The 57671-nt window shown below is 53.4% G+C and carries 45 protein-coding genes, 1 tRNA gene and 1 pseudogene (2 of these 47 running past the window's edge); 23 read left to right on the top strand and 24 right to left on the bottom strand.

What is annotated here, in order from left to right:
• Together PKY88_01565 and PKY88_01570 are read left to right on the top strand one after the other, a co-directional pair.
• Window positions 1-549, top strand: partial view of an LptF/LptG family permease gene (locus PKY88_01565; GenBank protein ID HOQ03889.1) — the end only. It extends 573 nt beyond the left edge of the window; 549 of the gene's 1122 nt are visible here — the last part of the coding sequence; its start codon lies beyond the left edge, outside the window; its stop codon occupies window positions 547-549.
• A gap of 158 nt (window positions 550-707) precedes the next feature.
• Window positions 708-1031 (top strand): PilZ domain-containing protein, encoded by a 324-nt coding sequence (locus PKY88_01570; protein HOQ03890.1) that lies wholly within the window; start codon window positions 708-710, stop codon window positions 1029-1031.
• A 40-nt stretch (window positions 1032-1071) separates the two neighbouring features.
• Here the strand turns inward: PKY88_01570 and PKY88_01575 are convergent, their stop codons facing one another.
• The 3 genes and pseudogenes from PKY88_01575 to PKY88_01585 all read right to left on the bottom strand — a co-directional run bounded on the left by PKY88_01575 (window position 1072) and on the right by PKY88_01585 (window position 2156).
• Window positions 1072-1257 (bottom strand): hypothetical protein, encoded by a 186-nt coding sequence (locus tag PKY88_01575; protein ID HOQ03891.1) that lies wholly within the window; start codon window positions 1255-1257, stop codon window positions 1072-1074.
• A 19-nt stretch (window positions 1258-1276) separates the two neighbouring features.
• A complete protein-coding gene (locus PKY88_01580) occupies window positions 1277-1948 on the bottom strand; it encodes a DUF2959 domain-containing protein (GenBank protein HOQ03892.1) in 672 nt (223 codons plus the stop codon).
• 85 nt (window positions 1949-2033) lie between these two features.
• A pseudogene (locus PKY88_01585) lies at window positions 2034-2156 on the bottom strand (YqaE/Pmp3 family membrane protein).
• 136 nt (window positions 2157-2292) lie between these two features.
• Between PKY88_01585 and PKY88_01590 the strand changes: the two are divergent.
• Entirely contained in the window at window positions 2293-2991 is a 699-nt protein-coding gene (locus tag PKY88_01590) for a 2-oxo acid dehydrogenase subunit E2 (protein ID HOQ03893.1), read from the top strand.
• Between the two features lie 172 nt (window positions 2992-3163).
• Here the strand turns inward: PKY88_01590 and PKY88_01595 are convergent, their stop codons facing one another.
• Genes PKY88_01595 through ribH form a run of 3 tightly spaced genes read right to left on the bottom strand, consistent with a single transcriptional unit; the run spans window position 3164 to window position 5019 of the window.
• Window positions 3164-4075, bottom strand: a complete 912-nt coding sequence (locus PKY88_01595) for an AAA family ATPase (protein ID HOQ03894.1) — start codon at window positions 4073-4075, stop codon at window positions 3164-3166.
• Window positions 4062-4496 carry a transcription antitermination factor NusB gene (nusB, locus tag PKY88_01600; GenBank protein HOQ03895.1) on the bottom strand — a complete coding sequence of 145 codons (435 nt, stop codon included), beginning with the start codon at window positions 4494-4496 and terminating at the stop codon, window positions 4062-4064. Before nusB ends, PKY88_01595 begins: the two co-directional genes overlap by 14 nt.
• Window positions 4497-4554: 58 nt before the next feature.
• A complete protein-coding gene (gene ribH, locus PKY88_01605; GenBank protein HOQ03896.1) occupies window positions 4555-5019 on the bottom strand; it encodes a 6,7-dimethyl-8-ribityllumazine synthase in 465 nt (154 codons plus the stop codon).
• A gap of 313 nt (window positions 5020-5332) precedes the next feature.
• Here ribH and PKY88_01610 point away from each other — a divergent pair, with 313 nt between their 5' ends.
• The 8 genes from PKY88_01610 (at window position 5333) to PKY88_01645 (ending at window position 12548) form a co-directional block, all read left to right on the top strand.
• On the top strand, window positions 5333-6724 hold the full coding sequence (locus PKY88_01610) for a tetratricopeptide repeat protein (protein ID HOQ03897.1): 1392 nt from the start codon (window positions 5333-5335) through the stop codon (window positions 6722-6724).
• A 133-nt stretch (window positions 6725-6857) separates the two neighbouring features.
• Window positions 6858-6941, top strand: a tRNA-Leu gene (locus PKY88_01615).
• Window positions 6942-7010: 69 nt separating this feature from the next.
• The gene (locus tag PKY88_01620; GenBank protein HOQ03898.1) at window positions 7011-8342 is read left to right on the top strand and encodes a hypothetical protein; all 1332 of its coding nucleotides are present in this window, start codon (window positions 7011-7013) and stop codon (window positions 8340-8342) included.
• Between the two features lie 5 nt (window positions 8343-8347).
• The gene (locus PKY88_01625; GenBank protein HOQ03899.1) at window positions 8348-9100 is read left to right on the top strand and encodes an HAD family hydrolase; all 753 of its coding nucleotides are present in this window, start codon (window positions 8348-8350) and stop codon (window positions 9098-9100) included.
• Complete coding sequence (gene thrC, locus PKY88_01630) at window positions 9097-10443, top strand: threonine synthase (GenBank protein HOQ03900.1); 1347 nt, start codon at window positions 9097-9099, stop codon at window positions 10441-10443. Before PKY88_01625 ends, thrC begins: the two co-directional genes overlap by 4 nt.
• Before the next feature lie 303 nt (window positions 10444-10746).
• Window positions 10747-10950: a cold-shock protein gene (locus PKY88_01635; GenBank protein ID HOQ03901.1), complete on the top strand. Its 204-nt coding sequence runs from the start codon at window positions 10747-10749 to the stop codon at window positions 10948-10950.
• A 196-nt stretch (window positions 10951-11146) separates the two neighbouring features.
• Window positions 11147-11707: a sigma-70 family RNA polymerase sigma factor gene (locus PKY88_01640; protein HOQ03902.1), complete on the top strand. Its 561-nt coding sequence runs from the start codon at window positions 11147-11149 to the stop codon at window positions 11705-11707.
• Complete coding sequence (locus tag PKY88_01645) at window positions 11685-12548, top strand: hypothetical protein (protein ID HOQ03903.1); 864 nt, start codon at window positions 11685-11687, stop codon at window positions 12546-12548. Before PKY88_01640 ends, PKY88_01645 begins: the two co-directional genes overlap by 23 nt.
• 253 nt (window positions 12549-12801) lie before the next feature.
• Here PKY88_01645 and PKY88_01650 read toward each other — a convergent pair whose 3' ends face one another.
• The 10 genes from PKY88_01650 to PKY88_01695 form a co-directional block, all read right to left on the bottom strand.
• Window positions 12802-13422, bottom strand: a complete 621-nt coding sequence (locus PKY88_01650) for a Maf family protein (protein ID HOQ03904.1) — start codon at window positions 13420-13422, stop codon at window positions 12802-12804.
• Window positions 13419-14357, bottom strand: coding sequence for a hypothetical protein (locus tag PKY88_01655; protein HOQ03905.1), 939 nt, complete (start codon window positions 14355-14357; stop codon window positions 13419-13421). The genes PKY88_01650 and PKY88_01655 overlap by 4 nt, the downstream gene beginning before the upstream one ends.
• A gap of 134 nt (window positions 14358-14491) precedes the next feature.
• On the bottom strand, window positions 14492-15064 hold the full coding sequence (gene amrA / locus PKY88_01660) for an AmmeMemoRadiSam system protein A (GenBank protein HOQ03906.1): 573 nt from the start codon (window positions 15062-15064) through the stop codon (window positions 14492-14494).
• A 71-nt stretch (window positions 15065-15135) separates the two neighbouring features.
• Window positions 15136-15597 carry a YhcH/YjgK/YiaL family protein gene (locus PKY88_01665; GenBank protein HOQ03907.1) on the bottom strand — a complete coding sequence of 154 codons (462 nt, stop codon included), beginning with the start codon at window positions 15595-15597 and terminating at the stop codon, window positions 15136-15138.
• Between the two features lie 93 nt (window positions 15598-15690).
• Window positions 15691-16407 (bottom strand): PEP-CTERM sorting domain-containing protein, encoded by a 717-nt coding sequence (locus PKY88_01670; GenBank protein ID HOQ03908.1) that lies wholly within the window; start codon window positions 16405-16407, stop codon window positions 15691-15693.
• A gap of 273 nt (window positions 16408-16680) precedes the next feature.
• Window positions 16681-18915 carry an HDOD domain-containing protein gene (locus tag PKY88_01675; protein ID HOQ03909.1) on the bottom strand — a complete coding sequence of 745 codons (2235 nt, stop codon included), beginning with the start codon at window positions 18913-18915 and terminating at the stop codon, window positions 16681-16683.
• Window positions 18916-18939: 24 nt separating this feature from the next.
• Window positions 18940-19515, bottom strand: coding sequence for a response regulator (locus PKY88_01680; protein HOQ03910.1), 576 nt, complete (start codon window positions 19513-19515; stop codon window positions 18940-18942).
• Window positions 19516-19778: 263 nt separating this feature from the next.
• Window positions 19779-22523 (bottom strand): PAS domain S-box protein, encoded by a 2745-nt coding sequence (locus PKY88_01685; GenBank protein ID HOQ03911.1) that lies wholly within the window; start codon window positions 22521-22523, stop codon window positions 19779-19781.
• 183 nt (window positions 22524-22706) lie between these two features.
• The gene (locus PKY88_01690) at window positions 22707-23333 is read right to left on the bottom strand and encodes a corrinoid protein (protein ID HOQ03912.1); all 627 of its coding nucleotides are present in this window, start codon (window positions 23331-23333) and stop codon (window positions 22707-22709) included.
• Between the two features lie 67 nt (window positions 23334-23400).
• The gene (locus PKY88_01695; GenBank protein HOQ03913.1) at window positions 23401-24486 is read right to left on the bottom strand and encodes a uroporphyrinogen decarboxylase family protein; all 1086 of its coding nucleotides are present in this window, start codon (window positions 24484-24486) and stop codon (window positions 23401-23403) included.
• Window positions 24487-24665: 179 nt separating this feature from the next.
• Between PKY88_01695 and PKY88_01700 the strand changes: the two genes are divergently transcribed.
• Entirely contained in the window at window positions 24666-25976 is a 1311-nt protein-coding gene (locus PKY88_01700; protein ID HOQ03914.1) for a helix-turn-helix domain-containing protein, read from the top strand.
• A 9-nt stretch (window positions 25977-25985) separates the two neighbouring features.
• Here PKY88_01700 and PKY88_01705 read toward each other — a convergent pair whose 3' ends face one another.
• The 7 genes from PKY88_01705 to PKY88_01735 all read right to left on the bottom strand — a co-directional run bounded on the left by PKY88_01705 (window position 25986) and on the right by PKY88_01735 (window position 36151).
• Window positions 25986-27497 (bottom strand): hypothetical protein, encoded by a 1512-nt coding sequence (locus PKY88_01705; protein ID HOQ03915.1) that lies wholly within the window; start codon window positions 27495-27497, stop codon window positions 25986-25988.
• A gap of 36 nt (window positions 27498-27533) precedes the next feature.
• Window positions 27534-28496, bottom strand: coding sequence for a substrate-binding domain-containing protein (locus PKY88_01710; protein ID HOQ03916.1), 963 nt, complete (start codon window positions 28494-28496; stop codon window positions 27534-27536).
• 46 nt (window positions 28497-28542) lie between these two features.
• A complete protein-coding gene (locus tag PKY88_01715; protein HOQ03917.1) occupies window positions 28543-29547 on the bottom strand; it encodes an ABC transporter permease in 1005 nt (334 codons plus the stop codon).
• Window positions 29544-31073, bottom strand: coding sequence for a sugar ABC transporter ATP-binding protein (locus PKY88_01720; protein ID HOQ03918.1), 1530 nt, complete (start codon window positions 31071-31073; stop codon window positions 29544-29546). The genes PKY88_01715 and PKY88_01720 overlap by 4 nt, the downstream gene beginning before the upstream one ends.
• 93 nt (window positions 31074-31166) lie before the next feature.
• Window positions 31167-32138 carry a metallophosphoesterase gene (locus PKY88_01725; GenBank protein HOQ03919.1) on the bottom strand — a complete coding sequence of 324 codons (972 nt, stop codon included), beginning with the start codon at window positions 32136-32138 and terminating at the stop codon, window positions 31167-31169.
• Between the two features lie 12 nt (window positions 32139-32150).
• Window positions 32151-33533: a hypothetical protein gene (locus PKY88_01730; protein HOQ03920.1), complete on the bottom strand. Its 1383-nt coding sequence runs from the start codon at window positions 33531-33533 to the stop codon at window positions 32151-32153.
• Window positions 33534-33607: 74 nt separating this feature from the next.
• Entirely contained in the window at window positions 33608-36151 is a 2544-nt protein-coding gene (locus PKY88_01735; GenBank protein HOQ03921.1) for a malectin domain-containing carbohydrate-binding protein, read from the bottom strand.
• 508 nt (window positions 36152-36659) lie between these two features.
• Between PKY88_01735 and PKY88_01740 the strand changes: the two genes are divergently transcribed.
• The 9 genes from PKY88_01740 to PKY88_01780 all read left to right on the top strand — a co-directional run bounded on the left by PKY88_01740 (window position 36660) and on the right by PKY88_01780 (window position 53789).
• A complete protein-coding gene (locus tag PKY88_01740) occupies window positions 36660-38687 on the top strand; it encodes a DUF2961 domain-containing protein (GenBank protein ID HOQ03922.1) in 2028 nt (675 codons plus the stop codon).
• Window positions 38688-38701: 14 nt separating this feature from the next.
• Window positions 38702-41281 carry an ADP-ribosylglycohydrolase family protein gene (locus PKY88_01745; protein HOQ03923.1) on the top strand — a complete coding sequence of 860 codons (2580 nt, stop codon included), beginning with the start codon at window positions 38702-38704 and terminating at the stop codon, window positions 41279-41281.
• 66 nt (window positions 41282-41347) lie between these two features.
• Window positions 41348-43948, top strand: coding sequence for a glycoside hydrolase family 9 protein (locus PKY88_01750; GenBank protein ID HOQ03924.1), 2601 nt, complete (start codon window positions 41348-41350; stop codon window positions 43946-43948).
• A 120-nt stretch (window positions 43949-44068) separates the two neighbouring features.
• Window positions 44069-45073, top strand: a complete 1005-nt coding sequence (locus PKY88_01755) for a metallophosphoesterase (GenBank protein HOQ03925.1) — start codon at window positions 44069-44071, stop codon at window positions 45071-45073.
• Window positions 45074-45099: 26 nt separating this feature from the next.
• Complete coding sequence (locus tag PKY88_01760; GenBank protein ID HOQ03926.1) at window positions 45100-46161, top strand: LacI family DNA-binding transcriptional regulator; 1062 nt, start codon at window positions 45100-45102, stop codon at window positions 46159-46161.
• Window positions 46162-46459: 298 nt separating this feature from the next.
• Window positions 46460-47302: a type II secretion system protein gene (locus PKY88_01765; protein HOQ03927.1), complete on the top strand. Its 843-nt coding sequence runs from the start codon at window positions 46460-46462 to the stop codon at window positions 47300-47302.
• A gap of 61 nt (window positions 47303-47363) precedes the next feature.
• Window positions 47364-50516, top strand: a complete 3153-nt coding sequence (locus PKY88_01770; protein HOQ03928.1) for a LamG domain-containing protein — start codon at window positions 47364-47366, stop codon at window positions 50514-50516.
• Window positions 50517-50668: 152 nt separating this feature from the next.
• Complete coding sequence (locus PKY88_01775) at window positions 50669-51523, top strand: PEP-CTERM sorting domain-containing protein (protein HOQ03929.1); 855 nt, start codon at window positions 50669-50671, stop codon at window positions 51521-51523.
• A 118-nt stretch (window positions 51524-51641) separates the two neighbouring features.
• Window positions 51642-53789 (top strand): hypothetical protein, encoded by a 2148-nt coding sequence (locus PKY88_01780; GenBank protein HOQ03930.1) that lies wholly within the window; start codon window positions 51642-51644, stop codon window positions 53787-53789.
• Here the strand turns inward: PKY88_01780 and PKY88_01785 are convergent.
• Complete coding sequence (locus tag PKY88_01785; protein HOQ03931.1) at window positions 53731-54408, bottom strand: bifunctional 4-hydroxy-2-oxoglutarate aldolase/2-dehydro-3-deoxy-phosphogluconate aldolase; 678 nt, start codon at window positions 54406-54408, stop codon at window positions 53731-53733. The genes PKY88_01780 and PKY88_01785 overlap by 59 nt on opposite strands.
• A 160-nt stretch (window positions 54409-54568) precedes the next feature.
• Between PKY88_01785 and PKY88_01790 the strand changes: the two genes are divergently transcribed.
• Window positions 54569-57307, top strand: coding sequence for a glycoside hydrolase family 95 protein (locus PKY88_01790; GenBank protein ID HOQ03932.1), 2739 nt, complete (start codon window positions 54569-54571; stop codon window positions 57305-57307).
• 6 nt (window positions 57308-57313) lie between these two features.
• Window positions 57314-57671 carry the beginning of an NAD(P)/FAD-dependent oxidoreductase gene (locus PKY88_01795; protein ID HOQ03933.1) on the top strand. It continues 878 nt past the right edge of the window, so the window shows 358 of its 1236 coding nt (coding positions 1-358); the start codon lies at window positions 57314-57316; its stop codon lies beyond the right edge, outside the window.

A 57671-nucleotide genomic window follows, 5' to 3' on the forward strand; every position in this document is an offset into this window, starting at 1 on the left:
ATCGGACAGGTTGAAGCCGAGCGGGCAGTGTACGATGCGCATCGCAAAGGCTGGGTGCTCGAGAACGGACGGCGGATGAATGTTCTCCCGGAAGAAGGAGGGCAGACCTCACTGACCTCCGTAGAAAAGATTGATTTTCTGGCCAGCGGGTTGATGCCGGAGGACATCGGCCTCCGCCGCCAGGAAGGATACAAATCGCTCCTGAGCCTGGGGCAGATAGAAGAACTGCTGCACTATCCGGGCACACGAAAAACCGACCTGGCAGAGCTGATTCTGCAAAAGCATTCCCGCGTTGTCGACCCGATTATGAACCTGATTATGCTGATGACGGCCCTGCCGGTTCTGATTCGACGGGACCCCCGGGAGATTAAATCTGCCATTGTAATCAGTTTCACGACAACGCTGGGATGTTTTCTGACTGTCTTTCTCTGCAAGTTGTTCGCAACAGAAAGCTTTGGCGGACGGGTCTGGCCGGAAGTATGGGTTTGGGCACCGGTTTTTCTCTTTCTTCCAGTCGCCCTGCTGCAAATTGATTCAATGAAAAGCTAAAACACCCCTTTTACGTCCGATAAAATCTTTCGGATAATCAAACCAGCATGAGCTAATTTAAAAAAAACAGGATTTTCCTATTTTTTCTATATTCCCTATTTTAACTTTGACGATAATAGAGTGTGCAGTGATTTTATGACTTTTACGGAGAAAAGACTATGGACAGCACACTCGTCGAACAGCGTAAGGAAGTGCGTACGGAATTGAGTTGGCCTGTGAGCGTCTGGCTGCCGGGCGCCAATCGCTTTTTCAACGGCCGAAGTGTAAATGTGAGCAAGGGTGGAGCCTATTTGACAATCCCGCTGACCGCCCCTGTACGTCCCGGACAAGAAGTGGAACTTAATTTTCCGCGAACCTCGCAGCTGGCTCATCAAAAGGGGCAATACGCCCGGATTAAGGCCGGAAAGGTGGTTCGGGTGGACCGCTCCCGGATGATGAGCGAGGGCGTGCTGGGACTGGCGGTTCAATTTTTACAGGATTAAAGGGGGCTGCGGCGCCGCTGACAAACCTTTGCAGAACGGCTCAGAGTTTTACAGGGCGGCAAAGGTGATTTTTGTCAGCGGCCGTGCGTCCGCACAGTTTACAGACATACTGGGGATTTTCGACCAGTTTTTTGTACTGCTCCCAGTTGGTATGATGATAATGGAGGTTGATGAGATAACACAAATGCTTGTTATGACCCGGATGAGGCAGGGAGGGCTGATGCATCGGGACCCCTTTCCTTTTCTTACGGTTCTTCCTGCGTCAGTTGTTCAATAAAACGGTTTGCCTCGGAAATCGAGGCTTCCATTTCACGAATCAAGACGGCAACTTCTGATTCCATTATGTTTAATTCCTGCCGAAGAGAAGCCACGGCACGGGCATTTAAGTTGTGTTTGAGAAAAAGAACCTGATCCCGGAAGGCGGCCAGAACGGGGTCCATTTTGTCGCGTGCCCGCTCCATAGCAGCCATCATCGTTTCGTAATAGCGGCGGGTTTGGTCCAGTTTGCGGCGGCTGCTTTCGCGAAGACGGTCGCTGGAATACTGGGTCAACTCTTTTTCCCATTCCCGGAAAAGTGCTTCGGAAACCTCCTTCACCCGTTCAATCCGAGAAGAAACGGCGGAAGCCTTCGAGCGGCTCTTTTCGTATTCACTGGAGAGGGTTTTGTACTTTTTCTCCAAATCACCCCCTTCAAAACGGAGCTCGGTGCTGAACTGCTCGAGGGCGGAGGCCACCTGCTCTTTGGCCTCATTCTGAGCATCCCGGGCCTTGGCAACTTCCGTGACCATCTGGCTGCGTTTGGGAACACCGAATTTTTCCTTAAGACCGATTTCCATACTGCGGCAGCCGAAAAGAAAAAGCGACAAAGACAGAATCATCAGCCGTATTGTCCCGGCATCCTGTTTCCCGGTTTTCATAACAGGTCTCCTTTCCTCAGCCGCCTTTGGCCTTGATAATCCGCTGGGCTCGTTTATCCGCCAGGTGTTCATGGACAACCAGAATGGCATGAACCACACCGGGAATCCACCCGAGCAGAGTCAGCAGAATATTCAGCAGAAACTGAATGGGTTTGCCGCACAAAAGTACAGCCAGCGGCGGCAGAACAATCGCGAAAAAGTATCTCACGGTTTATCTCCTTTCACGGACCCTTTCAGTATAAAAGGTTTCTCCAAAAGAGCCAAGAAAAAACTGTTTGCGGACAAGACATCCGGGGCTACAATACATTCAGCATTTTTTATTTTTGGGAGAATTCATAGAACTGATGGAAAAGGAAGCCGGTCATTTGCCGCTGACGCGGATACAGAAGTTAATCGGACGAACCATGCTGGAGGCCAAACAGACAAAGGCCTTCGGGTATTATTCGGTCTGGGCGGATGTGACGGAAATGGTGTCGATGCGCAAGGAATACAGCCGGCAGACCGGAATCCGTCTGACCACCAATGACCTGGTTTTGTGTGCAATGGCCCGTGCCGCCGCCGCATATCCCCAGGTATGCGCCAAGCCGAACCTGGAAACCGAAGAATGGGAGGTTCCGGAGCGTATCGGTCTCGGATTTGCGGTAGCCGCCCCTCAGGGACTGGTCGTTCCGGTGATTCAGGATGCCGGGCGGATGACCCTGACAGAGATTGCTCAGGCATCGGATGCTCTGCTTCGTCGGGCCAGAGCCAATCAGCTGACCCCGGATGATTTTGACGGGGCAACCCTTGTTTTAAGCGGCCTGGGGATGTACGGGATTGAGTGGTTCTATGCCATTGCACCGCCTTCGGCCAACGGGATTGTCTCCATCGGATACATCGCAGACGAGGTTGTGCCGGACGAAGGAACGCCGGCAATACGAAAACAGCTGAATGTATCGCTGGCCATCGACCAGTGTGCAGCCGATGAAGCGACTGCTGCGTCCTTTTTGCGGAGGATTGCCGATTTTCTGGAAGACCCGTGGACCCTGACAAAGACAAATTGACCGGCAAAACCTCCTCCGTTCAAAAAAGATCGAAACTTTTTTCCAAGAAAGCGGAAAATAAAGATTGACAGAACACAGCTGCCTCTCATAATGGAGTTTAGAAAATTTGCGAATCATTGCTGATTCGCTTTTAGAAGACCGCTTTCTTCTTCATCCACAAAGCGGTCTTTTTTTACGCCTTATCCTGTGTTTTTTCCCCCGCATCGATTTGTCCGCAAGCAGGCGTGCTTTCCGGAGAGACGGGTTGCACCTCCGCCGATATTGGCCCAAAAAGATACTGAGCAACAGCCCGATAGTCATCGGCCCCGTGGCAGGAAGGTTCATATTCGAAGATGGTTTTGCCGTAACTGGGGGCTTCCGCCAGTTTGATGTTGCGGCGAATCTGGACGGGCACCACGGAAGCTCCGGACCAGGGTGTGCGGTTCTGACGGGCGGATTCGAGAAACTTCTCAATATCATTCTTGACTTCGACGGACAGACTGGCACGGCTGTCATACATGCACATCAGAATGGCCTTAACCCGCAGCACCGGATTGATTCGCTGATTGACCAGCCGAATCGTCTGAAGAAGCCGACCGAACCCCTGCAAAGCCAAAAAATGGGGCTGGATAGGAATCAGGACTTCATCGGCGGCAGCCAGCGCATTGAGCGTAAGCAGACCCAGGGAAGGCGGACAATCGATGAAAATGTAATCAAACCGTTCCCGGATGGGCTGGAGGGCGTTGCGGAGAATGGTTTCCCGTCCGACTTCATTGACCAGTTCGGTTTCGGCACCCACCAAATCAATTCCGGAACTCAGGAGCCAGAGGTTCGGACGGCTTTGTATCAGGACTTCTTCGAGGGTGCGTGCACCGGTCAGGACCGCATAAGAACCGGAAGGAGGGGTTTCGGCATCAGCACCAAGATGAATCGTCAGATGGGCCTGAGGGTCCAGGTCAATCACGAGAGTCCGTTTGGCAGACTGAGCCAGAACGGCGGAGAGGTTGGCTACAGTGGTGGTTTTTCCAACACCGCCTTTTTGGTTGAGAACCGCCAGAATACGGCAGGACGAAGAAATGCGGATGGATTCTTCACTGCTGGACATGGGAAATCGTTCCTGATTCCTTTTTCCGTCTGTACACAGCATCAAGGACGCCGTTGACAAACCGGGGAGACTGGACACCGCCGTATTTTTTGGCCAGTTCGATGGCCTCGTTGATGGCAACTTTTTCAGGAATGTCCGGACAGAAGAGCAGCTGATAGACCCCCAAGCGAAGGATGTTTCGGTCCACCATGGACAGGCGGCTTACGTTCCATTTTTCCGCAGCGGCGGCGATTTCTTCATCACACTGACGCCAGTGGGTCCAGGTTCCCCGCGTCCATTGTTCCGCCAGCTGGATGACAAGCTCATCCTCGCTGTTTTCACGAAAAAAACGAGGCAGGAGAGACAGGACCTGTTCGCCCTGCACATCCAGTTGACAGATGGCCTGTACGGCTAATTCCCTGGCTTTGGTTCTCCGATCCACCGCTCATCCCTGACAATGATTTGAAAAGAACATGTCCCCCTTCCTATACTCTTCCCGCTTAAAGGCGGCTGAGAAGGTCGGCCATCTCCATTGCCGCCATCGCGGCGGCAGCTCCGGCATTGCCCTGTTTGGTGCCGGCTCGTTCAATGGCCTGCTCGAGGGTTTCACAAGTCAGTACACCAAAGATAGCAGGCGTTTTGCACTCGAAATTGATTTGCCCGACCCCGCGGCTGATTTGCTGGCAAACGAGGTCATAATGGGTGGTCTGTCCGCGTATGACAGCCCCCAGGCAGAGAATTGCGGCGTATTTTCCGCTGTCAGCCAACCTGCGGGCAACAGGTGTAATTTCGACGGTTCCGGGAACCCAGACCACTGTTATCTGCTCATCTTTGGCCCCATGCCGCTGGAGACAGTCAATCGCCCCGCCAAGCAGACGGGAGGTAATGAACTCATTGAACCGGCTGACAACAATGGCATACTTGCCGCTGCCGGCTGTTAACTGACCTTTGATTTCCTGAATCATACGCTCTGCTCCAACCCAAAGATACGGTCCTATCTCTTCGAGGCGGTTTGAAGCCGATTTTTTATCGGACAATCCTCTCAAAAAGAGGAAACTTCTCCAAAAACAACTCCGCCTGCCTCGTTTCTTAACTTATGCGATTATAAGGGCTTATCCGGACCAAAGCCAGAAAAAAGTTTTGCATCCTCGAAAAAGAATCGAAAAGATCATCCGGAGAAAAACCCTCCCGCCCCTCAAGCCGATACAACAGCTGCAGGCAGCCAACGGCTGTCTGTCCGGTTTCGATAAACAGCAAGGCCTTCAGGAGAAAGCACTTATGATAAACGAAGAGTCGTTTCGCGACCCGGATGAACACCCGTGGGACCAAGCCGATGTTATTGCCTGCGAGGCCTTCGAACTCTATGAAAAAGGACAAATGCAGGAGGCCCTCGAAAAACTCACGGAGGCCATTTACCTGAACCCTTCATATGGGGCGTGGTATTTCAACAAAGGGCTGACGCTGGATGCGCTGGAGCGGTATGAGGAGGCGATTGAGTGCTATCTTCGGGCAATGGAACTGTGCGGGGAGGACGTGGAGATTCTGAATTCGCTGGCAGTGGATTACACGCGAACATGCCAATATGACCTGGCTTTGGAGATTTTTGAGAAGATTGAGGCAATGGAGCCGGGCTACGAGCCGTGCTACTGCAACCGCATCATTACCTATACGGAACTGGAACAGTATGACAAGGCGGAGGAGATGTTTTATCTGGCCCAGCAGATTGAACCGGATTGCCCGATTTGCTTTTACAACATCGGGAACGCCCTGTTCAGCCAGGGAAAGTACGAACGGGCAATCTGGTGCTGGCAGAGAACCGCCCAACTGGATGAAAACCATCCGCAGATTTATTACCGGATTGCTCAGGCATACTGGGCAGCCGGACAGTATGAAGAAGCCCGCCGCTATTTCCTAAAGGAAATCCGACGGGAACCCGGCAATCTGGAGGTAATCCTGGACTTTGGGATTTTTCTGCTTCAGCAGGGGGACGTTGAAGCCGCCCGGGAAAAATTCAATCGGCTGCTTGAATTAGAACCGGACTACGCACCGGCCTGGTTTTACAAAGGGGAAACAGCGTTAAACGTAGGTCGACGAGAGGAGGCGATCGACTGCTACCATCGAGCACTGGAGGCAGACCGCAAAATTAAGGGGCCGCGTTTTCGACTGGCTCAGCTGTATGCGGAGAAGGAACCGGAAAAGGCGGTGTATTATCTGCATCAGGAGATGAGTACGGATTTGGATGAGCCGGATGTCCTGCTGGCGATGGGATGGCTGAGCGCTCAGCTGGGACAATCGGATACGGCCTGCCGGTGTTTTCTGCGTGTGCTGGACCAGGACCGGATTGAGCCGCTGGCGTTTTACGGGCTGGCGCTGTGCCTGGCCGTACGGCGGGAATATGATGCGGCGGAACAATGCCTCAAACAGGCCATTTCCCTGAAACCCGACCAGCCGGCGTTTCATCTGGCAATGGCATGGCTGAGCATTCAGCAGCGCCAATGGGACCAGGCCCTGCGGCAGGCGGAGTTGGCCCTCGAAATCGAGCCGGAAAACAGGGCCCTGCAGAAATCCTGCCGGCAGATTCGACGAACCGTGTGGGCAGCAAAAATAAAGGAAAAATTGCCTCTTCTTCAACCGGTTCGGAAAATCCTCCGCCAGATGAAAAATCTCTGAAAATCTGCCAAAAGTTTAAAAAATGGGGGGTTATCCTTTCGAATAGGGCCTATTTCCTTGCAAAATGTTCCTGTTTTTCTATAATGCAACGGCCGAAAAAAAGAACCCAAAAGGTAGGGAATTCGTAGGAAAAGGCCGAGTGGCGGAAAGGCAGACGCTGGGGACTTAAAATCCCCTGCCCGTTTTGGGCGTATGGGTTCGACTCCCATCTCGGCCACTGCGGTCGTGGAAGGTCTGCCGACGGCCGAGGCGTAAGTGAAACCCTAACCCATCGGGAGAAATGAACATGGCAGGACACAGTAAAAGTCAATTGCAGGATGTAGAGCGGCCGAACCTCTACCGGGAATTCTTCCCTTATACGGAGTTTCCGAAGCTGGAATTCGAAGAAGCCACTGTCCCGATGGAGATTCCGGAAGATTTCTGGATTACAGACACAACCTTCCGGGACGGCCAGCAGGCCCGTGCTCCCTATTCAGCAGAGCAAGTGGCCCGGATCTATGAATATTTTCACCAAATCAACGGGGAGACAGGACTGATTCGACAGTGTGAGTTTTTCCTGTACTCAGACCGGGACCGCAAGGCGGTGCAGCTCTGTCAGGAAAAGGGGTATCGGTATCCGGAGGTGACCGGCTGGATTCGGGCTACGGCGGCGGACTTTAAGTACGTCACGCAGCTGGGGCTCAAAGAAACGGGAATCTTAACCAGCGCCAGCGATTATCACATCTTTCTGAAGCTGAAGATGACGCGTTCCCAGGCGATGCAGGCGTATCTGGATATTGTGAAAGCGGCACTGGACAACGGGATTCTGCCGCGGTGCCATTTCGAGGACATTACCCGCGCAGATTATGACGGGTTTGTCCTGCCGTTTGCGGCCGAACTGCTGAAACTTTCGCAGCAGTACAACTGCCCGGTGAAGATGCGTCTGTGTGATACGCTGGGGTTTGCAGTGCCTTATCCGAATGCGAAACTGCCGCGTTCGCTGCCGAAACTGGTGGCGGGGCTGCGCCGGCTGGGGGTGCCGTCGGCCTGGCTCGAATGGCACGGGCACAACGATTTTCACAAAGTGGAGGTGAATGCGGCGACGGCCTGGCTGTACGGGTGCAGTGCCGCCAACTGTGCCATTTTCGGCGTGGGCGAACGGACCGGCAATCCGCCGCTGGAGGCGCTGGTGATTGAGCATGCGCAGCTGGCGGGCACAAATCCAAAAATCAACTATGCCGCCATTACCGAACTGGCTCAGTATGCCCAAAAAGAGCTCGGATTCCATCTGCCGGCCAATTACCCGCTGGTGGGACGCGATTTTAACATGACGCGGGCGGGCATCCATGCGGACGGCCTTTTGAAGAATGAGGAAATCTACAACTGCTTTGATACGCTCAAGCTCCTCAAGCGTCCGGTGGGCGTGGCAATTACGGACAAATCGGGTGCGGCAGGCATCAAGCACTGGATTGAGTCGCGCTATCAGATTGACATCCCCAAGCATGACCCGCGCGTGACGGCAATTAAGAACAAGATCGACGAAGAATACAGTGCAGACCGGATGTCTGCGATTTCAGATGAAGAGATGGAGGCGTGGGTTCGTCAGGTGTTCGGCAATCAGCTGCCGCCGGAGAGGTGAGGGGTTTGGCGGGTCGAGCAGTTCAGGCGGTTTTGTTTGATTTGGGCGAGACGCTGCTGCTGTTCGGGCGTCTGGAGACCGGCAGACTTTTTGAGCAGGCGGCCCGCTTTTCGTATGACTACCTCAAACAGCGGAGCCAGCGGGTCGGGAGTTTCGGCCTTTACCGGCTCTGGAACCTTTTGGGCATCCGGCTGCATCTGCTGTTTTCCTTTCTGACCGGAAACGATTTTGATTCCCTGTCTCTCCTGAAAGAGTATGGGCGGAAAAAGGGCTTTACGCTTTCCGAGAAGGAGTGGGAGGAGCTGAACTGGCAGTGGTATCGCCCGCTGGCCGAAAAAGGACGCATTGAGCCCCAGACGCACTCGACCCTTCAGAAACTGCGGGACATGGGGCTTCGGCTGGGGATTTTGTCCAATACGTTCGTGCACGGCAGCACACTGGACCGCCACTTGCAGCAGGTTGGGCTGCTGGAGTTTTTCGACCTGCGTCTGTATTCCTACCAGTTTTCCTTCCGCAAACCCGACCCGCGGATTTTCCTGGAAGCCGCCCGCCGCCTGCAGACGGAACCGCACCGAACCATGTTTGTCGGTGACCGGATGGACAAGGATGTGCGCGGGGCCCTGCGGGCGGGAATGATTCCCGTCCTCAAAGAAGCTTACACAAACCAAAAAAAAAGAGTGCCGGAAGGCGTTTTTCGGATACAATATCTGTCGGAACTGCCGGAGTTAATCAAACAACTGAACGAGGATGAGCTGTGAGGCAAGCCCAGGCGTATCAAAAATGCATCAACCCCCGCTGCGGGGCGGAATTTGACCGGATGGAGATCTTGTTTGAATGTCCCCAGTGCGGCGACCTGCTGGATGTCTGTTATCAGTGGGACAAGCTGCCGGTGCCGAAAAAACTGAGTGATTTTTCCAAAAAATGGACCGACCGGCAGAATCCGCTGCACTTCTCGGGGGTGTGGCGGTTTGGGGAGCTGCTGCCGTTTTGCGAGGAAAAATATCGGGTAACAATCGGCGAGGGCCAGACGGTACTTCAGCCGTGCTGCGGTCTGGCGGCGGAGCTGGGAATGCGTCCGGATGTTCTGTATCTGCAATACGAAGGGCTCAACCCGTCCGGCTCGTTTAAGGACAACGGAATGGCGGCGGCCTACAGCCACGCCCGAATGGTCGGGGCGACAGCCAGTGCTTGTGCCTCTACAGGCAATACTTCGGCCTCGATGGCCCTGTATTCCCACAGCTGCGGGCTGAAGGCAACGGTGTTTATCGGCGAAGGAAAGATTGCGTTCGGCAAACTCAGCCAGGCGATGGATTACGGGGCTTATACGCTCCAGATTGCCGGAGATTTTGACGACTGTATGCGGCAGGTTCAGGAGGTCTGCCGTCAGCTGAAGATTTATCTGGTCAATTCGCTCAATCCCTTCCGACTGGAGGGCCAGAAGACCATTATGTACCGGATTCTGGAGCAGATGGGCTGGGAGGTGCCTGACTGGATTGTGGTGCCCGGGGGCAATCTGGGCAACTCGAGCTCCTTCGGAAAGGCGTTTGCCGAGCTGAAGGAACTGGGGCTGATTGAGCGGGTTCCGCGGCTGGCGGTGATCAATGCATCCGGAGCGGATACGCTGAGCGAGCTGTACAATGAGCGAGGACTTCGCTGGAACGGCGGCTACGTGGACCAGGATTTGATTGCGGATTATTATTCGGAACTGGATGCCAAACATTACCGGCCCAACACGATTGCTTCAGCCATTGAAATTTCTCGTCCGGTGAATCTGAAAAAGTGCATTCGGGCCCTGGATGTCTGCAATGGGGTCGTGCGGACGGTCTCGGACGAGGAAATCCTGGATGCCAAGGCCCAAATCGGCAAATACGGGCTGGGATGCGAGCCGGCATCCGCGGCGACAGTGGCGGGCCTGAAGCATCTTTTGGCCGACGGCACCATCGGACGAGATGAACGAGTGGTTTGCGTGCTGACGGGGCATCTGCTCAAGGACCCAAATGCGACGGTGAACTATCACAGCCAGATGAAACGGCCGTTCAGCAATCCGCCGGTCCAGGTGCCAAACGATTTGGAAAAGATTATCGCGCTGATGAAGGCGTAGCGGTCTTTATTTGTCCGGGCGGCGGAACAAAAAAAGGAGAAAAAGTGAAAAAAGATGCACAGAAGCATTCTGTGTTAAGATGTATTAGAGAAAGCAGTTAGATTAAGCAGCGGTGTATTTGAGAAACTATTTTTCGTTTTTTTCATTATTTCTTTGGTCCGATGGGCCGATATTTCGTATAATGTGGTAATGAAAGTAGAATGTAAAGGGCAGTATTCTTAACCATCTCTCTGGAATATTTCCCCTCCAATTCAATGTTAGAGAGATATTGCAGGGTTTCGTTGCAAACCCGGGAGTAAAAAAATGAGTACAGGTACAGTGAAATGGTTCAATGACAGCAAGGGTTACGGTTTCATCACCCCCTCGGACGGCGGCAAGGATTTGTTCGTCCATCATTCCGAGGTCAAAACCGGCGGCTACGCCTCTCTGCATGAGGGCCAGTCGGTGCAGTTTGAAGTCGGCCAGGGCAAGAAAGGCCCCTGTGCGATGAACGTAAAACCTTGTTAGTTTGCGTTTTCGACGACCGGCAAAAGCCCCGCGACCTGCGGGGCTTTTTTTATGCGCTCCCTCCATAAGACCTCTTTGCCGCCTGACTTTCATCTGCCGAGTTTTTTATCCTCCATTCAAATTCTTTAGACTAAAATAGACTTCTGATTCGTCGTATTTCCGGAAGCGGTTCCTTTGGAGCGAAGAGGGAATCACGATGCTGGACGAAAAAATACTGGTTTGGCAATTCAATCGAGGCAGCACCAATGCTCTTTGCAAAATTTATCAACGGTACAAAAACGAACTTTTCGGGCTGGCCTTGTCGCTGCTGCATGATCAATCTTCGGCTGAGGATGCGGTTCATGATGTGTTTGTCCGCTTTGCCCAAACGGCCGGCCGCTTTCGGCTTCGTCGCTCCTTGAAGGGGTACCTGTGCGTTTGTACGGCCAACCGGGCCCGTGATATACTCCGCAGCAAAGCACGGTCGGAGGTATCCCTTGACGAACAGGCCGCCGGTCCGGATGAAACCGTTCATCCGGAAAAACGTCTGATCCAAACCGAAGAGTCCAGACGGCTGCAGGAAGCCCTTGAGAAACTCCCCTATGAGCAGCGGGAGGTGATTCTTTTCCATCTCCATCAGGAACTGAGTTTTCGCGAAATCGCATCCGTGAAGAATGTGTCCGTAAACACCATTCAAAGCCGCTACCGGTACGGAATTGAAAAGATGAGAACGTTTCTGACGGAAGGCATTGACCATGAACTCAGCAGAAAATATTGAACAGCAAATCAAAAAGCATAAGCCGAATGCGGAGCTGAGCCCGACGATGGACCGTCGAATCCTGACGGATTCCATCGCGGCCATGCAGTCCGCCCGGCCAACCAATGACCAAGTGCATCCTCATCCAATAAGGAGAACAATCATGAACAGCAAAATAGCTCATTTCGCCGCCGCAGCCGTCTTGACGGCTGCGATCGGGCTTTTTGGGGTCTTTTTGAATCAAACCATTTCCACGGCATATGCCCTTGAACAAACTATCAGGGCCTGCCATTCCGTTCGCTTCATCCATTTCCGTGAATATCATCCGGGACATCCGGAACCGATCAAGGCATGGGTGGAATTCAGGGAAGACGGACGCCCCCACCGCTTTCGTCTTTCTGTTCCTGAATGGGACAGCCCCGAGACCGGACCCAAAGAATGCATCTGGCAGGACGGAAAGGGGGTTGTTTATCTGAAGAATGTCAACCAGTATCTCCCTGTCGAAGAAACGGACACAGCCGATAAAATGTATGCCGGCATCACACAGGCGGATCCGAAATACTTTGTGCTGCAAATGGAAGAACTACAGCGTCGCGGCCAAGCAGAAATTCAAATCGACCGACCGTCGGATTCCTCCGAGCCGATTCGAATCACGGCAACCTTTCATCCGACACATCCGGTGCTTCAGGACCGGATAATCGCCTCCATTGATCAGAAAACAAAACTGGTTTCTTCTCTGGAGTTCTACACACAGCAAAACGACGGCTGCGCACTTCTGGCCCGCATCGAATTTGACAATTATAATAAACCGCTGGAGCCGGCTTTGTTTACTTTTGAGAATGGACCGGCCAACCAGCCTTAAACAGGCAGAAGGTTGTGAGCCATACGTTGCGAATTAAGAAAAGACCGCGGAGCATTTTAGCGGTCTTTTTTCATCGGTCGCAGCCACGGCAGACCCAAGCTGAACAAAAAGAATGTACCCGGCAGGGGAACAAGGTGACATCCCAGGGATCAAACCAGTCACGGATGGGAATGGGCTGCTGCGGATCCCCAGATTTCCGTAGTCCCAACGAGATGTCGAACCCCTGCCTCGTCCGGTTTTTTTCCGCTCTCAACTAAAAAGAAAAATCTCCGCCAGCTTTTGTAGGAATCGGAACGATCCCCCACTGCTTCAAAAGGGATTGAACTCGCTCCATCGGCAGGCCGACGACGTTGGTGAAGGAGCCGTCGATGCGTTCGACGAAGGCGTCGTTGATTTCCTGGATGCCGTAGGCGCCGGCCTTGCCCTGCCAGTCGCCGGAGGCCAGATAGGCCGCCAACTGCTCCTCCGTGATTTTTTTCGGATACACCCAGGTAATGCAGGACTCGCATATCTCCAAATTTCGGGACTTCCAAACCAGAGCGATTCCGGTGATGACTCGGTGCGGCTTGCGGAAGAGCCGACGGAGAATCGCTTCGGCCTCGGCGGCGTCGGCGGGTTTGCCGATCAGCACACCGTCGGAATCAACCACCGTGTCGGCGGCCAGTACGAGACAATCAGGATACGAGGCGGCCACATCCTGCGCCTTGGCCAGAGCCAGACGAGCGGCCGCCTGCTCATACGTCAGGCCGGAGATGTCGACGTTGGACTCATCCACCTGCGAGGGAACAACCTCAAAGCGGTATCCGGCCTGCTCGAGAAGAAGTTTCCGCCGCGGAGAGGCAGAGGCAAGAATGAAGGTGCCGTCCGGTTTCATTGGGAATACTGGAGTCGAATCGGATAAGTAATTTTTTCACAAAAGGCCCGATATTCTTTTTCGATTTTCTTCAGATCTGAATCGATATACAAGGTAAACAGACGCGGGGAGACCTGCTGATTCCAGGCAACGGTCAGCGGCAGATTGCGGTCAGAGGCGATGCGGGCCTCCAGCTCGTCGAGCGGCCAGTTTCCGCGAAGGCCGGCGGCCATCAGAGTATGATATTTGCGAAGGTAATAGCCGTAAAACTCCTCCCGCAGAAACCGCACGAGAGCATACGTCTGGGCATAAAAGGCCGTGACCCGCTCATCGGGCCCGCCGTTGTCGCCGAGAACCTGACCGGGATTGAGAACCAGCAGCTCCTCGAGCGGAATCATCCGCCCGGCCAGCAGCGTTTCCTTGAGAGCTCCGAGACGGTAAAGGTTCCGCTGGGGCTCAAAAACAAATCGGCCCTGACGGTACTGACAGGTTTCAAAGAGCGTCGCCACCCCTTCGTCGAGCCAGCTGGGCAGCCGGTACGCAAAAAAGCGGCTGTTGAACTGATGCCAGCCCTCATGGCCGATGACAGAAAACGTCTGGGAGCGCCCGATGTGATAGGCCGCGCAGACATCGTTGACGGCATAGGCCCCCTTCCGAATGCGCAGATAGACATCCGCATTCGGGCCGGTGAAGTCCCGGGTAAACTGCTCCCACTGGGAACGCTGGGCGAATAAATAAATGACAAACCGGCGGTCGGTGCTGACAGGGTCCGGCAGCTGGGCCTGATATTCCGCATAAACACTTTCAACAAAGGACGGAACCTGTCGAAGCATCAGAGGGTCATCGAGTGTGGTATAGATTTCGTAATGACGCGTCAGGATTTGAAGGCCCGGGCCGTAAGGATTCTCCCAGATTTGCACCTGCTGAACGGCCGGCAAATCCCGGAGGTATTCCATGAGCCCTTCGGAAGAAGATAAAGAATTCTGCACGGCCGGCGCAGCGGATGAGGACGACGAACTGCAGCCGGCGCAGAGCTAGATGCCCGAGGTCAGCAGAAAGAAAAGAATCCATCCACGGCAGGTCATCCGACTCAATCCTCAATCTGGGTCCAATCGGCCCCGAAAACCTCGGCGGTAAAGAGATACACGCGAATGGAAGGGTCTTTCTGCCAGGCCCGTGGAGGAAGGCCCGCTTTGTGTGTGCAGCAGTAATCCAGAAACTCCTCTTTGGACCAACCGGTCTCCGTCGCCACCTGCGGCAGGAAGCAGCCGGACCGAAAACCATCGGTGATATAAATGCCGTGAACGCCCAGTTCAAGCTTCAGGGGGTCATCAGTCGGAACCATCGGCGACAGGACGGAAATCTCGATGTGCAGCTGCGGCAGTTCGGCGGAAGTAATCCGATCGCCTGCAAAACGAGGGTCGTGCCTGGCGGAGGAAACAGCCATCCGACTGACCATCTCGATGAGGGGACGGTCGGCTTCGAATTGTCCGATGCAGCCGCGGAGGTCTTCGCCGTTTTTGAGGGTCACGAAACAGCCGCGCGGCTCCATCAATTCAGGGTCATCCACTTTCGGCAGCGGCGGTTTGGGCAGACCTTTCACAGCCGCCCGCACGGCATCCTTGGCCACTTTCAGCAGCAGATTGCGCTGGGTTTGGTTCATAGCTCCCCATCCTACCGCATCCGGACGATTTCAGCAAGCTTCCGTCCGGACAAAACCGTCCGCTGCAGGGCTTATTTCATACGGATTTTGACCACAATCTTTTTGACCGGTTCCGGCTTGTCAGACACCTGACGACCGGGCATGTGGGGTTCCTGCGGGAAAAAGACAGCAAACATCCCGGTTTCCAGAATCAGCCGGCTGACCGGTCTGTTTGAGCTGTAAAAGGCGATATCTTTGGAGTCCGAATAGGGTTCCAATTCAGCAAGACCTTCGAGGGGAGCGTAACCGATGCATTCGCGTCCGGAAGCAATGAATTGGATATCCAGGTACTTCTGGTGAATCTCAAGACGCCCCTGTTCGAAGGGCAATGTTGCGTATTCCTGAACAATAAAAAATAAATCATCCCCCTGCACTTCATATCGCCCTTCGGCAGCTGTGCGGACGTATTCTTCATTCAGCAAAGCCATTCCCGCGGCAACTCGAGCGTCAATTGTTTCGTACAAAAAGGCATGTTCAAGCGAATCCGTTATCATCCGTGCTTCCCTTTCCTTTTCCGCAGAGGATTTTAAAAACAATATCTTCTAAAAAAAGAGAAAAAGCAAGGGGGTTGGATGAGAGTCGAACAGTTACCGGCGGAAGCGGGAAAAGACGGCGGCTCCGAGCGTCAGCAAAATCAGACCGGAGGGCTCAGGAATGCAAATGGTATCAAAACTGAAAGAGTCGATATATGGAGCGTCTGACAAATAAGGATAACTCGGATAATGGGTAAACAGCAAATAGAAGGTTTCCCATTGGGGGCTGGGCTCTATTGTAAACTCATAAACCTCTGTGAGCCAGTGGTCCTGCCGGATGCTTTGGAGCGGCTGCGGGGCAATGACCACATCGTTATAAGCGGGAATTACCCCCTCATCGGTCATTCCAGTAACTCGAAAGCCCGCAAAAGAAGCAAATGTATCCTCGTAGGTTATTACAAAATGAACAAGTGTATATTTTTCTCCCGCCATAAAATTCGGCAAGGTGATATAAAGACCGTTTGTGTTCAGTTTGAGGACGTTCTGTCGGCCGCTGTATTCACCGAGGACTTGTGCCGGCTCGCCAAGATAATACCCTTCCTGGAAGGCCTGTACGGCAATTGACTTCCTGGTCCCCTCCCCAAACCCCGTCAAATCCGGGGAAAAAAGCATATCGCCCGAAACAAGGGTACGATTGTTCCAGCTGCCCCACTCTGCAAAGACGGATTTCTCACTGCCCCGCCAGACCGGCTCAAAGACACTCGAGAAAGCGGAAACCCCCACTGTCAAGAAAACAAACAGTGCAAAGAAAGAGACAATTTTTATCTTCAATAATGACATCTGCAAAATCTTTTCAAAAAAAGCCGAGTCACTCCATTGCGTGTTAACTGTCTCTTCCTCCGCCCCAAATTGGATAATTGCAGTTTATCATCTTAGAAAGAGAGAATCAAGAAGAAAAACTTCTAAAAAACTTCTACCCCTTTTTAACTCATCTATAACTATTTGCAAGATAATGACTTACTACACTGTTAAAATAGAGAAAATAAAAAATCTTTCCTTTAAGAGTTTAGACAGAAGGAACGAATAAAGAAAAGTTTCCTATCTTTAAGTACCAGGAAGCGTAATAGTGACTGTGGTGCCCTTCCCGACTCTGGAGGTAATCATCATAGAGCCGTCGTTGACCTGAAGAAGCCGCTGGGCTCGGGCCAGTCCCATTCCCCGACGGCGTCCTGCAGGACGGGCTGAAAAGAAGGGTTTGGAGGCATTGGCCAATGTTTTGGGGTCCATTCCGCACCCCTGGTCGGAAATGCTGAACACCGCTCCGCTCGGGGGCTGCAAAGGAGTTCTGGAAATGCGAATCGGGCCGTTTTCCCCGGGGTAAGATTGGAGACTGTTGAGAAGAATATGGGTCAAAACCTCCACAATTTGTTCAAAATCGACATACACATCCGCCAAAGAATCAAGTCCTTCGAGGCGAACGGCCATTTGCGGCAAATTATGAATTTTACACGTTCTTCGGATCGCTTCATTCACCAAATCGAGGACGGAATGGATATGTTTTTCGGGCTGTGCCGGACGGGCATAGGACATCAAATCTTTGAGAATCTGTGCCATCTCCTCCGTCCGCTCCTGAATAATGCGAAGTTCCTGCTGCCGCTGCGGGTCTGTTTCCGAGGAAGCCAACAACTGAGCACGGCCTGAAATCACTGAAAGCGGATTATTCAATTCATGGGCGGCACCGGCAGCCATTTCGGCAACACTGTGAATGGCCTCCATCTGGGCGATTTGACGGCGCGCCATCTTCAGATTGCCGAGGACTTCGGCCAGACGCTCGGACAATTCGAGATTTCGCCTTGCCACATCCGCCGTCTGAAGAACAGAGGCGGCGGCCTGACAAAGCGGGCCGATTGTCTCTGCTGTCAATTCAAGACGGTCTGCCTGAGCCAACTCGAAGACGACTCTGCCGAGTCGAAATCCCGGGACGGCCAGAGGGGCCGAATAGGAGATGGCGGGATTGAGCCGAGCGGAAAACTTGTCAAAAAACCAGTCAAGCTCTGCATCAATAATCCGAACGGAAAACTCCTCCTTTTCCTGACGAGCAGCGACCGTTTTCCCTGCAGGAAGCTGAAGCAGGGCCGAATACTGTTTTCTCTGCCGGTCCACCGTAAAGCAGCAGACAGACGGTTCCCCGAGGTCCGTCTGAAGAAGGACGCTGACAGCTCCCTGAACAGCATCCGCCAAAACACAGGCCAAATGAAAGGCGAGTGTCTCAAGGGTATCTTGAGGTTTGACGCGCCCAAGGAATTGGTCAAGCAGCTCCACTTGTCGACTTTTGATTTGGAATTGACGGCTGGTTTGAGACAAATCGAGATTCAATTTGGCCAATTTTGCGGCGGTCTGGTGGATCGCTCCGTAGTAATGGCGGGCTGCGGCCGGCGTATGGAGTCCCAGCCGGCGGCTTAGATTCTGAACCCGTTCGGGCAGTTCGCTGAACACACGGTCGAGCAAATCCGGACTTAAGCGAACTCGTGCGCCGGTCAGGAGGGCTTCTTCGATGGTATCATAGGAGCCGGAGACGCCGATTTCGGCCTTGCGAGCCATACAATCCGCCAGATGAACAAGGGACGCCACTTCAATGAAAGGAATATGAGCCGCCACCGCTTCTGTATCGCTGTGATGAAGCCAGACAGCGGTTTGAATCGGTTTTGGAAGATTCCACTTTTCTGCAAGACGCTTTCCGATGGTGGTATGGTCAAGACCGAGATGATGCTGTTCAATACCAATCAGAGAAACCCCTTCGGCCTGGGCCTGTCTGACCATTTGCAAAAAACTTTTCGGCATTACCTCCAGAAGAGCCAGTTTCCCGAGGTCATGAAGAAGTCCGGCGGAAAAAGCGATACTCCGCAGAGGAGAAGGCAAGGCCTCCTGGGCCAGCTGGTCGGCAGCACAGGCGGTCGCCAACGCATGAAGGGCCAGCTGATGACGAAAATCGTACTCCTCCTGCTCTGCAGCGGGAATCTCAAAGGCCTGAAAGACCTGCACCGAAAGAACAGCATCCCGAATCTGCTCACTGCTGAGAACCTCAACGGCCTGTTCAATGGAAAGAGGCTGTTCTGCCGTCGGCCTTATCTGCTGAGAAGCAATCGAAAGAATTCTGGCCGAAAGGGCTGGATCGGCCTTGAGCATTTCGACCAGCTCGGAGTTTTCAGAGGGCCATTCCGCAGTGAGGAGACGGAGCGCATTGCCTGCAACCTGCGGAAAAGTAGACAGGGTATCCAGCTGACGCACGATCATCTCGACCTGACGGGCTGCAGCAAGTTTGTTGGCGGAGGAAGGCATCCCGGGACAGTTCTCCTAAGCGCGTTAGGTTCGAGCCAGCCGTGCGATTTTTTCGGTAATTTCAGCGATATTGAACGGTTTTGCGATAAACTCCGAAGCCCCGGCGGCCAGCAAATCATCAATTTCTTCGCGGTTGACAACACCGCTGACAATGATGATGTGAATATGGGAAAAGTTCGGGTTGTTCTTAATGGTTCGGCAGACAATATTTCCGTTGACATCCGGAAGCATATAGTCCAGCAGGATGACATCCGGAAGAAACTGCTGGGTCTGGATTCCGGCATCGTAGCCGCTGGAAGCGGTTCGAATCTCAAAACGTCCATCCCGACTGAGCACGTCCACCATCAATTCAACGATTTCATCATCATCATCGACAATCAAAACCTTGATTTTGCCGTCACCAAGCAGATTATCCAGAGGGATATTGTTGTCTTTCATAAACTTAATAAGGGATTCCCGCGGGATTCTTCTGAACCGGGACCCTGGAACACGAAAGCCCTCCAGACGGCCGGAATCAAAACATCGGATAATCGTCTGCTGGCTTACTTTGCAAATGTCTGCTGCTTCCCCCGTTGTAAACAGTTCCTTCATTTTCTCCATTTTTGTTCCCTCATCAAAAAAGGCCTTCCTTGGTTTAACCAACTTCGGCAGATTGCCTAAATTATCCATCGGTAATTCAATGTGTCAAGGATTAAAAAATAAATAAAAAACCTCTAAATTAATACTAAAAGCAGTGTTTTTTCAGGACATGCAGCCCCACAGTATAAGACAATTAGGATATTAATATGCCACAATAGACTGGGGGTTTTCGCAAGTTTCGGAGAGCCGAGGAGAAAAACTTCAGGGGCTTCCTCATTTTTCCTCTATTTATCGTCGGATTGAGAGGAATTCAGATTTTGAGATGCTGTGCCTTTTTGAAGAGACTGGTTCGCTTCTGAAGCCAAGTCATCAGCTTGCCTGCGAAGATGTTCAGTCTGTTCATTTAACGCCTTGATTCGCCGGGAAAGGTACTTTTCGAGAATTTGGGCAAGCTCTTCGGCTTTGACAGGTTTGGACAGGTAATCATCACAGCCGGCCGCCAGACACTTCTCGCGGTCTCCCTGAAGGGCATTAGCCGTTAACGCAATAATTGGTGTCTTGATTTGCTGTTTCCGGAGGATACCGGTTGCCTGATACCCGTTCATAACAGGCATTTCCATATCCATGAAAATCAAATCATACTCTTTCCGCATAGCCATTCGGACGGTTTCCTTGCCGTTGGCGGTCAACATCACTTCGAACCCGTAGCGTTCGAGCAGTTTTTTCATAAAAATCTGGTTGGCTCGACTGTCCTCAGCTACAAGGACGCATGCGGGCTGTTCAGAATCTTCATTCTGGCAGGCCCAAAGCTGATCGCTGCGGATTCCGGCGGAGTATTCCGGTCTGCGGGTATCGGTGCTGAAATCCAGTTCTCCCTGGAACGGAGCGTTGGTCAGACTGACCGGCAGAGAAATCGTAAAAATAGACCCCTGACCGGGCTGACTGTGCAGGAACAGTTCTCCGCCCATCAAATGAATTAATTTTTGTGTGATAGACAGCCCCAGACCTGTTCCGCCGAATCTGCGAGTCGTGGAGGCATCGGCCTGCGTAAAAGACTCAAAAATCAATTTCTGCTTTTCTTTAGGGATTCCAATTCCGGTGTCCTCAATATCGATACACAGGCGTCCGTCCTCTCCCGGGCGGTCTTCCCAGGACACTGTGACGTGAACATAGCCGGTTTCGGTAAACTTGACGGCATTTCCGATTAGATTGATTAAACACTGATTCAGCCGAACCGGGTCAGTTTCGACGATTTCCGGCAGATTGTCGCCTTTAAAGAATTCAAAATTGAGACCTTTTTTAGCGGCGATGGGTTTCATCATCTGTTCGATGTGCCGAAGGAACGGTTCGAGGGCAAACTGGACCTTTTCAATGGTAAGTTTGCCGGCTTCGATTTTGGTAAAATCGAGGATATCGTTAATAATCTGCAGGAGGTTGCGGCCGCTGTTGGCAATAACATTCACGTAATCCTTCTGCTCCTCATCCAGCGCGGTGGCCGCCAGGAGCTCACAGAAACCCAGAATTGCATTCATCGGTGTGCGGATTTCGTGGCTCATATTCGCCAAAAACTGGCTTTTGGTTTTATTCGCACTTTCGGCCAATTCCTTGGCTTTGACCAATTCGGTGATATCAATGAGATTGGCCAGCACTCCGGCATAAACCCCGTTATCACAATAAATCGGCTGAATTCGCATTTCGACGATTCGGTCGAAAAATTCCCGGCGAATCATGACCGGTTCACTGCGAGGATTTTCGCGAAACGAGCGAATCATTTGTTTGAGTTTGGCCTGAATCTGCAGCGGGTGAACATCCGCCAGCTTTCTGCCCAGAAGGTCTTCACGGGTTTTCCCGACCATTTTGAGGAAATACGGATTGACTTCCACAATGGTGTCCTCGGAATCGGCAAACACAACACCTTCCTGCATTCCGGCAATCATAGAAGACAGTTTGGCCGATTCCCTCTGGAGTGCATTCTGGGCTTTTTCTATCTCCGTGATGTCCACAAAGGCCTCAATGAGCACTTCTTGGCCTTCAAGCATGACAGGAAAAGCATTCTTGAGAATAGTTATAGGCTTGCCTTCAGGACCAACAAGCGAAACATGTTCGCCTTCAAACGTATGGCCTTCATGGAGCACAGGACAAGAAGCATGATTCTGGCCGCAAAGAACCCCGCAGCAGGGTTTGCCGACGACATCTTCGATTTTCTTTCCTAAAATCTGGAGGGCAGCACTGTTGGCACGTCGAATGGTTCGGTTTTTATCCACAATAAACAGACCGACCGGAGCCCGCTGCAGAAGTTTTTCAACGGTATGGAGCGCTTCCTCAAGATGCTGTTCATGCTGCTTGGCCTGGGTAATATCCTGAAAGGTCTGGATGGCACCAACCAAATTGCCCTTCAAATCCCGAAGGGGGGCAGCCGTAAAAGCCAGCCATTTGCCGGCCGACCCCAGATGCGGAAAAAACCGCTGGGCTTCATAGGAATCTTTGAGCAGACCGCTGGGTTTGAAGGAGGAACCGTAGACAGCCCGGATCTCTTCCTCGGGAGTCTGTCGGAGAATCCAATCCGCCAGGGTCCATCCCTTTTCATCTCCGAGATACTGACCGTGGCGCTGGGTTCCGAGAATTCTGCCGGCCCAGATGCCGGTCAACTTTTCGCAGGCCCGGTTCCAATGGGTCACAACATGGTCCTGATTGATGACAAACATCGGGACCGACAAGCCGTCAATGATTCGAGCCAGCATATCCTGTTCAGCCGGAAGAAGAAGCCGGCGTTTTCTCCGACGGAGACGATAAATCACGCTGACCGCGAGCAGCCAGAAAAATACAACCCCGACGGCATCTGACAGGACCAACAAAGACAGCAAAGGACTGGAGAGCAATTCTGTCAAAGTCAGGGCCGGATAAAAAGAAAGTCCCCAATACCAAACTGCCGCTGAACCAGCCGCTATTCCGAGCACGGCCAGCAGCCCGAAAAGAAATACCGCCGCTGCTTCTCGGCAAAAGCGGCTTCTTTTCCACCTTGATTTCAATCCTTTTCCTGTCATGGCCAAACCGTTTCTGTGATTTCTTTTTCGACCGGAAAACAGGGGAATTCAAAGGAAAAATGACAACAAGAAAAACGTCTAATAAAAAAGGCCTTTTCGAATCGAAAAGGCCTTGTCGCATTTAAGAACTGGGCCTAAAAGCCCCTTTATAGGACCTGAAAAAAGGCATCAATTTAAGAGACTTTTGGCCAAGTCGACGGCGGAGGCGGCATCAGGTGCATAGCCGTCTGCGCCGATTTTGTCGGCAAAGTTTTGGGTGACCGGTGCCCCGCCGACCATCACTTTGCAGGACAAACCGGCTTCGCGTATGGCCTGAATGGTTTTATCCATCGCGGTCATTGTCGTGGTTAACAGCGCGCTGAGGCCGACAATCTGGGCATTGGTGCTTTTGGCTTTTTCTACAAAGGTTTCCGGGTCCACATCCACACCGAGGTCTTCGACCTTAAACCCGGCTCCCTTGAGCATCATGGCTACCAGATTCTTGCCGATATCGTGCAGGTCGCCCTGGACCGTTCCGATCACAGCCTTACCGATGGGGTCCACGCCGGCGGCAGCCAGTTTGGGCTCGAGCAGCTCCATTGCCATTTTCATCGCCCGTCCGGCAATCACCACCTGAGGAATATAGACTTCGTTGGCTTTGAAGCGGACTCCCACTACATCCATTCCGGCAATCAACCCTTCATCGAGGATGGTTTTGGGCGGGATGCCCTGCTCGAGGGCCTCCCGTGTCAGCCGAACTGCTTCGGTCGGGTTTCCGTCAATTACGGCCTGTGCCAGTGCTTTTAAGTCAGCCATAGCAGACTCCCAAAAAAGTTAGAATAAAATGAGAATTATATCAATTTGATAATTTCTTTTCAATGTTTCATTTTCGGTTTTTTGACAGGTTCTGCCGCCATCGGCGGGCTGTTTCCATAAAAGCACGGAGGTTCTCCACAGGAACCGCAGGCGGCAAATCGCAGCCGGTGCTCAGGATAAAATTCGGATAATCCTGCATCTGTTCGAGCAGTTCCAGACAAGCCGTCCGAACCTGCTCCGGGGTTCCATCCTGCATCACGGCGACCGGATTGATATTGCCGATGACGAGCACGTCCGGGCCGGCTTTCTGTGCCGCAAGCGGAAGATTGACGCCGATTTGCGGGGAATCGAGGCTGAGGGCGGATACACCGGAACGGGCCATCGCTTCAATCAGATGCATGGAGTTGCCGCAAATATGATAAATCGTGTCCGCACCGGTATGACGGACAGAATCAATGATTTGCCGGACATAAGCGGCACTGAACCGTTCGAATTCAGCCGGGCCGATAATGCCCGCCGTCGGTTCGAGAATGCACAGCAGGTCGGCCCCGGCATGAACCAGCGCTCTGGCATAGGGCTGAATGACACCGGTCGAAAACTGACAAAGGGTTTCCACCTTCTCGGGGTCCAGAATGGTATCCGCGGCAATCTGTTCGGCTCCGGCCAGTAATCCCGACAGGGTAAAGGGGCCGATGACATAAGCCCCAACCAAAACCCCTTCCGGCAGACCCGTCCGAAGCATCTCGACCGTCTTGATATAGGAACAGATGCGGGAATCCTGGAGGATATTGATTGGACGGAAGGGGCAGAGGTCCTCAAGCGTTTGAACCGGGTGATATTCGACGGAGCTTGAATCGTGAACAGGAAATCGAACCGGCAGACCGAGAGCGTTGGCCTCCACGGACAGGTCCATCATCATAAAGGCGGCATCAGGACGAAGTTTTTCAACCATAGCGGCAATGCATTTGTAGTGAATGCCGTAATTCTGCTGGGCTACTTTGATGGACACGCCCATCCAGCTGCAGGCGGGAAAACCCGCCAGCGGCGCAGCCAGCCGACGGCCCTGCTGATAGGCCTGCCGGACAGCCTGGAGCAGCTTTCCTTCCGCCGAAGGAGCCCTTTGCGGTTCTTTTAATAAAACAGATGTTGCCATCAAATCTCCAAAATACTGACTGTTTTCGGCTTGAAACGTCCTTGTATTCAATCAACCCAAAAGAGGCGATGCTGCGCTTATTTTCTTGATTATTTGTACAATTTTGCTGTTTTTCTTCAAAGAACATTAGATATAATTCTGAAAAATCGATTTGTAACTTTTCATTACATTATATTGCTATGGAAATAAACAGGACAAACAGGGGCTGCAAAATATCTTCCTTCATCAGTCGGGAACTCTTTGAAACCATTGAAGAGCGGTTTTGGAGACATTACGGTCTGGGCATTGAAACAATCGGGACAGACGGCAGACGAATCCGTGGATTGTGCTCTGAATCATGCGAGCTGGCTTTTTGTTCCTATATCCGAAGCAATCCTGCGTCGCGGAAACGCTGTCTGCAGGAGCGGCTTCGCAGTCTGCATATGGCCTTTGAGACGGGGCAGCCTTATACAACGCTTTGCCATGCCGGAATTTTGTTCAGCTGCATTCCGATTATGCATCGGGAAACACCGCTGGGCGGGATGCTGACGGGCAAATGTCTTTCCGAACCGTTCAATGAAACCATCGGGCAGGATATGCTCAAACGGCTGGCCGGCCTTCGCTTTTCAGCCGAGCGGCTCTTTGACGAAGCCCGCTTTCTGCCGATTACCAGCGGACGGCTCCTCCATGAGGCGGTCGAGTTTCTTTTTATCCTGGTCTATGAAACGGCGAAACTGGACCCGCATGTGATCGAATGGAAACGGCTGCAGACCACCCAGCAGGCACACATCGGAGAACTCATTCAGGAACACAAACAGGCCGGCCTGGAGCAGGGGTACCCTTTTGAACTGGAAAAGCGGCTGATTGTCAAAGTGAAAATTGCCGACAAAGCCGGAGCCGACGACCTGCTGAATACACTTTTGGCAGGCATTCTGTACCATTATCCCGGGCAGATTAATATTTTGAAGATTCGTCTGACGGAGCTTCTGGGGATTCTGAGCCGGGCGGCGGCGGAAGCCGGAGCAGACCCGGAAACACTGCTGGAGAAGAACGCTTCCTATATCAGCAAAGTGATTTCTCTGCAAAACCAGGAGGAAATCTGTCTTTGGCTCAGTGTGGCAGTCCGGGAGCTGATTGACTGTGTTTCGGCCGCCGGAAAACCAGGTCGTCTGGAACGGCTTCAGCCCGCCCTGGAGTTTCTCCAACAGCACTTTCATGAAAAAATCACGCTGGAGCAGATTGCCCGTTCGGCGCATTTGAGCGTGTCCCGACTGTGTCATTTGTTTCAGGAACGCATGCAGACAACTGCCGTGGCCTATCTGAATGAACTTCGCATCAGCTGGGCCAAACGGCTGCTTTCAACAACAGAGAAAACCTGTCTGGAAATCTGTTTTGAATCGGGCTTTGAGAACCTGAGTTATTTTAACCGAACTTTTAAAAAACTGACTGGGCTTACGCCCAGCCAGTTTCGCAAACAACATCGTCCCGCCGCCTCGTCGGTGCGGGGATAAAAGGCCGCCTTATTGAATCTCCGCCGGCGTCTTGAAATCGTAGCACTCAAACGGGATACCCAGCTCCTCCGCCAGGGCCTTCAAATCCGCCAGATAATCGCCGAAGACGGTCATCGGATGGTTCGTATTGACCTTCCATTCGATTCGTCCGCACAGTTTGAGATACCACTGCGGCCAGTCGCGGCTGCACCGCTCGGTACGCCGCAGCCATTCCTCCTCCGACGGAACATCCGTCTTGCCGCGTCCGGCGCACAGATACAGCTGATGATTGCGATAGCTGAAGCGGGCCCAGGTGACCACGCCGGGCTTGCGGACCACAACGGAACAGGTGCCGCCGCCGGCTTTGAAGTACATCGGCGTCTGACGCTCGGACCAGGCGCCTTCGAGCGAATCGTCGCGTCCGTAAGCAAAATAAGGAGCCAGAGCACCGGAGTTGACAAACCAGTAAAGCATCGTGTCGGGCTGCCAGTACCGCAGGTCGTTAAAGCCGACCGGTTTTCCGCCGGTGAGCAGTTTGAGCACCTGCATCGTCAGGGCGGCCCCGTCATCGGCCTCCGTGGCGGCAACAAAGGTCGTACCGTCCCCTTCCGGACGAAGGCGGTTGTTCAGGATGCCCAGCGTTAAATCAGTCGTCGGATAATGTTCAATCCAGTCCAGCTGGTCCTGCACGCCGACAAAATCCAGCCCAAACTGTTTTTTGAGTTCCAGCAAGGCACAATACACCTTCATCTGGAACAGGACCATGTCTTTGGTTAATTCGGTTTCCGGATTGGTGCCGAGGACAAAACGCATTTTATTCTGAACGAGAAAATCAAAGGCCTGCTGCGCCCGCTCATCGGGGATGCGTTCGGCCATCTTCAGCACACGCAGGCCGTCAAAACCGAGTTTGGCAATGCCGAAATAGCGGAGGAAATCGGCCTCGGATATCTTGTTCCACATCTCCATCGAGCGGGGACCGACGGTTCCGTACACCATACCGGACAGCTGCTTTTTGACCTTTTGGGCCTTTTTGCGGCTGGCATCGGTAACCTTGATTTCGATGGGCTTGGGATATTTGGGGGCATAGCGGCCCTTGGTCAAGAAAGTTTCGAGGGCCTCTCGATAGGTATCATATTCCTCAAACTTTTCCACAAAAAGCCGGCTGGTTTTGATGCCGACATGCTCCGTACCGCCGGCAGCCGCTAAAAGCCCCACAGCCCCGGGAAAATCCGGAATTGCACTGCCCAAGAGGAGCTTGGGTGTGTCTTTGGGCAGCTGCCACATCGGACTGACGGAGAAATCCGGATAGGCCCAGCCGGCCATAAAATTGATAAAGCGGCTGCCCTTGGCCTTTCGTATCACCCGCAGACCTTCGGCCACGCTCGAAACCGGCTTGTCAGGGTTCAGGACGTTGGGCTGCCAGCCCAGACTGCGAATGACCTTTTTCAAATGCTCCAGCTGAGGTTTGGCAACCGCCATGACGACTTCGTTGGGTTTTTCCCGTGCATCCAGAGGAATGTAGATGTCTACTACCTTTTTCATCGCCGCTTCCTTTCTGCTGTCTTTTCCAGGATTCCTTTACTTTTCTTTTCCGAGCCATTCACCGCCTTGGTCAATATTTTCCGGCGTAAAGACCCGCGAGTCCAGTATTATTTCCTTCGGAACAGACTGTCCGGAAAGAATTTTGACGGCGGTTTCGACGGCTTCACGACCGCCGGTTGGATACTCAAAACTGGCGGCGAGGATGCCCTGTTTCACATAGGCCTGCCCCTCTTGGGGAAGCGCATCAATCCCTACAAAGAGAATGTTCTTTTCCCGTCCGGCGGCTTTGGCGGCCAGATAAGCACCGTGGGCTCCCGGATCATTATGGGCATAGACCAAATCAATCTGCGGGAAGCGGGCCAGAGCGGATTCCATTTCCTTTCGGGCATTGGGTTCAAGCCATTTCATATCCGCTTCAAAGATAATTTCTATTTGGGTCCCTTCAATGCCCTCCCGGAAACCGGCATGTCTGTCCTGGCCGGGCGTAGAGGTCATCAGTCCTTTGAGTTCGACGATTTTGCCTTTTCCGCCGAGCTTGGAGGCAATCCATTTGCCGGCCGCACGACCGATTTTCCGATTGTCCGCCCCAATAAAGCAGGTGTACTGGTCGCCGAGAACCCGCCTGTCCAGAACAATGACGGGGATCCCCTTGGCATAGGCCTGTGCCACAACGGGAGTCAGCGGAGCGGCTTCTTTAGGAGAAATTATAATTAAATCCACGCCGGCACTGATGAACTCTTCGACCTGGGCCTGCTGCTTGAGGGTGTCATTTTGGGCATCCTTGAAAATAACCCGGAGATTGCCTTTTTCCTGAGCGGCCTGGCGAATATCGGCATTCATCTGAACACGCCAGGGTTCCCCAAGATTGCACTGACTCATCCCGATCGTCCACTGCGCTTTCTCCGAAGAGGGCTGCGCAGGGGATTCCTTCTTTGTGCAGCCCCAGACGGCAAGCAGTCCCAATCCAACTCCAATGATTCGAACGGCTACTTTGTTCATCTTTTCTGTCCTTTCTGTTTGGATGATGTCCGGGTATGTATCCAAATTAAAAGCGTTTACTTTTCTGCAAGAGAACGGCTGCCACAATGATTACACCGGTAAGCATCAGCCGTTTATCTTCTCCGACGGCGTTGATGCTGAGAATTTTCTCCAGATAGCCGATGGTTAGAATGCCGATCAGGGTCAGCCAGATACTGCCACGCCCGCCCTGCAGGGTTGTCCCGCCGATTACTACCATGGCTATGGCGGACAGCTCATACCCGCCTCCGGCTTCGGGGTCTCCCTGAAGCTCCTGAGCGGCCTGACAGATTCCGGCAACCGCGGAAAACAGACCTGACAGACCGTAAGCCAGGATTTTCACAGCATTGACCGGTACGCCGGACAATCGAGCGGCCTGCTCATTTCCGCCGACAGCATAAAGATAACGTCCGTAGCGAAGTTTTCTGAGCAGAATCCAGGTCATTATAATGCAGCCGAGCATAATCAGGGTCACGACGGTCAGGTTTCCGCCGAAGATTTTTGCGCTGAGCATCTGGAAAATCTCCGGCACCGGCACATACTGATAGGTTCCGTCGGGCTGCTGGACGGCGGTGGAAATCTTCTGTCCGCCGGAAACCCACTTGGCCATTCCGCGGGCGAAGACCATCATCGCCAGAGTTGCAATAAAGGGCTGAATCCGCAGCGGGCCGATAAGCCAGCCGGACAGGACTCCGCAGCCGATGCCGGCCAAAAGGCACAAAGAAACTGCTGACATCCAGGACCATTGCCAATGGATGGTCATCAGCGCAAAAAGCACGGCAACGAGAGCCAGGACGCTGCCGACCGACAAATCAATCCCGGCGGTAATAATGACCACCGTCATCCCGCAGGCCAGAATGCCGTATACGGAAACCGCCCGGAGCATATCCCTGTGCGTGTGCCACTTGTAAAAAGCACCGTCTGCATGCAAAAGAAGACCCAGCCCAAAAACCACCAGCAAAGCCGCCAGTGCCCGAACTGTCGGGGAGGCCAGCCAAGAACCCAGAGAGACTGAAGAACGTGTCTGCATCATGAAATAGTCCTTTCGAGCAAGGTCTGCCCGAGCGCCGCCTGGAGGATTTTTTCCTGCGTGGCCTGCTGACGAGTCAGATGCGCCGTAATACAGCCGCGGTGCATCACGAGGATGCGGTCGCTCATCGCCAGCAGTTCGGGCATTTCCGATGTAATTAAAACAATGGCAATACCGGCCTTTGTCCACTCATTCATCCATTGATAAATCTCATGCTTGGCGCCGACATCCACGCCGCGGGTCGGTTCATCAAGCAGGAGAACCTTCGGGTCAGTCTGAATCCACTTGGCCAGAACAACCTTCTGCTGATTTCCGCCGGAGAGGGCTTCCACGGGCAAAGTCAGACGGTCGGCCTTCAACCGAAGCCGCTGAAGGGTTCGGCTGACCGTTTCAGCCTCGAGATGAGGCCGCATCCAGCCGCCCGGGGAAAACCGCCGCAGAGAGGCCAGGGAGGCATTTTCGATAATATCTCTTCCGAGAATCAGTCCGGTCGTTTTCCGGTCGTTGGTCAAAAGAGCCAAACCGGAGCGGATGGATTGCGCCGGATTAATCACAGGCATAACCTGGCCGTCAATTCGAACGGTTCCCCGCACGCGTCGGCCGTAAGAACCAAAAAGACCGTGAAGCAGATGAGAATTGCCGGAGCCCTGAAGGCCCGCCAACCCGACGATTTCTCCGGCATGAACCGTAAAGGAGACGCAGTTGACCCAGGGAATCGGGCCGCCCGCCGGTTCAGGGACCGTAAAATCGGACACCTCCAGCCGAACCGGTCCCGGCTGAGACTGATGTCGGGGAAAATGCTGCTGAATCTCCCGCCCGACCATCCATTGGACAAGCCGGTCGGAGGAAAGTTTCGCGGCCTCCTCCGTGCCGATGTAACGTCCATCGCGAAGCACGGTGATGCGGTCAGCGATTTGATAGATTTCCTCCATTTTGTGGGTGATATAAATAATGCCGCAGCCCTTCCGCTTGAGACGGGCAATTATGTCAAACAATTTGCGGACCTCCGGTTCCGTCAACGCACTGGTGGGTTCATCCATCACAAGGATATCGGCGTTATAGGACAGGGCTTTGGCGATTTCGACCATCTGCTGCTGGCCGATGGGCAGGCGGTCCACCGGTTCATCAACCCGGATGGAAAGGCCCAACTCCTCCAGCAGCGACCGGGCGGAAGAACGCATGCGGGCATGACAGACCCAACCCTTTCGATGCACTTCCCGCCCCAGAAAGATATTTTCATAAACACTCATCGACCCGACAAGAGACAATTCCTGATGAATCACCGCAATCCCGGCGGCGGCGGCATCAAGCACAGAACGGAAACGGACAGGTCTGCCCTTGACCTCGATGGTACCGGTGTAATCCGGATAGACACCGCCTACTATTTTCATCAATGTGCTCTTGCCGGCGCCGTTTTCACCGGCGAGAATATGGACTTCGCCCGGCTGCAGGCCAAAGCAAACATCCTTCAGCACCTCGACCGGCCCGAACGACTTGCTGATATTCTTCATTGCCAGCAGCATTTCCATCCGCAGTTCCTGTCTCTGAGGAAGTCTATCCTTTGAAGACGATTTATCCTACTTTACCTTTTCATTGGAAATCAAGCCCGTCTTTTTCCCGCATCAACTCCCGCCTTCCCCGTCCGGTGCCGCCGTCCAGCCATAGGACAGATATTGATGGCGGAAGGTTCCATCTTCGTAGAGGTCAAAAACACCGTATCCTTCGTCAAATTCGTTGTAATCTCCTTTCCACCAGGAGGCGCAGACGGCTCCGTCACAGATATACACGACGCCGTTGTATTCAACGCGGTCCACCAAATGAAGATGTCCGCTGATGCAGAGCTTAACATTCCGATGCTCTTTAAAGAGGTCTTTCAGCCGGCCGGCATCCAAATGCATCCACTCTTTGGGCAGCGACCAATGGCCGTCTTTGACATTATCTCCGTCCAGAAAAACCGCCGCGGAAAGAATCGGGATATGCGAAACAATTACAATATACTGATGACGGTGGATCTGCAGCTGGTTTTGGAGCCATTGGAACTGCTCTTCGTCCAGACGGGCTTCATAGTTGTCCGTGGAAGGATGCGTACTGTCCAGAATAATAAAATGCCAGCAGCCCTCGGAAAAGGCATAATAGCGGCCGGGCAGATTGAATTCGTGAATCGGCCGTTCTTTCCCCCAATAGGGTTCCTGTCCGGTGGTTTGGCTGTCTTTCTTGTTCCACCCCCAGACATCGTGATTGCCGATACAGTATCGAACCGGAATGACACAGTGCTCCCGCATCACGGTGCGGAACGTTTCATACTGAACAGTCACCCAGTCGGGCTTGGCGGAAAAGGCATCCATCACATGGTCTCCGCCGGTGATAAGCAGAGAAGGCCGGTCCTCGAGCGACTGCATATGGCGGAGGGCCTTGGCCAGTCCTTCGGGGGCCTTTCGTTTGGGCTCCATATGGATATCCGTAAAATGGGCGAAACGAAGGACCCGTCCGGATTTCTTTTCCTGTGAAGCGGATTTCGAAAGTGCACAGCCGCCCGCTCCCAGCAAAGCCGGGACAGCGGCGGTTAGAAACTCACGGCGTCTGATTCTCATCATCTTGTTCCTTTCTTATCGATCCTGTTGAGGGGTTCGCTCATAAATCCCGCCGAACGTAATGCGTCCCAAAGAGTCCGAAGAGTGATCTGCAATTCGAATTTTAACGGATTTGCCTGCAAACAAGCGGCAGTCCGCAAGAATCGGCTCAGGAAGGTCCTGTCCCTTTGGCGTCAGACGGAGATATTCTTGACCGTTTTGAGCATCCAAAAAAACCAGATAGAGCCGCTGCGGGTCCTGTCCGCCGGACAGCCAAACGATGCATTCCGGGCTTTCGAGCGTAAACGGCGGGCTTTCAATATCGGCCGTCCGGGCATCATCCGGAGCAGAGCCGGCTTTCTCCGCCGTGCTGATATAATATCGGGTTTTCGGATAAAGACCGTGTCGGCGGCTGTCGGTGAAAACGGAATCAAGGTTGCCGTCCAGAAGCATCCAGAGCCGGCGATGCTGGGGATTGTCAAAATCAAAAACCGGCTTCCCGAAACTTTTCCAATGGAGACGGGCTATGCGAATGCCGTCCAGATTCGGATTAAGCGCAGCGATATAATATCGGCCCTGATGAAAAACAATCTCAGGGGCACAGATATTCAGACGAGCCCTGAAGCCGGCATCGTTGTCAATGCCGAACAGAAGGGGATTTTGCGATTCATACACCGTGGTCTGTGCACCCGGGCCGTAATACTGCGTGCGGAAAAGAAAATAACGGCCGGGAAGAATTTCCACCACGTGGGGGCACTCACAAGAATAGGGGCCGCTGCCGGCCGTGCCGCCGAAACTGACGATGACCGGAGCTGACCATTGAAGCAGATTGTCTGAGGTTCGGCAGTACACATACCCCCGCTCATCCGGAAACGCTGTGTAATAACAGTGCCATTTGCCTCGGGTAAAAAGCAGCATCGGGTCGCGGCTGTTGACCTGAGGACCTTCTGTAAAGAGGACTCGGCCCTTATCGCATCGTTTGAAGTCCTTGCCGTTGCGGCTGACGGCCATCCGAATATTGTCCCAGTCCCCGTATATCATCCAGTATTTGCCTTTGTATCGGACCACATGGGGGGCCTGCAGACCGCCGAGGGGTTCTCCGAGTTCGGGCTCGGCCATCATAGCAATTCCCATCGGAGCCCAATTTGAATCGGTCAGATGCTTTCCTTCCCAGCGGTAAAAAAGACGGGTATGGCCGCCCAGTTTTGTAAACCGAATACAGGACCACAGCTGCCAGGTTCCATCCGCCGCCTGCCAGAGAGCAAAATCGACGGGCTGCTGCTTTTCGTCCGTGTATTCGCCCAGGTCTGGATTGCCCGCAATTTGACGCCAGGGCTCTTCAATCGCGGGAATCCAAAACTTCTCCGCCGCAGCCGGCAGAGTCCAGACAGCCCCCAGCAGCAAGACCAGTCGTTTCAAAAAAGCTGAATTTCTGCCCTGCCTGTCAGCCGCTTTGCAGTGTCCAGCGAACCAGAATGGGGTAAATCGGCACTTCATTTTCCATGTCTCTGCTGAGGCAACTCGCTCATTGGTCCCAACTCGAGGGCCTGCAGAATAGCCCCCTGTTCATCCTCTCCTTTGAGCCGAACCTCAATGATTCCGTTTCGGGGTTCAATATCCGTGAACGTTTTATCCACTGCAAGAAATAAACCGCCTGCCGCTTTCTCGATGTTAAGACCGCCAAGAACCTGGTTTCCGTTCAGCCAGGCGGAAATGGTGTGAGAAATGCGCTGGTTGTTCTGATTGCGTTCCAGAAACCAATGAAGCGGGGTTTCTGCAAATTTCAAGGTGACATAATAGATTCCGGGACCGACGGTGAGGTTCACCCAGAATTCCTGTCCGTGAGCACCGTAACGGTACAATTCCGGGTCATCCGTATTTCCGATATACATACTGCGCCGCCGGGTCCACCATGCCTCTTTGACAGTATCCCTGCCGTAGCCGCTCCGAATAACCCATTCCGTAGCCGGCCGCCAAGTACGGCCCCGGGAATCCACATAATCCTGCCGGTGAGGATAACCGAAAATCATTCGCTGGGCACCGGTTGGACCACCCCCGCTCCCGAAATCAGGCTCGGCAGAAGCATTCGAAAACTGAATGCTGTCCAAAGCAATTTCCGTGCCTTTGGAGATCAGATTTCCCTTGCCTTTCAGAACCACTCGAATTTCATGTTCGCTGTTCGGCAAACCGCTTGCTGAATACAGCTGTTGGCGATACCGCACCGCGGGATTCCAGCTGTCAATCAGCGTCATTTGCTTCCGGCCATCCAGATAAACGTCCGCCTGCCCTCCTGTTGGTCCGACCTTTCCAAGCAGACGAATTTGGTTGCCCCTGAAGGCAAAGGTCATCTCCGCCCCCTTCCGGGAACCAACCCGAAGCGTTCCGCCAAAGGCACTCGAATCAGAAACCTCCTTCCATCCGCCGGGAAAAGTCAGTTCCTTGTCATCAACCTGTTCCTGCGGGTCATCTGTACCGATGACCGTCACCGAACGCGCCCGATCATGACGAATCTGAACAAGAAAATCGCCGTCGGGCAGAGGCCGAACTGTATAGCCGTTCTGATTCAGAGAAAAGACATGCGGCAGCGGTTTCCCGTCAGCAAGAATCGCGGAAGGCGGAAAACTCAGACGGAGCACATCCATAGTCTTCTCCGGCGCATCAAATGTTGTATACTCAATCCGATTTTTCTCATAAATAACCGAATTGACAACGGACGTGCTCCGCATGATATGATTTTCGCGTTTGGGACCGAAGAGTTCAGGCGTCCACGCCATCGCCTCCAGGGTCTGACAGAGGGGCCAAGGATGCGCCAGATTAGACCATTCCTTGGTTGCAACCTGCTGGCCGAAGAGGCCGTCGTACACCACGCCGTTTTCCCGACTGTCATACGCTGCCATAATGAGCATCCGTCGGCCTATCTCCAGAATCCGGTCATCATCCGCCAAGACTCCGAACCGCAAAAGGGTCGGAGCAGCGGTATATTGATTATAGGACAGGGAAGTCCCGCAGCAGGTGGAGGATTCAGGAAAGGCCCAGGCACCATGATAGACATCTCCGCCGGAGGAGGGATCTGTGCCGTTGCGATGAAAAATCAGCGTAAGGATATTTCGGAGGTCCGTCCGCCAACCGGGAAAATCCTGCGGATTCTTCATAATATAGTCGCCGCACATCGACACGATTCCGCAGAGAACCGGATTGTCCCAGTCCCAGTAATTGCGACCCCAGGTGTCATTCTCCAGCCAACGAGTCTCCAAGAGGGTACGGACATACCGGCTTCCTGCGTCGCGTGCCTGGACAATTCGGCGATTTTCACCGGCATATCCCATCGCAATCAGTTCATCCAGAAAATCGAGAATCAGGGTCGTGCTGCCGGTCAATTCATCCGACCAGCCGACCCCTTCCGGATGGGTATAGCGGTTCCAGGGAGGCATGGACGGATCCAAATTGCACTTCCGGGCAAAAAGATCGCCCCAGTGACGTGCCGCCTCAAGATATCGTTCCCTGCCGGTCAATTTATAAGCCCGAAGGATTTCCGTTCCGATCACAGCGCATAAATCCAATTGATTGCGGGCTTCTTGAATACATTTGCCGTAGGCCTTACCGCTGGTCGGTGTGGCAATGGGAAACCGGGGCCAGTCGTGTTCTTCACTGGTTTGTGCATAATCGAGGATATAATCAGCTGTCAAAGGAATATAAACAAATGCAATCGGATCGCCGCTGTACTGATAGTAAGCAGTCAGGCCCTTGATGATGCTCCAAGCCCGCTGACTGAGATCCCCGCACATCCAGTCATTGGTCGGCGGAATGAGAATCGTGCCGTCCTCCTGGATGCTCCAGTGGGAATTATAGATAAAATCAGGAGCGGCCATCACCGCTTTTTTTGAATCTACCCAGGGATACCGTTTGAGAACTTCGACAGCAATGCGGATTCGTGTATCCAAAGGTCCGTTCTGAGTTTGGCTCCACGGGGCAATCACCCCGGTTTGATCCGTACGAACAGAATGAGCATAATAGGCATCCCGAACCTGAGCAGCCAAAGACACTCTGTGCAGCATGAATAGAAAAACGGCCGCAGCCAAAACGGTTTGACCTCCCGATTTTCCATAAAATCCCCATAAACAAAAAAGCAGCCCGCCGGGTCCCGAGGTCCATTCTTCGAACGAAAAACGCTTGGCATAAGAAGGAGTATCCCCTCTTTTATTTGCCGTGTTCTTCTGATGTTTTAAGTTCGCACTCATCATTTTCCTCTGCATCCAATTTCAACGAACCGCCCGCTTGGCTTTCTGCCGGACCGCTGCGGAATCCTCGGATTTTCCCCGGCAAAAAACAACCGTCGCCGGAAAGACCTATCTTTTAGCACAAACTTTTGCGTAATGCAAATATTTTCTTCTTTCGGGATTGCCATTGAAGGGCCGATGGATTATATTTCTTAAAAAAAGAACAGCGGGACACAGAAGAAATCTCTCTTCCTTATATAAAGGCAAGAAAAACTAACGATTTCCTGTCTATAATTTTGTAAAAATCTGTAGAAAGTGAGGCAAAAAGATGAAGCAAGGTAAGGATTTAGGAATCTTCTTTCTTCTTTTCTTTCTTGGGGCGCAATGGGGACAGGCTCAAACCGAATACAAGTATGCAGACCTGGTGAACCGACTGACGGACTTAGAGGGGCTGGCCCGTCTGCCGGAAGAGGGGCTCGTGTGCCGGCAGTGGTCCAGTTATGACCGCTCAAGCCGGTATGATGAAAAAACAGGCAAATACGTAAAATGGGATGCCAACGATGACGGCTTCGGCGGACGGGGATGGATTCGTGTCGAAAACGACAAGCTGGTGCTGGCCGAAATGGAAGGACCGGGATGCATTTGGCGAATCTGGTCGGCCACCCCGCAGCAAGGCCACGTCCGAATCTATCTGGACGGAGCCGAACAGCCGGCGGTCGATTTGCCCTTTGCAGAGTACTTCAGCGGAAAGGTTGCACCGTTTAATCGTCCTGCTCTTGTGCATATCGTTGCCAACGGGAAAAACAACTATACGCCGATTCCGTTCCAGAAATCCTGCAGGATTATTGCCGATAGAGATTATGGGGAATTTCACCATTTCACATACACACTCTTTCCGAACGGCACGCGTGTGCCGACCTTTTCGATGCAGATGAATGAGGAAGACAACGCCGCCCTGGACCGTGTGAATGACCTTTTGCTGCATGTCGGCCCCGGTTCTTTCCGAAGTCATCCGGAACAGATTACGCAAACCTACACGATAAACCTCCAGCCGGGAAAGAAGGAACAGATTGTGCTGGAAGGCAAAAGAGCCATCGCCTCCATCAAGGTTCGTCCTGACCTTCCGAATGATACGGAAGAAAGGCGAAAAGCCCTTCGCGAGATGACAATTCAGATTTTCTGGGACCATCAACCCAATCCGAGTGTCTGGAGCCCGCTGGGAGATTTCTTCGGAACGGGTCCCGGACTGAATCCCTACCGTTCCCTGCCGATGGGGATGAATGAGCAGGAGTTTTATTCAAACTGGTATATGCCGTTTGAACAGAGCGCTGTGATTGAACTGCTCAACGAAGGCAAACAGGTTCGGCGTCTCACAGTTGAAATCACACACGCTCCTCATTCGATGCAGGCAGGTTCATATGGATACTTTCACGCCAAGTGGCACCGAGATGCTTTCCTGCCGACGGAAAAAGAGCGTCAAATCGACTGGACAATGCTGAAAACCGACGGACGGGGACGGTTTGTGGGGGTCGCTTTGATGGTGTGGAACCCGCGAGGAGGCTGGTGGGGCGAAGGGGATGAGAAGTTTTTTGTGGACGGAGAAAAATTCCCTTCTTTGTACGGCACCGGTTCCGAAGATTACTTCGGCTACGCCTGGAGCGACCCGACTCTGTTTGAGCACGCCTTCCACAACCAGCCCCTCAGTGAAGGCAACAAAGGACATGTGAGCGTCAACCGCTGGCATATTGCCGATCAGGTTCCGTTTCAGCGTTCCTTCGAGGGATGCATCGAAAAATATTTCTCCAATACGCGTCCGACTCAGTATGCCTGCACCGCCTATTGGTATCTGTCTGCAGAAGGGTGTGACCCATATGGTCCCCTTCCGCCTCAGGAACGTGTTGACTATTATACCCGCTTAACCTATCCAATGGACATTGCGGGCATTTATATCCTTGAAAAACCGGTCGGTCAGCTCGAAGAACAGCACATGGGAGCTTTTCCCAAGGACAAATGGCAAAATGATACCCAGCTGTGGTGGGTCGGACAGCCGGGCGCCCAACTGAAAATCGGCATCCAAATCCCCCGCAAAGGACGGTATCAGCTGACGACACGCCTGACCAAAGCGGCGGATTACGGGATTGTCCAATTCTATCTGGACGGCAAAAAAATCGGCAAGCCGATAGACCTGTTTTATCCGGACGGCGTGATAGCAACCGAACCCATTGTCCTGGGCCGGTTTACGCTGGGCAAAGGGCTGCATGTCCTTACGGCGGAAATTGCCGGCAGCAACCCGGCGGCGATTCAGCGGTACATGTTCGGAATGGACTATCTGGACGTCAAAAAAACCTGGTTCTAAAGGGAGAATTCTGTATGCGTCCGATCTTCTTTGTGATAACCGCCGGTCTTGTTCTGCTGAGTGCCTGCCCGGTTTCGTCCGCAGAAGGACAGGTCCAATGCGGACCCTTTGTGAAAATCTATGACCCGAGCGTCGGAGAGCCCGTCCCATGGTATATCAACGATCACTGTTTCATTCGCGGACAAGACGGTACCTGGCACCTGTACGGGATTACCCATGCAGAACCCTTAGGGCCTCTGGATGAGCATAACTTTGCTCATGCGACCGCCGACAAACTGACTCAGAAACCGTGGCGCAAACAGCCGTTTGCGCTGACGGTTGATGCAAGCTGGAATGAAGTGCATCTGTGGGCACCCCACGTCATCGAACACAACGGCTTGTATTATATGTTTTACTGTGCCGGCGATGTGGACAATTCGAAATACAAAATTCATCTGGCGACATCCAAAGACCTGGTCCGCTGGCAGCGTCACCCGGCCAATCCGATGGTCGTGGACGGATACGATGCCCGCGACCCGTTTATTCTGCGGCTGGGTGATGAATGGGTGATGTATTACACCGCCACCTCCGACCCGAAAGGCGGCAGCCACATTGTGGCCGCCCGTACGAGCAAAGACCTGATTCACTGGGGACCCCGCAGGGTTGTCTTTACCGACCCTTCGAAAGGCACCTGGGGGGGACCTACGGAATCGCCGACAGTGATTCGCCGCGGGAACGTGTACTATCTGTTTATCGGGCCGCGGGACGATTATCGGGGCACCTGCGTGTATCGCAGCCAAGACCCGTTCCATTGGGACATCCGCGATTTGGCAGGCCGTCTGAATTCCCACGCCGCCGAGGTGATTCGAGATGCACAGGGCAAATGGTACGTGAGCCATTGCGGCTGGGGACAGGGCGGGGTGTATCTGGCGGAACTGTATTGGAATGACGGTTTGGACAATGCGGAGACATCTTTGGCGGCGGCCAACGGGATTTCCCTCCCGGAAACCGAAAAGCCGAGAGAGTATATCCGCATCCCGATGCTGACTTATCGGGACAAAATGACGGCGGGCTGGCTGGGACAGATGGTCGGCGTCAGCTGGGGGTTTCCGGTCGAGTTCAAATATCTTAACAAGAGAATCCCGGACGAGGCCGTACCCGTCTGGAAACCGGAAATGATTCAGCAGGCCTTTGAGCAGGATGACCTTTACGTAGAGATGACGTTCCTGCGAACCCTGCAAAACGAAGGGTTCGATGTATCCGTTCGTCGGGCGGGGCTTGATTTTGCAAACACCCAATATCCGCTCTGGCACGCCAATGACGCCGGACGAACAAATCTGCGGCAGGGAATTGCTCCGCCGGACAGCGGGCATCCGCAGCACAATATGCATGCGGATGATATTGACTATCAGATTGAAGCAGACTTTGCAGGTCTGATCAGCCCCGCCCTGCCCAATCACGCCGTGTATCTGGGAAATGTTTTTGGGCGAATCATGAACTACGGCGACGGGCTCTACGGCGGACAATTTGTTTCGGCAATGTATTCGCTGGCCTTTGTCGAACGCGACATTGAGAAGCTGATTGAGTCGGCTCTGGCCTATATTCCTGCAGAAAGCCAGTATGCCGAAGCGGTTCGAGATGTCCTTCAGTGGTATCGGGAAAAACCGGAAGACTGGCAAGCCGCATGGAACCGCATTCAGGAAAAGTATCAGAAGGATCCGGCCTATCGTCTCTTCAGCTGCGACAAAGGCGATTTTAACATCGATGCAAAAATCAACGGGGCCTACGTGGTGCTCGGTCTTTTGTACGGGCGGGGGGACATTGAAAAAACGATTCGGATTGCTATGCAGTGCGGGCAGGATTCCGACTGCAATGCCTCCACAGCGGCGGGCATTCTGTTTACCATCAAGGGCCTGCTGAATATCCCCGAACCCTACAAACAGATTGACCGGGAACGGAAGTTTCTGCATACCCCCTACGACCTGCCGAATCTCTTTGACACATGTGAAAAACTGGCTCGGCTGGCCGTGTACCGATGGGGCGGCTGGACGGAATCGGACGGCTATGGAAACGAGGTGCTGGTGATTCCTGTTCTGCCGGCTTCTCCCAATCCTCTGGAACGGTCCAATCAGCCCGGTCCGACAGTCCAGAGCCGCTACACCTTTGCGGAACTGAGCCGGCTGCGGGCGGAGGTACGCATCAGCGGAGACCCTGTCGCACCCGGCTGGACGGTGGAAAACTGCGGCCCGGATATGTCCCCCGGCTACCGAAAAGAGGCAAACGGACGCAAAGACGTTTTGGCAACGCATCCCCTCAACCAAAACACGGGCTGTTCAATCTGGAAAGAGGTGGAAATCCCCAAAGACGGAAAAATGCGGTTGGTTCTTTCCGTCGGGCGTCATTCGATGGGCGACTGGACCCTGCTGGTGCGATTTAACGGAGAAGTTCTTTTCCGCCGGGAAGTGGATGCCCAAAACGCTCCGGACGGCTGGATGGATGCAGAGGTGGATTTAAGTCCGCTGGCAGGCCGAAAAGGAAAACTGGAAGTGGTTAATCAGCCGAACGGATGGGCCTGGGAGGGTGCCTTCTGGGATACCATCGAATTGCGAAGCTGAAAACTCCCATTCAGAAACCCGTCTTCAAACAAAAACGAGATTTGGTTTTCTGTGAGGAGGGAAGGAATGAGAAAAGACCGTCGTCAACATGATGGAGTTTTCCGCCGCACCCGGCTGCGGTTCTTTATCTTTGTCTGCTGCTGGATGACGGTGCATCCGGTGTTCGGCAGTCAAGAATGCATCGGCGTCAACTTCTTCGACCCGGTCCAATCCTACCTCCAGACATTTACCTGCTGGGACGGCAACAAATCGTATGTGTACCTGGGAAGTCCGGCCACTTTCGTCCATTGCCAAAATGCCGTTCCGGTCAATATGTCCGTCGGCAGCGGCTCTTTGGTGCTCGAGAGCACTCTGCCGGGCGGATGGTGGAACATCCAGTTCAAACTCGACTGGGGCCACTCGGTCAATCTGCTTCGGACCGCACCGAATCCGTTTCTGCATCTGCGGGTGAAATGGGGACAAGTCGCCCCGGGGGCTGATTTGCGAATCCGTCTCACAGATGATCAGCAGATTCTGAATCTTTACCGAACCTACGCAGGCCAAAGCAGTATCTATTCAAGTCAGACGGCATCTGTTTTGCTTTCCAGTTATGTTCAGCCGTCCACCGTTCAATGGCAGAATGTCTATATCCCGATGTCCGATTTTCTGGCGGTTAATCCCAATCTGGACCTCACTCGCCTGAGTATCCTGACTCTCGAGGGGGCCGGCCGGTACAGTCAAACCAACACGCTCTATATTGAAAAGATGCGATTCGTGCCCGGCATCGACTGTGTCTATTCAGACATGGTGAAAGTCAACCAGCTTGGATATCGGCCCGACCAGAGGAAGCTGGCCGTGGTCAGCTATGAAGCCGGAGCGGTTTCTTCGCCACCGGCTTATTTCCAAGTCGTTGATGCAGCCGCCCAGCGCGCTGTTTATCAGGGTCCCCTTCTGCCGCAGGATGCCTGCGAAAGCAGCTGGAACTTGAGCGGGGACATTGTCTATCACGCCGATTTTACGGAAATAAATACACCGGGACGGTACTGGATTGAGGTGCCGGAAATCGGCCAGCGTTCACCGGTTTTTCTGATTCACCCCAAAACATTCAATCGGGCGTTCCGCGATGCCCTGCGTTTTTTCTACTATGCCCGAAGCGGCTATGAGATTGCCGAACCTTTTGCCGAAGGGCACAGCCGTCCCGCTATTTATGCCAACAATGAAACCTGCCGCTATGATTATGATGACAATAATCCTGCGAAAATGTACGACTACGACCCTCTGGACATCGGAATTGAAACGCGGGATGTCCGAGGCGGCTGGTTTGATGCGGGTGATCTGCACCTGGATGTCCACAACAATTTGGGTGCTCTGTGGTTTCTGCTGGAAACACTTCGAAGCTTCGGACGGAAAACAGGGCCGGGTGTGCTTCATCTTCCCGAATCCGACGGCTTAACCAATGACTTGATTCTGCTGATTCAGTATCAGCTCGAATGGTTCAAAAAGATGCAGAATCCGGACGGCAGCGTGCACTTTATTGTCATCACCAATGACGGAAATCTTCAACGGCAAACCGTTTCAGATGTTTCCAGCGGAGCGGCCTGCGTACTGGCGGCCGTTTTCGCCAAAGCATACAGCATTTTGGGAACCATCGAAGAAATGGAACCCTACGCCCAGGAACTGCTCAGCCGGGCCGAATTGTCGTGGGGGTGGCTGACCGCTCACCCGAACACGTACAACCCGACCGGACCGAGCGGCAGCACCTGGTCCTACGGCATAACCAATGACCTGCCCTACCGGGGACTGGCGGCAGTGGAGCTGTACATCGCCACCGGCAATTCAACCTATCGAACTTACTTTGAGAGTCAGTACAACTCGGCCTCCAATCCCAAACCCCTGAACGCATTCGGAGGAAACTCCTACTACGGTTATATCGGACTGCTCGGGTCCAGCGCTATCAGCAAGGCCTATATGGACTACATCCGCACAGACCGTCCCGTCTCGAGCACAATCAAAAACGCCCTCATTCAATCGTTTCTGATGGAGGCCGACGCTCTGGTCAACCGCAGGGACTGCAATCCTTACAATATCCCGATGCTGATGTACAACGACCTGTACTGGGGCTCGAGCGGAATGCTGTGCGGCAATGCCTATGTACTGCTGTGGGCCTATGAGAGAACCGGCAGTCGAGCGTACCTGGACGCCGCTCTGGATGTGCTCGACTGGATCGGCGGACGCAATCCTGTTTCGCGGGTCTTTATCACCGGCTTCGGAGACTATCTGCATGGAACAGACCTGTACTCCTTTTACTGGTTTGACCACCTCAATCCGGTCCCTGGATATCTGTGCGGAAACATCAATCACCATCTGAGTTTTCTCCAATCCTTCATCCGATACCCCTGGAAATGTTATATGAATCTCCAGAATGCAGGGCTGCTGGAGCCCTGTCTCCCCTGGCAGGCCCAGATGTGCTATCTGCTCGGCTATTTTGCCTCAGATTTGACCCGTTCGGCAGACCTGAATGATGATGGGCAAATTGAACAGACTGACTGGTCTATTTTTACCCAATCCTGGCTGAGTGAGGACGGAGAATCCACCTGGAACCCCTTCTGCGACCTGAATGTCCCGCCGGACCAGCAGGTTGATATCAAAGACCTTTCGGTCTTCGTCAGCCAATGGCTGAATCCCTAAAAAATCCGTCTTCTTTGTCGTTTTCAGCAATGTGAGCACAAAGATTTGTGCTTTTTCATTGACAAGTCCTTTCCCTGCACGCTATACTGCCGAAAACCCGAAAAAATCGAGGCACAAAAAATGGTGAATACTTTTGTCTGGTATCTGGGGGTGCTTGGAGCCGTGTTTTCAGGCCAATGGTACATTCAGACAGAAAATGTCGAAATTCCCTCTTCTTTTGAAGATTCCTGGTCGCTGGTGATTTTGCCGGATGTGCAGTACTACAACGACACCTATCCCGGACTTTTTGAACTCCAGACCCAGTGGATTCGCAATCAGGCCCAGAAACTCCAAATCCAATACGTTCTGCTTCCGGGCGACCTTACAAACACCAACAGTGACAAAGAATGGGAAAATGCCTCCTGTGCACTGGGAATACTGGATGGGACAATTCCGTATGCAATGTGCACCGGCAATCACGACTGCGGTCCCGGCGGCAATGCCGCCGACCGAAGCACAGGGTTGGACCGATACTTTCCTTATGAACGGCTTGCCGGCTGGTCCGGACTGACAGGTGTAAAAACCGCCAGTCAAACGACGAATTCCTATCACCTTTTTGAAGCGCCGGGCTCCAGCCGGTGGCTGATTCTGACGCTCGAATGGGCTCCGACGGATGAAACGCTGCAATGGGCCTCCGAGATTCTCACAAAATACGCAGACCGAAACGCCATCCTCATCCTTCACGCGTATTTGTACTACGACGACAGCCGGTATGACTGGAAAACCAAAGGAGACAAACAGGAGTGGAATCCGCACTCCTATCCGACCCAGCCGGCAGGCAATGACGGCCAGGAAATCTGGGACAAACTGATCCGAAAGCACGACAACGTTTTTCTGGTTGTCAGCGGACACGTGATCGGAGACGGGACAGGACTTTTGATTTCCCCAACCGACAACGGAGCGCCCGTGATTCAGATGCTGGTCAATTATCAATCCCCAATTCGAGAAATCGGCGGACAGGCCTGGCTTCGCGTGCTGACATTCCGCAAAGATTTGAAGAAAATTACGTGCTGGTCGTACAGCCCCCTGCTGAAACAAACAAGGTCGGAAGCAGACCAGCTGTTCGAATTGAAGCGGAGTGAGTAACAAGCGAAAAACAAAAGATTTAGATTATGTCGGTCACACTAAAAGAAATCGCTTATTATGCAGGAGTGGATGTATCGGTCGTGTCGCGTGTGCTGAACAACAAGGCCGACCAGTACCGTATCAGCCGCCGCTGTCAGGAAAAGGTTAAAAAGATTGCTCTTGAGCTGGGATATATCCCGAACGCCTATGCCGTCGGCGTCAAAACGGGACAATTTAACTGTGTGGCTCTGCTCCACGGCGACTTTACAAACAAAAGTTATCTGCCTGAAAAGCTGCTGTGCGAAATCCACCTGAATCTGGAAAAGCAGGGCAAACACCTGCTGCTGGCGCGAGTGCCGAAAGAGACCGTCAAAGAACAGGAACTGCCGATGATATTCCGTTCTCTGATGGCGGAAGGGCTGATTGTCAACTTCTTCCAGGACATGCCTCCCAAGGTTCGGAAGGCCATTCACGACACCCAGATGCCGAAAATCTGGCTCAATGACAAACTGGAATACGATGCAGTGTATCCGGACAGCTTTGCGGCCGCCAAACGGGCCACAGAATACCTGATTGGACTGGGACATCGAAAAATCTGCTATTGCGATATCTACTCGTACAACCAAAAACCCAACGCCCATTACAGTGCCGCCGACCGTCGAGGCGGCTACCAGCAGGCCATGCAGGAAGCGGGATTGGCTCCGTATGACATTACTCCTTCTGCAGAATTGAAACTGGAGGAATCCATCGACAAACAGACGGAATTTTTCTACTCGGTCCTCAAAAAACCTGAACGTCCGACGGCAATGCTGTTTTACTGGGGCTATTCCATTCCGGCGATTTTTGCGGTTGCAGCCCGGCTGAATCTTCAAATCCCGCGTGATTTGTCGGTGATTACGTTCGCCGGTGAAACAGACCAGCGTGTCGGTTTGTGTTCGACCGCGATTATTGAACCGGAAACTGATATGGCACGCGAAGCGGTTGCGATGCTTCGGAAAAAGATCAAACACAAAGATACCCCCCTTCCTTCCAAGCGGTTAGACTACCACTTTCTTGATATGAAAACCTGTGCAAAACCGAACGAATCAACACTTGAAAAATCTTTGTGAATTCGGTCTTTTATATCGTCTTATAATATTGCGGATTGATGCTCCAGGAGGCCCCTTTTTTCGGACGAACGTATGCAGAAATCCGGCAGAGAACCCCATCGTTTTCCGCGAACGAATCTTCCGGATTTTATCCGACATTCGGGGAGCAAACCGAGGGGATGTGTTTTTTGGCAATTGCTGCACAAAAGTTTGTGCAAAAAATATATTGACTGAAAATATTTGCGATGATATAATTCAGTCAAAGTACAGTGCTGACGGAAGTGCCTGTACAAAACCTTTCAAAACGGGGAATGGAAAGATGCGGAAAGCCACAAAAGGGTTTACGCTGATAGAACTGCTGGTTGTCATCTCCATCATCGCTCTTCTGATGGGAATTATCGTTCCCGCCCTGTCCCGCGTGAAACTGTCTGCCCAAACGCTGATTTGCTCAACCAATCTGAAGAACTACGGCACCGCCCTGCAGGGTTATGCCCAGGACAACAATCACAAAGCACCGTTTGCCGTGTACTGGCTTTACTCACGGCGGACCCTCAACAACGGGGCCTGTCCGGCCGTATGCCGATGGCACTACACAAAGGACTGGCCGGACGGTTCCTTCTGGCCGTATGTGGCGGACAAAAATGTGCATATGTGCCCGACATTTAAGTCGTATGCCCTGCGGGAGGGCTGCTCCCAGTGCGGTGCACCGGAGACAACTACGGTACCGTTCAACCCGATGTACAGCTATTCGATGAATTATTTTCTTGGCTTTGACTGGGAAACGGGTTTGCGAATCACTTTTTCAACAGCTTACGAAAAAGAGGTTTCGCTGAAACTGACCCGCGTGACTCGGCCTGCTCAGTGCTTTGCTTTTTCCGAAGAAAATTTGTGGACCTTGAACATAGACAACGGATACCGCGAAAACTACAGCCGGGCTGTTTTGAACGACAACGCCCTGTGGATGGCTCCGAATCCCGGCCGCAGTACGGACAATATCGCCACGTATCACAACGTGAATCTTGCGCAGAAAAATGAAGGCAAGGCCAACCTGGTTTTCGTGGACGGTCATGTAGAAACCATGCGCGGCCTGCCGGAAGAGAAGGCCTATCTTCAATACGCCAAGCCGTATCAGGGGCATGAAAATTTAAATCCAATCTGGTAAGACCACCTTCCGTTAAAACCGTGGTGAAACCATTAACCCATAGTGAATCAGGAGATTTGGAATGATGAAAAGAGCGTTGGGGGTTTTGGCTTTCGTCGTACTCGCCGCTTCCGTAAGAGCTGAACTGGCTGCCTACTGGCCGCTGAATGAAGGAAGCGGAACGACCGCTCTTGATGCAAGCGGAAAAGGATTGAACGCCTCTCTTCGTGCCGTGGACGGCATTCACAAGCCGCAATGGACGGCCGGTCCGGGAGGTACCGGAACGGCTTTGCTGTTCAATCCCGTTCTGGATGACCCCAATCAAATCAATTTTCTCTATGTGGACCCGAATGACGCCCACAGCGACCCGAATGTCTTCGACCTCGGGAATGCTTTCACGATTTCGATGTGGGTCCGGCGAGACAATGCTCCCGGAACAGACTGGGGGTATCTGGTGTACACCGATGCTTATGACGTGGAACTGGCCCGAAACCCCAACGGCACCGGTGATGACCTTCTGGACTACTTTTGGTCGGAATCCTATTCGGCCTGGCGTCAGAACATCGGAACTGAAACGGCGGAACAGACTTTAGGCAGCTGGTACCATCTGGCAATCACGTACGACAAACTTGTACTTCGAAAATATATAAACGGAACGCTTCAGTTTACCTCCCGCTATATCGCCCCGAAGGTTCCCGTCGCTAAATCTCCCTTATACATTGCGTCCCGAGCCGGCCTGTCCGGAGCGTTTTCCGGCGCTTTGGATGAAATCGCCGTCTGGTGCGGCTCGTACCTGCCCGCCGGTGAAGTGGCCAAACTGGCGAACAAGACAGCCACTCCTCTGACAGTGTCCTCTGTTCAGCCGCTTCCGGACAGTTATTTCACCCGTGAAACGCGCCTGGCTTGGAACTCCAGCGGGTGGCGGCTCCTGTACGGACCTTCATTCTCGTCGTTTGATTACTGGCCCGGCGAGAATATCAATATCAGCAGCAACAACACGGCTTCCGTGTGGTACATCAAAGATGCAGAACTGCCGGGCTGGCCTGTTTCGATCATGATTCCGGGCGGACACTATGCCCTTTGGAGTGACGGCCAGCAGTGGTATCGATTTGTGAACATTCTCCCGGGTGAAACCTACTACACCAAAGCCGCCCGAGATGTCCAAAAGTTCGGAATGGCGTGGATTGACCCGTCGTGGAGCGGTCGCGACCCGCAAACGGCTGTGTTTGCCCCCTATATTACCTCGGGCATTGCCATCTGCATCCCGAGCAACGGCGGGTATCAGGAATTCGTCAGTCCCACGCACGGCTGGCTGTCCAAAAACTTTTTCAAGACCTATGCACGCGTGGCTGCCGTCAATGGAAATGGAGCCAGTCTGCTTGTCCGATCCTACAGCTATACGGACGGCACCGACCCGATGAATCCTGCCAATCTGACCTATTTGGGTGAGGTTCGTCTGCCGCTGACAAAACCGGATTATGTCTGGCAGGAACTGAAATTTGCCTATCCGAAACCTTATCCGGGTTCTTCAAAGAAAGTCTGGACGGAGATTTCGATTGTCGGAGGTCAACCCGATACCCGTGTGTATATTGACGAGTTCAACCCGATTTCCGATCAAGCCAATACCTCTCAGCATTATCCGACCTATCTGCCGGGAGATTATGACCGGGATACGATTGTCAACAGCGAAGACCTTATAACGCTCGGAGAAGGCTGGATGGACAGCGCCAATGTTCAGGAACCGCGCAACACCGGCCTGCTGATGAACGGCGACTTCTTCTACGACCTGTCGCTGCTGGACCCGGCGGCAGCCGAACCGAAACTTTCCGTCAATCCGACCGGCTGGACTTTTGTCGGCGGCAGCAGCGGGGAGAAAGGGATTTACCTGGTTCATAAACCCGGCGCCACGAACATCGGCGTAATGAACTACAGCCAGCCCGTTCTGGCCCCGCTGGGAGGAACGGTAGCGGCCTACACCAATGACCCTGCGGCGGTCCTTCAGCAGACCGCCGGCACACCCGCAGCCGCCGGACAAACCTACTATGCAATGGCTTATGTGATGGCCAAAGACTGGGACGGCTGGAAAGATACGGTCACGCTGACCCTTCAAATCGACGGCCAGGCGGTTGCCTCCTTCAAGCGTCCGCTCTCGCGGAATCGGTGGCGTCCGATTTACGGAACGTATACGGCAACAGCGGCGGATGCCGGCAAGCCGATTACCGTGCAGCTCTCTTACGAAAACACACATACAGCGGAAATCCAGCAGCCGGGGATTGTCTACATCGGATACGTCTATCTGGACACCCAGATGCCGACAGACTGGCCGGAAAGCAGAGACAATCTGCTGGCCAACGGCGGATTTGAAGAAATCGAGTGGATGATCGGAACGCCTTACGAAAGTGTCTATAACAGCATTATGAAATCAGACAACTGGGGCGCCTGGTTTGTGGACAACATCCCGGCTCCGCCCGGCTGGCTGTTTGAAGTACCTGCGGACTTCAATGAAGCCGACCAGGGCGGCATTTGGGCGGCGGGCCTTTACGGCAGTCCGCTTCCAACTCCCGGAATGAATGATGTGTGCATTTACACATCCGAGACCCTGGTGCTCGGACAGGTCGTCGGCCCCCTCCAGAGCGGAATGACGTACTACCTTGATATGGCCTGCGCTGTCAACAGCAGCGAGTACGGTGCAACCGCCTGGCCGAATCCGGCCCCGAAAATGCACCTGGAACTGTGGCGAATTCCGGCCGGAGTCACAGACGGAGCCGTGATTCACGCAGCCATCCAAAGCGGCAATCCGAACTATGTGAAAATCGCCGAGGCCGCTGCGGATGCCACCGGGAATCTGTCCGGCGGCACCGGCATCCTGGCGTCCAAGTGGCAGATGGTCGGCACAACCTATACCGCCTCCAGCGCCGATACAAACGTCTATGTTCGGGTCTATGGAACCGGCGGAGCCGCCTCTATGCCGGAGTTTGCCTTCAGCGATGTGTATTTGTCCACCCAGAAACGGCTGGTACCGGGCGGCGGGCTGACGTTCAACATCGCATCCGGAATGGAGTATGAGACAGCCGAACCGTATACATGCACGCATGCGGTGTTGATGGGGCTGCCGGCTCCGGAGGCGGATTTGAACGGAGACTGCTATGTCAACATGAACGACCTGGTACTCTTCGCCGAAAGCTGGCTCCGCAAGTGGTTCAACAACATCAGCGGCGTTGCTCCATGGGAATAACAAAAACAATCTGAAAACGGTCCGGCACAGCAGGAATGCCTTCGTGTGGAGTGTGTGAAAAAGCAGCCGGACGAACCGATAACAAAAACAAGAACGTTTCCGACAGCGGAAATGAGAAAACAAATGAACCTTATTTGTGTGGAGGAAAGACGATGAAAAAGCAAGTATTGTTTGGATGTGTTCTGGGTTTGGCGGCGGTTTCAGCGACCTTTGCTGCAATCGGCGATGTTTCTCCCGTCGGCCTGACCGGCCTGTGGACATTCCAAGGGGGAGCGAACTGGCAGACAGGGATTGTCGGACAGCCGCTCGGCGGAATCGTAGGCAACCACAGTGTTGTGGGCCCCTGGATTGAAATCGGAACACAAGCCAATCCGACTGCTTACAGCGGCAACCTGCAGGTTCAAATCTGGAGCGCCGACAGATACATCACGGTGAACCCCTCTTTTACGGCCAACGGCGGCGGCAGCTATGTCAATCAATACACCATCGCTTTTGATTACCAGCAAACACAGGCCGGCGGCCTGAACAGCTTGTTCCAGACCGCCTGGGACCCGATTGGAAGTGAAGCGGAGCTCTTTTTCAAGGAAGTCAGTGCGGGAGTTTATCAGGTTGGTCACGATGCAGCCGGCTGGTCCACTCAGACCTTCAACGCCACAACCTGGCACCGCGTCGTAATCGCTGCTGACAACGCCAGTTTCTTCCGCGTGTATCTGGACGGAACGCTGTTCCTGGATGCTCCTGGTCTGGGTGTTGACGGCCGCTATTCCCTCTACACAGACCGGTTCCACCTCTTTGCCGGCGACTGGAACTGGAGCAACCAAAGATGGGGTTACTGCTCCACTATTGCAACCTGGAATCGCGCGTTGTCCAGCACGGAAATTGCCAATATGGGCGGCTGGATCGGCGGCGCTTCGATGCCGACACCGCTGCGGCTGGTTCCTGAACCGGCCACAATGGGTCTGCTGACGCTCGGCGGACTGCTGGCCCTGCGGCGCAGCCGGAAATAAGGACTGACCACTCTCAAAAGAAGAACGGACTCTTCTTTTTACGAACATATTGGAAACAGGAAAAGAATCGGATTCTTTTCCTGTTTTTTTATGCCCTCACTTTTTACAATAAAGAAATATGAAACGGTTCTTGATGATTCTCGCGGTTCTGGCAGGGAATGCAGCCGGAAAGGCCGCAGAAGGTCTGCCGCCGAAAAATCTGCGGCTGGAAGAATTCGCCGTCTCTTCCGATGCCATGATTTTGGAAGGGCGTCATCTCTATAACTTCAGCGGCTCTATCAGTATCCAGCCCGATACGAAGCAAATGGGTTTCGGCAGTTGTTTTTCTCCCCCTTTTGTCGGCAATCCAATCCGCGGAACCTGGATGCTTCAGGGACATCCTATTCCTGTTAAAACCTATATCTGGTATCCGGCGGCAACTGTTCTAAAAGGACAAACTGCAGACGGACTGGATATTTCAGGACAGGTAGTCCCTTTGAGCCGGAAACGGGCTTTTGCCTTTCTGCTGTTGCTTGAAAACAAAACCGACCATTTCCTTCAAACCATCCTGTCGTTTGACCTATCCGGCCAAATTGGATTCAGCCGGGACTGGGGATGGGTCCCCCCCGCCGGAAGGCCGGATACGGCGTTATCCGTCTCAGACAACATCCTGATTCTGAGTGCAACTGAAGCGGAACTTTCCGCCGTATTCCACCCTGCTCCAAGCCGGTTTGCAGACAACCGGCCGGTATTTTCCCTGGAACTATCGCCCGGCGGTTCCCGTCAAATTGCTGCGGCCTTTGTCCTCGGGCACCCGAATACAACCCGACAATCAGCCTGCTCGCTCCTTGACCAAATTGAGGAGGAAATCGAGAAGGCCTACCGAACCTGGAGCGAGAAAGTCAGCATCCTTCGAAGCCGTTTGCCTGTATTAATCACGGATGACAAAGCTCTGGAGAGGTTTTATCAGCGGTGTCTGCTGACCTTTCTAACCACCCGCTGGGAACCGGAGGATTTTATTCTGAACCCATGGTATGCGGAGTCCGGCATTGACGGAGGGGCGGTTTGCAGCTACCTGTGGGGAGATGCCTATCTGAGCAAATTCTTCGCGGCGGCTGACCCGCAAGCACTTCGAGCGCTTTTGCTCGCTTCGCTGAAGGCCGATTACAGTCGGCATTACGCCCTGCATCCCTTGACAGGGGAGGGAATCGGCGTCGGCTACAGTTATAACTATTACAGCATGGCCCTGCTGATGCACGATTATATCGCCCTGACGGGGGATGTGTCCATCCTGCAGGAAACAATTCAGGACCACCCTCTGCCGGACGTTTTGCTGAAATATGTGTTCGAAAAAGAAGACTTGACACAGCGGCCGGTGCTGATTGACTACGGGACAAATGAAAATCTGCTGGAACTGCGCCGCACACAGGCCTATCAGCACTATACACCCAGCCCGAACTTTGAACGGATTCTAAACTATCAAATCATGAAACAGCTCTATCGATGGGCCCGAAAAGAACCCCCAATTGACTTTTCCGTTCGGACTCAACAGCTCAAATCCGTAATAATGAACAACCTTTGGGATAAAACGGATCAGTGGTTTGTTTCACTGGATTTGAACCGGAAACCACAGACCTGCTATTCAATCCAGATTTTCGACCTGTTGCGGGCTGATCTCGTTCGAGGCAGACAGGCCGAGGCAATTGTTCAGCGGCTGAATGAAAACGAGTTTTTGTCCCAATGGGGAGTCCATTCATTGTCCAAATTCGACAAAGGTTATGACCCAACGGATATCGACTGGGGGGGTCCCGGCGTGTATGCCGGAGATGCGCCGGAGCTGGCGGCGGATTTGCTGTCAGCCGGATTTACCCAGAAAGGCATCGACGTTTTACAGAGAATTCTTTGGTGGAATGCGTTTCCGTATATCCCGCAGGCCGTTCGGGCGGACAGCCGGGATTATCGGCGTGACGGACGGGCAAATGTCATTGCCGCCCTTGCGGGAGCTCAGACCGTCGTTTGGGGACTGTTTGGGATCCGGATGGAGGGAGACACATTATTCATCTGTCCTGTCAGACATCCTTACACAGCGGGGATGGGAATCGAGAACCTGCGCATCCGAGGGCGGATTTTCCGCATTCAGATTGACCAAGACGGAAAACACTACTGGGTGCAGACGGATGGGCAGCGTGAGCACCTTCCTGTTGGAAGAACATACCGATTTTCATTCCCTACGCTTTGCGGCGGACTTCCTGCACCATGTCAAGGGTCTGACGAACGGCCTTTGTAATGCCGGCAAAATCTTTGGCATCAATGAGGGCTTTGGTGATGAGGTTGGATCCAATTCCCACACAGGCGGTTCCGGCATTGAACCAGGCGGACAGACTTTCCCGGGTTGGGGAGACCCCGCCGGTAGGCATCAATTCCGCCCACGGACAGGGGCCGCGAACGGCCTTGACAAATTCTGGTCCGCCGACCTGACCACCCGGGAAGATTTTGCAGATTTCCACCCCCAATTGATGGGCCCGGTGAATTTCCGTGACGGAGCCGCAGCCGGGCATATAGGGGATTTTGCGGCTGTTGCACAGTTTGGCCGTATCCTCATCGAGCAGCGGCCCGACAACAAAATCCGCTCCGGCCGCAATGTACAGGGCGGCGGTGGGGGCATCTACAACAGAGCCGACACCCAGAATGACCTCCGGTTTCTGCTCATCCCGCCAGCGGGTTAACTCCTCAAAAACCCGCACGGCCCGATCGCCGCGGTTAGTAAACTCAATACAGCGAGCCCCCCCTTCCGCACAGGCCTGAGCAATCTGAACCGCAATTTTTGCATCCGCCTGATAAAAAACAGGTACCAGACCGATTTCCTTCATCACACAAAGCACTTCGAGCCGCGAATGCCGAGCCATGAACAACCTCTTTATCTACAAAATATCTCTCTTTTGTCTGTACGGATGAAGCAATTATACCCGGCAAGTCCAATTTGAAAAGATGTTTTCTTGAAAGACTCCTCCGCAGCGTGTACGATGGATTCATTGCTTTGTCAGGAAAAATCATGAGGAGGTTTCCATGAAAACACTTTTTGTTCTGCTGGTTTGTATCAACTCAACAGTCTCGGCGGAGGAACGGACCCTCTGGTATTCCCAGCCCGCGGAGGAATGGACGGAGGCCCTTCCGGTAGGCAACGGTCGGCTGGGGGCGATGGTTTTCGGCGGCACGGTTGAAGAACGGATTCAGCTGAACGAAGAGACAGTCTGGGCGGGACCGCCGGTGCCGCAGGCCAAAGAGGGGTTTCGGGAAGCGGTTGAAAAAACTCGTGTCCTCTGGTTTGAAGGCAAATATGCCGAAGCTCAGCAGACGATTCAATCCGTAATGGGCTCGCCTATCGAACCGCGCAGTTATCAGACACTCGGAGACCTCTATCTTCGGATGGATACCCAAAAGCAGCCGACCGAACCTCCGCTGTCTATTCAGGGCTGGAAGCGGGGACCGGAACTGACCGGGGTTGATGTCTCTCAATTGGCGGAAACGTTTGATGACACCGGCTGGCCGGCGGCTTCATCGCTGGAGGTACCGGAGGGAAAAACCGTGGTTTTCCGTGCTCGGTTCCACCTGACGGCTCAACAGATTGAAAAGGGGTTAACTCGTCTGGCATTGGAGCCTATTGACGACAAGGGAATTGTCTATCTGAACGGAAAAGAACTGGGACGCACCGCCATTTGGAACAAATCCTATGCCTTTAACGCAAGCCGTCTGCTTCGGGAAGGGAGGAATGTTCTGGCTGTGGCTGTCACAAATTATTATGGTCAGGGCTGCATGGCCGCAGGAGTGCGGCTGATTCAGCAACAGCAAATACCGGTGGAGGGCTATCGTCGTCAACTGGACCTGGACACCGCCATTGCGACAACCCGCTTTGTTTACGAAGGGGTCCATTATACTCGAGAGGTCTTTTCGTCACCTGCAGACAATATCCTGGTGATTCGAGTAGTCGGCGACAAGCCCGGCAAATTAAACCTGAAAGCCGCCCTCGAAAGGCCTGCCGATTTTACAACCGCCGCCGCAGGGCCGGATGCCATTGAGATGTACGGGCAGGCCCAACACGAAGGCCGACAACAGGGCGTCAAGTGGCATTGTCTGCTGAAAGTACAGACGGAAGGAGGACGCGTCCGTTCGGACAACAATCAGCTGGTTATTGAAAATGCTGATTCGGCGACATTCTATCTGGCGGCGGCCACAGACTACAATCTGAAAGACCCCGCCAAGCCGCTGCCGCGGGACCGCAGGCAGGTCTGTCGGCAGCAGGTTAAGTCCGCCTGCTCAAAACCCTATGAACAGCTCAAGGCCGAGCATATCGCCGAACACCAGCGTCTTTTCCGGCGGTGCCTCCTGGACTTAACCGGTCCGGACTGCACCGAAAAACCGACGGATGTCCGTCTGGAGGCGGTGAAAGACGGGGCGGATGACCCCGGTTTGACAGCCCTGTATTTTCATTTCGGCCGGTATCTTCTAATCAGCTCCTCGCGGCCGGGCTGTATGCCCGCCAATCTGCAGGGCATCTGGAACGATATGATTGCAGCGCCGTGGGACTGCGATTATCACATCAACATCAACATCCAAATGAATTACTGGCCTGCGGAGGTAACCAATCTTTCCGAATGTCATACTCCCTTTTTGGAGTTCGTTGAGCGGCTGGCACCGAACGGGCGTCAAACGGCCCGGCGGCTCTATGGAGCCCGTGGATTCTGTGCGTCTTTTACGACGGATGCATGGCTGTACACAGACCCGTTTGGGAACGTCCAGTACGGACTGTGGCCGCACGGGGGCGGCTGGGCCAGCCAGCATTTTATGGAGCACTACCGCTTTACACAGGACAAGGATTTTCTGCGGGAACGTGCCTATCCGCTCTTGAAGGAGGCGGCACTGTTTTATCTGGACTACCTGACGCCGCATCCGCAAACGGGGCTTTTGACGGCCGGGCCGGAAACCTCTCCTGAAAACCTCTACCTGAGCAGTACCAGGGAAAAAATTGCCGTGTCCATGGGGCCGTCGATGGGCCAGCAAATTATTTGGGATGTATTCAGCAATACACTCGAGGCGGCGGAGATTCTCGGCATTCAGGATGAGTTCACCCGACGTGTGCAGACGGCACTGGAAAAACTGGCTCCGACACAAATCGGCCCGGACGGCCGCCTGATGGAATGGGCACTTCCGTTTGAAGAGGCCGAGCCTGGACATCGGCATATGTCGCATTTGTTTGGGCTGCATCCCGGCCGCCAGTACAACATTTATGACCATCCGGAAATAATGGAGGCGGTAAAGAAAACGATTGAATACCGGCTGGCACACGGCGGCGGACACACGGGCTGGTCGCGGGCATGGATGATTCTTTTCTGGTCGCGTCTTCACGAGCCGCAAAAGGCCTATGAAAACCTTCAGGCCCTTCTGGCCAAAAGCACCCTGCCGAACCTTTTTGACAACCATCCGCCGTTTCAGATTGACGGCAATTTCGGAGGGACGGCGGCCGTTGCGGAAATGCTGCTCCAGTCTCATATCCGCACGCCGGACGGAAAGGTGCTCATTGAACTGCTGCCGGCGCTGCCCGCTCAATGGCAGCAAGGACGTATTCAAGGGCTGCGGGCACGGGGCGGTTTTGAAATTGACCTTGCCTGGAAAGAGCACCGTCTCGAAAGGGCCGTTGTCCGCGCGGCAGCAGACAATGCCTGCCGAATTCGATACAAAGAGAAAATGCTTGACAGAACGGTTAAGGCGGGGGCATCGATTGTCCTGACCCCTGAAGACTTTGAATAAAAGAAAATGGAAACCCAAATCTGCATTATCGGAGCCGGACCTGCGGGGCTGACGGCAGCAATTTTTGCGGCCCAGCGGGGGGCTCAGGTTTTGGTGGTCGAGCGCAACACCACGGCCGGACGGAAACTGCTGAAAACCGGACGGGGCCGATGCAATCTGACCCATATGGGAAGCATCGATGATTTTGTCCGAGCGTACGGTTCTTGCGGCCGTTTTCTGAAACCGGCCCTTTATGCCTTCCCACCGCAGCAGGTTCGGGATTTTTTTCACAGTCGAAATGTTCCGACGCAGGAAGAAAAGGATGGGTGCGTTTTTCCAGTAAGCAATAAGGCCTCTGATGTGTGTAAATGTCTGCTGGACGCTG

The sequence above is a fragment of the Anaerohalosphaeraceae bacterium genome, from assembly GCA_035378985.1.
GTDB lineage: Bacteria > Planctomycetota > Phycisphaerae > Sedimentisphaerales > Anaerohalosphaeraceae > JAHDQI01.

What these genes read in the sequence shown, in the direction of transcription:
- PKY88_01570 (HOQ03890.1), top strand. Translation starts at nt 708, where the DNA reads ATGGACAGCACACTCGTCGAACAGCGTAAGGAAGTGCGTACGGAATTG.
- PKY88_01575 (HOQ03891.1), bottom strand. Translation starts at nt 1,257, where the DNA reads ATGCATCAGCCCTCCCTGCCTCATCCGGGTCATAACAAGCATTTGTGT.
- PKY88_01580 (HOQ03892.1), bottom strand. Translation starts at nt 1,948, where the DNA reads ATGAAAACCGGGAAACAGGATGCCGGGACAATACGGCTGATGATTCTG.
- PKY88_01590 (HOQ03893.1), top strand. Translation starts at nt 2,293, where the DNA reads ATGGAAAAGGAAGCCGGTCATTTGCCGCTGACGCGGATACAGAAGTTA.
- PKY88_01595 (HOQ03894.1), bottom strand. Translation starts at nt 4,075, where the DNA reads ATGTCCAGCAGTGAAGAATCCATCCGCATTTCTTCGTCCTGCCGTATT.
- ribH (HOQ03896.1), bottom strand. Translation starts at nt 5,019, where the DNA reads ATGATTCAGGAAATCAAAGGTCAGTTAACAGCCGGCAGCGGCAAGTAT.
- PKY88_01610 (HOQ03897.1), top strand. Translation starts at nt 5,333, where the DNA reads ATGATAAACGAAGAGTCGTTTCGCGACCCGGATGAACACCCGTGGGAC.
- PKY88_01620 (HOQ03898.1), top strand. Translation starts at nt 7,011, where the DNA reads ATGGCAGGACACAGTAAAAGTCAATTGCAGGATGTAGAGCGGCCGAAC.
- PKY88_01635 (HOQ03901.1), top strand. Translation starts at nt 10,747, where the DNA reads ATGAGTACAGGTACAGTGAAATGGTTCAATGACAGCAAGGGTTACGGT.
- PKY88_01640 (HOQ03902.1), top strand. Translation starts at nt 11,147, where the DNA reads ATGCTGGACGAAAAAATACTGGTTTGGCAATTCAATCGAGGCAGCACC.
- PKY88_01645 (HOQ03903.1), top strand. Translation starts at nt 11,685, where the DNA reads ATGAACTCAGCAGAAAATATTGAACAGCAAATCAAAAAGCATAAGCCG.
- PKY88_01650 (HOQ03904.1), bottom strand. Translation starts at nt 13,422, where the DNA reads ATGAAACCGGACGGCACCTTCATTCTTGCCTCTGCCTCTCCGCGGCGG.
- PKY88_01655 (HOQ03905.1), bottom strand. Translation starts at nt 14,357, where the DNA reads ATGGAATACCTCCGGGATTTGCCGGCCGTTCAGCAGGTGCAAATCTGG.
- amrA (HOQ03906.1), bottom strand. Translation starts at nt 15,064, where the DNA reads ATGAACCAAACCCAGCGCAATCTGCTGCTGAAAGTGGCCAAGGATGCC.
- PKY88_01665 (HOQ03907.1), bottom strand. Translation starts at nt 15,597, where the DNA reads ATGATAACGGATTCGCTTGAACATGCCTTTTTGTACGAAACAATTGAC.
- PKY88_01675 (HOQ03909.1), bottom strand. Translation starts at nt 18,915, where the DNA reads ATGCCTTCCTCCGCCAACAAACTTGCTGCAGCCCGTCAGGTCGAGATG.
- PKY88_01680 (HOQ03910.1), bottom strand. Translation starts at nt 19,515, where the DNA reads ATGGAGAAAATGAAGGAACTGTTTACAACGGGGGAAGCAGCAGACATT.
- PKY88_01690 (HOQ03912.1), bottom strand. Translation starts at nt 23,333, where the DNA reads ATGGCTGACTTAAAAGCACTGGCACAGGCCGTAATTGACGGAAACCCG.
- PKY88_01695 (HOQ03913.1), bottom strand. Translation starts at nt 24,486, where the DNA reads ATGGCAACATCTGTTTTATTAAAAGAACCGCAAAGGGCTCCTTCGGCG.
- PKY88_01700 (HOQ03914.1), top strand. Translation starts at nt 24,666, where the DNA reads ATGGAAATAAACAGGACAAACAGGGGCTGCAAAATATCTTCCTTCATC.
- PKY88_01705 (HOQ03915.1), bottom strand. Translation starts at nt 27,497, where the DNA reads ATGAAAAAGGTAGTAGACATCTACATTCCTCTGGATGCACGGGAAAAA.
- PKY88_01710 (HOQ03916.1), bottom strand. Translation starts at nt 28,496, where the DNA reads ATGAACAAAGTAGCCGTTCGAATCATTGGAGTTGGATTGGGACTGCTT.
- PKY88_01715 (HOQ03917.1), bottom strand. Translation starts at nt 29,547, where the DNA reads ATGATGCAGACACGTTCTTCAGTCTCTCTGGGTTCTTGGCTGGCCTCC.
- PKY88_01720 (HOQ03918.1), bottom strand. Translation starts at nt 31,073, where the DNA reads ATGGAAATGCTGCTGGCAATGAAGAATATCAGCAAGTCGTTCGGGCCG.
- PKY88_01725 (HOQ03919.1), bottom strand. Translation starts at nt 32,138, where the DNA reads ATGATGAGAATCAGACGCCGTGAGTTTCTAACCGCCGCTGTCCCGGCT.
- PKY88_01740 (HOQ03922.1), top strand. Translation starts at nt 36,660, where the DNA reads ATGAAGCAAGGTAAGGATTTAGGAATCTTCTTTCTTCTTTTCTTTCTT.
- PKY88_01745 (HOQ03923.1), top strand. Translation starts at nt 38,702, where the DNA reads ATGCGTCCGATCTTCTTTGTGATAACCGCCGGTCTTGTTCTGCTGAGT.
- PKY88_01750 (HOQ03924.1), top strand. Translation starts at nt 41,348, where the DNA reads ATGAGAAAAGACCGTCGTCAACATGATGGAGTTTTCCGCCGCACCCGG.
- PKY88_01755 (HOQ03925.1), top strand. Translation starts at nt 44,069, where the DNA reads ATGGTGAATACTTTTGTCTGGTATCTGGGGGTGCTTGGAGCCGTGTTT.
- PKY88_01760 (HOQ03926.1), top strand. Translation starts at nt 45,100, where the DNA reads ATGTCGGTCACACTAAAAGAAATCGCTTATTATGCAGGAGTGGATGTA.
- PKY88_01765 (HOQ03927.1), top strand. Translation starts at nt 46,460, where the DNA reads ATGCGGAAAGCCACAAAAGGGTTTACGCTGATAGAACTGCTGGTTGTC.
- PKY88_01770 (HOQ03928.1), top strand. Translation starts at nt 47,364, where the DNA reads ATGATGAAAAGAGCGTTGGGGGTTTTGGCTTTCGTCGTACTCGCCGCT.
- PKY88_01775 (HOQ03929.1), top strand. Translation starts at nt 50,669, where the DNA reads ATGAAAAAGCAAGTATTGTTTGGATGTGTTCTGGGTTTGGCGGCGGTT.
- PKY88_01780 (HOQ03930.1), top strand. Translation starts at nt 51,642, where the DNA reads ATGAAACGGTTCTTGATGATTCTCGCGGTTCTGGCAGGGAATGCAGCC.
- PKY88_01785 (HOQ03931.1), bottom strand. Translation starts at nt 54,408, where the DNA reads ATGGCTCGGCATTCGCGGCTCGAAGTGCTTTGTGTGATGAAGGAAATC.
- PKY88_01790 (HOQ03932.1), top strand. Translation starts at nt 54,569, where the DNA reads ATGAAAACACTTTTTGTTCTGCTGGTTTGTATCAACTCAACAGTCTCG.